Origin of the sequence: Metabacillus crassostreae, assembly GCF_016908395.1 — a bacterium.
Classification (GTDB): Bacteria; Bacillota; Bacilli; order Bacillales; family Bacillaceae; genus Metabacillus; species Metabacillus crassostreae.
Map to the genome: position 1 here is coordinate 749731 of NZ_JAFBDU010000002.1, position 57671 is coordinate 807401.

44 protein-coding genes and 1 tRNA gene (2 of these 45 only partly in view) are annotated in these 57671 nt (G+C 33.2%); 11 read left to right on the plus strand and 34 right to left on the minus strand.

Annotation, left to right across the window (positions count from 1 at the left end; genetic code table 11):
• On the minus strand, window positions 1–113 hold the 5' portion of the coding sequence (locus JOC75_RS11235; protein WP_204954126.1) for a class D sortase. The gene continues 466 nt to the left of window position 1, outside the view; only the first 113 of its 579 coding nucleotides appear in the window; the start codon lies at window positions 111–113; its stop codon lies beyond the left edge, outside the window.
• 199 nt (window positions 114–312) lie between these two features.
• On the minus strand, window positions 313–891 hold the full coding sequence (locus tag JOC75_RS11240) for an NAD(P)H-dependent oxidoreductase (RefSeq protein ID WP_204954127.1): 579 nt from the start codon (window positions 889–891) through the stop codon (window positions 313–315).
• Between the two features lie 361 nt (window positions 892–1252).
• Here JOC75_RS11240 and JOC75_RS11245 point away from each other — a divergent pair, with 361 nt between their 5' ends.
• Together JOC75_RS11245 and JOC75_RS11250 are read left to right on the plus strand one after the other, a co-directional pair.
• Entirely contained in the window at window positions 1253–1903 is a 651-nt protein-coding gene (locus JOC75_RS11245; RefSeq protein ID WP_204954128.1) for a cobalamin B12-binding domain-containing protein, read from the plus strand.
• 45 nt (window positions 1904–1948) lie between these two features.
• Entirely contained in the window at window positions 1949–2578 is a 630-nt protein-coding gene (locus JOC75_RS11250) for a hypothetical protein (RefSeq protein WP_204954129.1), read from the plus strand.
• Here JOC75_RS11250 and JOC75_RS11255 read toward each other — a convergent pair.
• The 18 genes from JOC75_RS11255 to JOC75_RS11340 form a co-directional block, all read right to left on the minus strand.
• A complete protein-coding gene (locus JOC75_RS11255) occupies window positions 2561–6145 on the minus strand; it encodes a CheR family methyltransferase (protein ID WP_204954130.1) in 3585 nt (1194 codons plus the stop codon). The two genes, JOC75_RS11250 and JOC75_RS11255, sit on opposite strands and share 18 nt — an antisense overlap.
• A 343-nt stretch (window positions 6146–6488) precedes the next feature.
• On the minus strand, window positions 6489–8519 hold the full coding sequence (locus JOC75_RS11260) for a GAF domain-containing protein (protein ID WP_204954131.1): 2031 nt from the start codon (window positions 8517–8519) through the stop codon (window positions 6489–6491).
• A gap of 250 nt (window positions 8520–8769) precedes the next feature.
• Window positions 8770–9756, minus strand: a complete 987-nt coding sequence (locus tag JOC75_RS11265) for a siderophore ABC transporter substrate-binding protein (RefSeq protein ID WP_204954132.1) — start codon at window positions 9754–9756, stop codon at window positions 8770–8772.
• Window positions 9757–10076: 320 nt separating this feature from the next.
• On the minus strand, window positions 10077–10835 hold the full coding sequence (locus tag JOC75_RS11270) for an iron ABC transporter ATP-binding protein (RefSeq protein WP_204954133.1): 759 nt from the start codon (window positions 10833–10835) through the stop codon (window positions 10077–10079).
• Window positions 10829–11770, minus strand: a complete 942-nt coding sequence (locus tag JOC75_RS11275; RefSeq protein WP_204954134.1) for an iron chelate uptake ABC transporter family permease subunit — start codon at window positions 11768–11770, stop codon at window positions 10829–10831. Before JOC75_RS11275 ends, JOC75_RS11270 begins: the two co-directional genes overlap by 7 nt.
• On the minus strand, window positions 11763–12713 hold the full coding sequence (locus JOC75_RS11280; protein ID WP_204954135.1) for an ABC transporter permease: 951 nt from the start codon (window positions 12711–12713) through the stop codon (window positions 11763–11765). The genes JOC75_RS11275 and JOC75_RS11280 overlap by 8 nt, the downstream gene beginning before the upstream one ends.
• A 299-nt stretch (window positions 12714–13012) precedes the next feature.
• Window positions 13013–13954: an HD-GYP domain-containing protein gene (locus tag JOC75_RS11285; protein WP_204954136.1), complete on the minus strand. Its 942-nt coding sequence runs from the start codon at window positions 13952–13954 to the stop codon at window positions 13013–13015.
• A 137-nt stretch (window positions 13955–14091) separates the two neighbouring features.
• Window positions 14092–14481, minus strand: coding sequence for a hypothetical protein (locus JOC75_RS11290; protein ID WP_204954137.1), 390 nt, complete (start codon window positions 14479–14481; stop codon window positions 14092–14094).
• A gap of 778 nt (window positions 14482–15259) precedes the next feature.
• Window positions 15260–16741, minus strand: a complete 1482-nt coding sequence (locus JOC75_RS11295; RefSeq protein ID WP_204954138.1) for a glycoside hydrolase family 32 protein — start codon at window positions 16739–16741, stop codon at window positions 15260–15262.
• Window positions 16742–16757: 16 nt separating this feature from the next.
• Window positions 16758–17426: a beta-phosphoglucomutase gene (pgmB, locus tag JOC75_RS11300; RefSeq protein ID WP_204954139.1), complete on the minus strand. Its 669-nt coding sequence runs from the start codon at window positions 17424–17426 to the stop codon at window positions 16758–16760.
• A gap of 9 nt (window positions 17427–17435) precedes the next feature.
• Window positions 17436–19724 carry a glycoside hydrolase family 65 protein gene (locus JOC75_RS11305; protein WP_204954140.1) on the minus strand — a complete coding sequence of 763 codons (2289 nt, stop codon included), beginning with the start codon at window positions 19722–19724 and terminating at the stop codon, window positions 17436–17438.
• Window positions 19725–20038: 314 nt separating this feature from the next.
• Entirely contained in the window at window positions 20039–22264 is a 2226-nt protein-coding gene (locus JOC75_RS11310) for an alpha-galactosidase (protein WP_204954141.1), read from the minus strand.
• Window positions 22265–22364: 100 nt separating this feature from the next.
• On the minus strand, window positions 22365–25412 hold the full coding sequence (gene lacZ / locus JOC75_RS11315) for a beta-galactosidase, LacZ type (RefSeq protein WP_204954235.1): 3048 nt from the start codon (window positions 25410–25412) through the stop codon (window positions 22365–22367).
• Between the two features lie 184 nt (window positions 25413–25596).
• Entirely contained in the window at window positions 25597–26421 is an 825-nt protein-coding gene (locus JOC75_RS11320) for a carbohydrate ABC transporter permease (protein WP_204954142.1), read from the minus strand.
• On the minus strand, window positions 26414–27280 hold the full coding sequence (locus JOC75_RS11325; RefSeq protein WP_420828031.1) for a carbohydrate ABC transporter permease: 867 nt from the start codon (window positions 27278–27280) through the stop codon (window positions 26414–26416). The genes JOC75_RS11320 and JOC75_RS11325 overlap by 8 nt, the downstream gene beginning before the upstream one ends.
• Window positions 27281–27494: 214 nt before the next feature.
• On the minus strand, window positions 27495–28793 hold the full coding sequence (locus tag JOC75_RS11330) for an ABC transporter substrate-binding protein (RefSeq protein ID WP_204954143.1): 1299 nt from the start codon (window positions 28791–28793) through the stop codon (window positions 27495–27497).
• Window positions 28794–29160: 367 nt separating this feature from the next.
• Window positions 29161–30924, minus strand: coding sequence for a sensor histidine kinase (locus JOC75_RS11335; protein ID WP_204954144.1), 1764 nt, complete (start codon window positions 30922–30924; stop codon window positions 29161–29163).
• A gap of 15 nt (window positions 30925–30939) precedes the next feature.
• On the minus strand, window positions 30940–32478 hold the full coding sequence (locus JOC75_RS11340) for a response regulator transcription factor (protein WP_204954145.1): 1539 nt from the start codon (window positions 32476–32478) through the stop codon (window positions 30940–30942).
• Window positions 32479–32675: 197 nt separating this feature from the next.
• Between JOC75_RS11340 and JOC75_RS11345 the strand changes: the two genes are divergently transcribed.
• Window positions 32676–32825: a hypothetical protein gene (locus JOC75_RS11345; protein WP_204954146.1), complete on the plus strand. Its 150-nt coding sequence runs from the start codon at window positions 32676–32678 to the stop codon at window positions 32823–32825.
• Window positions 32826–33610: 785 nt separating this feature from the next.
• The gene (gene yhbH / locus JOC75_RS11350; RefSeq protein ID WP_146949642.1) at window positions 33611–34786 is read left to right on the plus strand and encodes a sporulation protein YhbH; all 1176 of its coding nucleotides are present in this window, start codon (window positions 33611–33613) and stop codon (window positions 34784–34786) included.
• A 453-nt stretch (window positions 34787–35239) separates the two neighbouring features.
• On the opposite strand, the gene JOC75_RS11355 is transcribed toward yhbH, so the two are convergent.
• The 4 genes from JOC75_RS11355 to queG all read right to left on the minus strand — a co-directional run bounded on the left by JOC75_RS11355 (window position 35240) and on the right by queG (window position 40445).
• Complete coding sequence (locus JOC75_RS11355) at window positions 35240–37135, minus strand: PrkA family serine protein kinase (protein WP_204954147.1); 1896 nt, start codon at window positions 37133–37135, stop codon at window positions 35240–35242.
• 546 nt (window positions 37136–37681) lie between these two features.
• Window positions 37682–38164: a tRNA (uridine(34)/cytosine(34)/5-carboxymethylaminomethyluridine(34)-2'-O)-methyltransferase TrmL gene (trmL, locus tag JOC75_RS11360; RefSeq protein ID WP_204954148.1), complete on the minus strand. Its 483-nt coding sequence runs from the start codon at window positions 38162–38164 to the stop codon at window positions 37682–37684.
• A 90-nt stretch (window positions 38165–38254) separates the two neighbouring features.
• Window positions 38255–39160, minus strand: a complete 906-nt coding sequence (locus JOC75_RS11365; protein WP_239589406.1) for an amidase domain-containing protein — start codon at window positions 39158–39160, stop codon at window positions 38255–38257.
• Window positions 39161–39305: 145 nt separating this feature from the next.
• Window positions 39306–40445, minus strand: coding sequence for a tRNA epoxyqueuosine(34) reductase QueG (gene queG / locus JOC75_RS11370; RefSeq protein ID WP_204954150.1), 1140 nt, complete (start codon window positions 40443–40445; stop codon window positions 39306–39308).
• A gap of 223 nt (window positions 40446–40668) precedes the next feature.
• Between queG and JOC75_RS11375 the strand changes: the two genes are divergently transcribed.
• The gene (locus JOC75_RS11375; protein WP_204954151.1) at window positions 40669–41337 is read left to right on the plus strand and encodes a B3/B4 domain-containing protein; all 669 of its coding nucleotides are present in this window, start codon (window positions 40669–40671) and stop codon (window positions 41335–41337) included.
• A gap of 227 nt (window positions 41338–41564) precedes the next feature.
• Here JOC75_RS11375 and JOC75_RS11380 read toward each other — a convergent pair.
• Window positions 41565–41638 (minus strand) — tRNA-Gly (locus JOC75_RS11380).
• A 329-nt stretch (window positions 41639–41967) separates the two neighbouring features.
• Between JOC75_RS11380 and JOC75_RS11385 the strand changes: the two genes are divergently transcribed.
• A complete protein-coding gene (locus JOC75_RS11385; protein WP_204954152.1) occupies window positions 41968–42339 on the plus strand; it encodes a hypothetical protein in 372 nt (123 codons plus the stop codon).
• Window positions 42340–42456: 117 nt separating this feature from the next.
• Here the strand turns inward: JOC75_RS11385 and JOC75_RS11390 are convergent, their stop codons facing one another.
• Window positions 42457–42735 (minus strand): hypothetical protein, encoded by a 279-nt coding sequence (locus JOC75_RS11390; RefSeq protein ID WP_204954153.1) that lies wholly within the window; start codon window positions 42733–42735, stop codon window positions 42457–42459.
• A gap of 177 nt (window positions 42736–42912) precedes the next feature.
• On the opposite strand from JOC75_RS11390, the gene JOC75_RS23975 reads away from it, so the two are divergent.
• The 4 genes from JOC75_RS23975 to JOC75_RS11405 all read left to right on the plus strand — a co-directional run bounded on the left by JOC75_RS23975 (window position 42913) and on the right by JOC75_RS11405 (window position 47071).
• Window positions 42913–43227 (plus strand): hypothetical protein, encoded by a 315-nt coding sequence (locus JOC75_RS23975; RefSeq protein ID WP_239589407.1) that lies wholly within the window; start codon window positions 42913–42915, stop codon window positions 43225–43227.
• Complete coding sequence (locus JOC75_RS11395) at window positions 43200–44123, plus strand: two-component system sensor histidine kinase NtrB (protein ID WP_239589408.1); 924 nt, start codon at window positions 43200–43202, stop codon at window positions 44121–44123. The genes JOC75_RS23975 and JOC75_RS11395 overlap by 28 nt, the downstream gene beginning before the upstream one ends.
• Window positions 44124–44593: 470 nt before the next feature.
• Window positions 44594–45457: a TetR/AcrR family transcriptional regulator gene (locus JOC75_RS11400; RefSeq protein ID WP_204954154.1), complete on the plus strand. Its 864-nt coding sequence runs from the start codon at window positions 44594–44596 to the stop codon at window positions 45455–45457.
• A 3-nt stretch (window positions 45458–45460) separates the two neighbouring features.
• A complete protein-coding gene (locus tag JOC75_RS11405; RefSeq protein ID WP_204954155.1) occupies window positions 45461–47071 on the plus strand; it encodes an MDR family MFS transporter in 1611 nt (536 codons plus the stop codon).
• Between the two features lie 373 nt (window positions 47072–47444).
• Here JOC75_RS11405 and JOC75_RS11410 read toward each other — a convergent pair whose 3' ends face one another.
• The 7 genes from JOC75_RS11410 to JOC75_RS11440 all read right to left on the minus strand — a co-directional run bounded on the left by JOC75_RS11410 (window position 47445) and on the right by JOC75_RS11440 (window position 56619).
• Complete coding sequence (locus JOC75_RS11410) at window positions 47445–49028, minus strand: response regulator (protein WP_204954156.1); 1584 nt, start codon at window positions 49026–49028, stop codon at window positions 47445–47447.
• The gene (locus JOC75_RS11415) at window positions 49000–50787 is read right to left on the minus strand and encodes a sensor histidine kinase (protein ID WP_204954157.1); all 1788 of its coding nucleotides are present in this window, start codon (window positions 50785–50787) and stop codon (window positions 49000–49002) included. The genes JOC75_RS11410 and JOC75_RS11415 overlap by 29 nt, the downstream gene beginning before the upstream one ends.
• Before the next feature lie 153 nt (window positions 50788–50940).
• A complete protein-coding gene (locus JOC75_RS11420; RefSeq protein WP_204954158.1) occupies window positions 50941–52230 on the minus strand; it encodes an ABC transporter substrate-binding protein in 1290 nt (429 codons plus the stop codon).
• A 102-nt stretch (window positions 52231–52332) separates the two neighbouring features.
• On the minus strand, window positions 52333–53160 hold the full coding sequence (locus JOC75_RS11425; RefSeq protein ID WP_204954159.1) for a carbohydrate ABC transporter permease: 828 nt from the start codon (window positions 53158–53160) through the stop codon (window positions 52333–52335).
• Window positions 53160–54095: a carbohydrate ABC transporter permease gene (locus JOC75_RS11430; protein WP_204954160.1), complete on the minus strand. Its 936-nt coding sequence runs from the start codon at window positions 54093–54095 to the stop codon at window positions 53160–53162. Before JOC75_RS11430 ends, JOC75_RS11425 begins: the two co-directional genes overlap by 1 nt.
• Before the next feature lie 839 nt (window positions 54096–54934).
• Window positions 54935–55783, minus strand: coding sequence for an STAS domain-containing protein (locus tag JOC75_RS11435; protein ID WP_204954161.1), 849 nt, complete (start codon window positions 55781–55783; stop codon window positions 54935–54937).
• 158 nt (window positions 55784–55941) lie between these two features.
• Window positions 55942–56619: a hypothetical protein gene (locus JOC75_RS11440; RefSeq protein WP_204954162.1), complete on the minus strand. Its 678-nt coding sequence runs from the start codon at window positions 56617–56619 to the stop codon at window positions 55942–55944.
• Window positions 56620–56928: 309 nt separating this feature from the next.
• Here JOC75_RS11440 and JOC75_RS11445 point away from each other — a divergent pair, with 309 nt between their 5' ends.
• On the plus strand, window positions 56929–57381 hold the full coding sequence (locus JOC75_RS11445; protein WP_204954163.1) for a DUF2269 family protein: 453 nt from the start codon (window positions 56929–56931) through the stop codon (window positions 57379–57381).
• 48 nt (window positions 57382–57429) lie between these two features.
• On the opposite strand, the gene JOC75_RS11450 is transcribed toward JOC75_RS11445, so the two are convergent.
• A protein-coding gene (locus JOC75_RS11450; protein WP_239589409.1) for a sensor domain-containing diguanylate cyclase crosses the window boundary here: on the minus strand, window positions 57430–57671 show its 3' end. The gene runs 763 nt beyond the window's last position; only the last 242 of its 1005 coding nucleotides appear in the window; its start codon lies off the right edge, out of view; its stop codon occupies window positions 57430–57432.

A 57671-nucleotide genomic window follows, 5' to 3' on the forward strand; every position in this document is an offset into this window, starting at 1 on the left:
TTTGCTTCATTTAATGAGTTCGTTGTTTGCATTTTCGTATCAGCTATTTCCCATACTGCATATCCGACAATACAAAGTCCTACAACAATTAATAAATATGATAGTTTCTTCATTAATCTACTACCACTCTTTCCCCAAGGTTAATACATTCATTATAACATAGAGGAAATTTATATTTTACTATTGATCTTGATAAAAACACCTAACAATTGTAAAAATTTCGTAAAGATTTGGCAGTACTCAACAACAAAGTTTAACACCGACTATTAATTTAAATGGACAAAAAAATCCACCTCGACTAATAAAGTGTGACTATAAAATATCAACTATTCCATTTACTTCTTTTAACATAACTTCCCTAGCTTCTTTATTAATATGCTGTACAGAAAAAAAGAACTTATGTGTGATTACATCAAGACCACAATAATCTAAAATTCCAACATCAACTACTGTCTCCATTGATGATACTAGCTGATTAGGTTTCATTATATCCTCTTGTTGACCTGTTGTTTGAAAAACAACTACTTTCTTTTCTTTAAGAAGACCTTCGGATTCGCCTTTAGTAAATCTAAAGGCAAAACCATTTGTAAACACTCGATCAATATAACCTTTTAGTATGGCAGGCATCCCATTCCACCAAGTTGGAAAGATCATAACTAGATTTTCAGCCCAAGTAATATAATCCTGCTCTTCCTTTATGTCTTTTGGAAGTTCGGTTTGATAAAAGCTCGAATAATTATCTTCCTTTAAAACTGGATCAAACTTCAATTTATATAAATCACGAATTTTCACTTCATGTTTTTTAAACTCTAAATGCTGTTTTACTTCATCACAGATTGCTCTATTAAAACTATCCTCACATGGGTGTGCTAGAATAATGAGTGTTTTCATTATTTCCTCCATAACGACATTTTCACTTACAACTCAAACTGTGAACTTCATTAACATCATTTACTGTTGAGCATATTGATCTTGATTTAATTAGTATACCTAGAAAAAATGTCGTTATTCACTTAAACAAACGTTTAATTAAATCCCTACAATACTTAGTTCTTAAAGATCCATAGATAAAACATAGGAATTAAGGATATCATCAGTTTGAGTATTCTTATTAGCAAAGTAAAGAAAATCATGATATGTTTAAACAAGAATAGAGCTGAGATATCCTTAATTTGCAAGTATTATATAGATGAAGTTTAGTAGATATTTAGTATAATAGGTACTAGATTAAGTTAGAAAGGAATGAAATCAGTTGACTGATTTAACAAAAAAGTTTGCTCATTTCCTCTTACTTGGTGATACTGCTAGTTCCTATAAGTTAGTAGAAAAGTTACTTTTAGATGGATATTCTTCTTTATATATTTATGAAAAAATCATAAAAGATGCATTATATTATATAGGTTATCTTTGGGAAATTGATGAGATAGGTATTGCAGATGAACATTTAGCAACTGGAACTGCTGATTTTATTATTACTAAGCTTCAGTTATTATTTAAAGAACATGATAACCATCAGCAAAAACAAGCTATGTTATTTTGTCTTGAGGGTGAAGAGCATTATATTGGAATCAAAATGGCGGCTAACATTTTCAAAGAACATAATTGGAATGTAAAATATTTAGGACCTAATTTACCACTTCAGCATGCTATTTATTTTGCAAACAAATCGAAACCTGATGTTGTTTGTCTTTCACTTACGATGTCCAATCAATTAAAGAATTTATCACATTATATTACTTCTCTAGCAGAACTGGATCATAAACCTACAATTATTGTAGGCAGTAGACTTTCCGTAAAATATGATCTTACGAATTTCATACCCAAAAATGCAATAGTTATTTCAAATTTAGAGAAACTATCAAGCTGGATAACAGAGCAAAAGGTTCTTGAAAAGGCATATTAATATTTCATTACAATCATATAACTTAAAAAAGGTGTGGTGAACAAAATGTTCTCACTTGAAAATGTACCAGTTCCAGTTTTTATACTTAATTCACAACTTGATATTTTACAAACTTCGTCTGTAGTGAGAAAGCTATTTCCAAACCAAGAGAATTTCCTCCACCTAGTGGATATTGATAGTAAGAATAAAGTTTCCTATTTTCTTCAATCGAACGAAAAAGAAAAGTTTGAGGCCAACCTGATAACTTGTGATAATGAGATTGAGCTCTTTGAGTTATACCAAACAAAAACGAATGATGAAAATTTATATATTGTTTGTATTCCTTTAAAGGACAACCTAAAAAAAGTCAGCCACCAAGTTCATATGCTACGTGAGCAACTCATGGTGACTGACAAGGACAAGCTCGAATATCATCATCGAAAGGAAATTCTTTCTTTGTTTCAGCCTTTCTTAAATGATACTGACTTATATCACTTAACAAGCTCTTCAGATAATTTAAAAGCTCTTCCCAATAAGCTCGAGAAAATTGAAGATCTTTTAAGCCTAATTCGGCCTGATATTATTGAAAGCGGAAAAAGTGATCATTATGAAGTGATTATTGATGAACTAAACGATTTACGTTCTTCAATTGATTTCTACCTTACATTAATACCTCTTTTAGACCGCTTTGATTGAGCTAGATAAAGGTAAAGTTATTTCAACTGTTGTGCCTTTATTTAGTTCACTCAAGAAGATAATTTCCCCATTATGACTTTCTATGATTTTTAAGCTAACCATTAACCCTAATCCTGTTCCCTTTTCTTTTGTTGTATAAAAAGGTTCTCCCATTTTTTCCAACTGTTCCTTTGGTATTCCCTTTCCTTGGTCTTGAAAACGAATTAACACTTTATCGTTTTCAATTTGTCGGGTTTCAATTGATAGTATCCCTGCTGAACCTTCCATAGATTCTATTCCGTTCTTAACGATATTTATAAAAACCTGCTTCAATTCATTTTCAATACCATTTACTGTAAAAAGAACCGGTTCAATTTTCGTTTTTATTGATACATTATTAAGGATAGCCTGAGTTTCCCAAATCTTCGAAACATCCTTAATAATCTTGTTAACATTCACTTCATGATATGTTACTGACTTTGATCTAGAAAGAACAAGGAATTCATTAATAATTTCTTCTAGTCTTAAAAACTCTGACATCATGACCTCAGCGTATTCCTCACTATAAGACTTGGTTTGTGTCATTAGCTGCAAGAAACCTTTTAGTGATGTTAGTGGATTTCTGATTTCATGTGCTATTCCTGCAGCAAGCTGACCAACTGCTGAAAGCATTTCAGATTTAATTAACATTTGTTCAGAGCTCTTTCTCTTCGTGATATCTTCACCAACACGTAGAATCTGAACAACTTCATTTTCCTCATTTTCAACGGGAATTAGCGTTAAATTCTCCCAGAATTGTTCACCGTTTTTCCCAAAATAAGAGAGTTCTCCAGACCATTCTTCCCCTGCTCTTACCTTCTTCCAATATGCTTCAAACTCACTACCCTTGAAATATTCTGCATAAATATCCTTTAGTTTTTTTCCGATAACCTCGTGTGATTTAATGCCAAGCTGTTCAGCAAATCTACTATTAGCATACTCGATCTTTCCTTGGAAGTCTGTAACAACCGTATTCGCTGGGCTTAGTTCAATTGCTTGTTTACTTAGCTGAAGTTCACGATTTACTTTTCTAATGGCCGAAATATCTACGAACGTTATAACAATACCTTCTATTAAATTATGATTTGTTCGATAAGGCATTATTTTGATATGAAACCATTCCCCATCTTTTGAAGGTAATTCTTTATCAATTGTTTTGGCTGTTACTAATACATCCTGAATATCATTCATTAAATATTCATAATCTAAACGATGTGAAATATGATGAACCGGACGTCCAATATCACGCTCAATAAGATGGAAAATTTTCGTGGACTCTGGCGTATATAGCTTAATATTTAACATTTTATCTAAAAATATGGTTGCTATATTAGTGTTGATTAATAAATTATCCATATCATTATTTAGATTTGTCAGCTCTGCTATTTTTTTCTCATATTCAGTGTTAACCGTAATTAATTCTTCATTAACAGACTGCATTTCTTCATTTGTGCTTTGAAGCTCTTCATTTGCTGCTATTAATTCTTCATTTGTACTTTGAAGCTCTTCATTAGAGGTTTCTAATTCCTCTATTGTTGTCTGCAAGCCTTGCTTTGTATAATAAAGCTCCTGCTCTAAGTCAAAGATCCGTTGATTATATGCTGTATCATGATCAAATAAAATAGAGTCATTTTTAAATTTAATTGTAGATTCTGGTCGATGTTCTTCTATAAATAAAGCAATATAATCCTTTTTTACATTAGATAACGGTTTAACAACCAATTGGACCTGTTTGCTTTCACTTTTATTAAGTAAAAGGTTTTCGTATTTAATTTCTTTTCCATCTTGACGTGCTCTTTTAATCGCAGTACCAATGGCAACAGATAAATTGGTAGGAAGCATATTAAATATATTATAGTTAAGTTTTCCTTTTGGAAGATTTAAATATGCTCCAGCATTTCCTGATGAAATGACGACTTCATTATGTTCATTTATAATAATTGATGGTGGCAATAGTTCGTCCATCAATGAATTGAAAAGTTCATCAGCATAATGATAATGTTGATTATCTCTATATGTTTCAATAGTTAACTTATCTCTGCTATTGTCACGCTGTGAATTCTTTGTTGAAAGTAATGCATGTGGTAAATGCTGATTTTGTTCCATTAAATTATTAGAAAAAATCTTCCATTTACCGTTCACTGGACCAAACAAGCTTGATAGCTTTCCTATTGTTTCACTAGGTCCTAAAAATAAATAACCCTTTTCCTTTAGTGCAAAATGAAACAATGATAATACCTTTTGCTGTAGCTCTGTTTGAAAATAAATCATGACATTTCGACAACTTATCATATCAATATTAACAAAAGGAGAATCTTTAATCATATTATGTGGGGCAAATACAATCTTCTGCCTTATTTCTCGTATTACTTGATAATCACTACCATCTCTATCAAAATACTTTAACAAAAGATCTTGAGGAATTGTTGTAACAATTTGCTCTGAATAACAGCCTTGGCTAGCAAATTTTACAGAATCACGGTCAATATCTGTTGCAAATAATTGCAAATCCATATCTAATTTTCTTTTCTCAATTTCTTCATTAAATAGGATAACTAATGAATAAGCTTCTTGTCCTGTTGAACAACCTGCCACCCATATCCTCATTTTTTTGCGACCCTTAACCAAATTATCATCAACCATTGTAGGTATTAATGTTTGTTTTAAATAGGTAAAAGCCTCAGTATCCCTAAAAAAGTGAGTTACTCCAATTAATAAATCTTCTTGTAGATACCTAATTTCCCGCGGATTTTCCAAGAGATAGTTTTTATAATCCTCTAGTGTTTCAAAAGACTGTTCATTGAGAGACATCCTTCTCTCAATACGACGAATAACGCTATTCCTTTTATACATTGAAAAGTCAATACCACTTTTCTTCTGTATCATCACTAAAACCTGATTTAAAGTGGATTCATTAAAACTTACTGGTTTCGCGTCAATATAATTAATAATATGCTCTGGCATTTCTGATGGACTTATGACGAAATCTGCAATTCCTGATTTTATAGCACTTTCAGGCATATCAGAATATTTAGCTGTCTTATTTTGAATAAGACATAAACCACTTTTTTCATGAATATCATTCATGCCTTTCGTCCCATCGGATCCTTTACCAGAAAAAATAACTCCTATTGCCCGTTCTTCAGCATATGATGCTAAAGAAGTAAGAAAACCATTGATCGGGTAATTAATCGCTTTATCTTTATCGTATTTTTCTAGTTGAAAAACACCCTCATTTTTAATATAAATATAGTGATTAGGTGGACATAAATAAACTGTGCGAGCTTTTAAAACCATTCCTTCTTCTGCTTGAATTACCTTCATGTCGGTATGCTTTTTCAATAACTCTGGCATAAAGCTTTTATACTGTGATGATAAATGTTGAACAATAACAAACGCAGCATCTATATTAGTTTTAATTGATTGAAAAAACTGCTCAATAGGTTCAAGCCCTCCTGCTGATGCACCAATTCCAACGATATAAGGAACAAGGTGGTTAGCTTTATTATCATGTTCTATAATCCCTTGCCCTTCTGTTACATTTGACATACTATATCCTCCTTTACAATCTCTCTATCTCATTGATATTAGAAAGATATTCACAATAAAAAATGTTAATTGATTCATATTTTAAAATTTGAAGTAAACTTCAATAGGATCGATATATCAAAATGTATGTAATAATTCTACAAAACAAGCACTTAATTCTTTTCTATTGTAACTTATTAAACTATTTAACTGAATCTCTTATAGGCTTATTTGAAAAAAATTCAAATATGTGTTTTCAATCTCTATAAGTCTCACTCAAAATCAGATTCGTTATTAGAAAATTACAGGAACCCAAAAGGGCCTAGACCTTTAAGTTAGAGGTCTGACCCTATGTTGTTAAGCTCTACGAAATTGGTAATAAGATCTTTACGCTTGTACCAATATCTAATTGACTTTTAAAATGAATTTGTCCTTGATGATTTTGAATAATACGATAACTTATCATTAATCCTAACCCACTACCTTTTTCTTTATTTGAATAATAAGGTTCACCAAGCTTGGCAATTCGATCTTCTGGAATCCCTACACCACTGTCGCTAATGATTATATAGATATATTCAGAGTTTTCCAATCCAAAATCTATATTCACAATCCCACCAGCTGGCATCGCTTCAATTGCATTGCTCATAACATGCTGTAAAGCCTGTTTAATTTGCTGCTCATTACTATTAATTGGTTGTAAGTTTTCATCTCCATTTAACGAAAATTCAATATTTAGATGTTCTGTTGAATTTCTTAGTAAATTTATTACATCCATTATAAGGTGATGGATTTTATTTTTTTCACGCTTCGTTTCTATATGTGAATTAGCAAGGATTAGTATTTCATTAATGAATTCTTCAATTTGATTAAACTCTGATAAAATCAATTCCTGGTATGGCATTTGATTCTCTTGTAATAGCTGAAAAAAACCTTTGATACTTGTTAATGGGTTTCTTACTTCATGTGCTATACTTGCTGCAATTTGACCAACCGCTGCAAGCTTATCAGATTTTCGCAGCAGATCACGACTTAACTTTGCTTCTGTTATATCCTCTGCTACACCAACTAAACGATATTTCTTCCCAGCTTCATTATAGATAGGAACTATTCGACTTCGTATCCAACGAACTTGTCCATCACCCTTAATGATTCTAAAATCATATTCAATACTATTTGTTAGATTTTTTATTTGATTTTGAACATATTCTCTATCTTCTGGGTGAATTAAATCATACCATGCATGAAGGGAATTGAATTCTTCATCTCTCAAGCCTGAAATTTCAGACATAACTTTACTACTATATAATAATCTCATTTCATCTAGATCATAAATCCAAAAAGCTTCATTAATATTGTTTGCTATTTGTTGAAACCTTTCTTGGCTTTCTTTGAGGTTTTTTTCTGTTTGCAATCTTTCAAGCTCATTTCCAACCCATTGTGTGATCAATTGGATAAATTCGAGATCTGATGTGTTTATTTTACTAATAACATCTTCTTCCGTAAAAAAACAAAATGTTCCATAAAGCTTTTTGTTTACAAATATAGGTGCCCCTACATATTCCTTTATTCCAACAAAATTACTTTTCTTCAAATAATCTTGTTTGAGGTGTATTGGCTTTAATTCTTCAACAACTTTTATTGCACAAATTTCGTTTAATGCAAAAATCTCTCCAGCATATCGTGAGACTCCCGTTTTTGATTTCTCTTTTATTACCTTATAATTATTATCATCAACACGAGAAATTAAACCATTTGGGAGCTTAAACCGTTCACAACCCAAAGTTAGTAATTGATCTAATTTCTCTTGAAATGTATATTTATTACTACTCGTAATTTCATACAGTGAACTAATCGACTTTTCATTTAATGTTCTTTCCATTAAATCTGTTCGAAGTTCTATTTCGGTAACTATCCACTTACTTAAGTCTATTAAGATAGCAAGTTCTTCACTACTTATATCCCTTGGCTTATAATCCAATATACAAAGTGAGCCTAATACATTATTATTTTTCGTAATAATTGGTGCTCCAGCATAAAAACGAAACCCTTTTTCTTTTACGAATCTATTATTTTTAAATCGTTCATCTAATAATGTATCATTCACAACTAGGGGTTCTTTATCTACAACTACATAGTGACAAAATGCGGCACTTCGCTCTGTTGATCTTTCTTCTTTTAGGTCATCAGAAATACCAACACAAGACTTAAACCACTGCTTTTCTTCTGTTATCAATGTAAAAAGTGCAATAGGTGCTTGAAACAGTCTACTTGTTAAGTTTGTTATTCGATCGAAGGAATCTTCAGTTGGAGTATATATAAGATTGAGTTTATATAGTTCTTTTAATCTTCTTTTTTCTCTTTCAATAAAAGAAGAGCTGTATTCTTTAAACAATTCATCTACGTTAATAATTAATAATCACTCCTTATTAGGCTCATCCTAATGTCAGATAGTTTACAAAATTATCGTAACACAAAAATGCCAAAAATAGAGTGATTATCTCTCTAAAATCAAGGCTATTTTCTCTGTCTATATGTATAAACAGCTCCCATGTAACCTAATTACACACACTATGAAAAATAGATAAATAAAAAAAGCAAACCAACTAAATCGAAATTTAGTCAGCTTACTTTTCATATTGTAATTATTGTAATCCTGCTTCTATTTCTTTAGCCATTTCTGCTACAGATACTAATCCGCCACCTGATAAATACCATATAGCAGGATCTAAGTAAACAATATTATCATTTTTATATGCTTTTGTACCTTGAATTAATTCATTTTCTAACGCTTCTTCAGCAGATGTTTCTCCACCAACTACAGCAGTGCGGTCTACTACAAATAAGTAATCAGGATCTTTTTCAACAATATACTCAAATGTTACTTTTTGACCATGAGTTGAAGCTTCAATGTTTTCATCAACTGCAGGAACACCCATTACATCATGAATAATACCAAAACGTGAACCAGAGCCATATGCACTAATAGAACCATCATTTAAAAGAACTACAAGAGCTTTTTTATCAGCTGCAGCTTCACCTACAGAAGAGATTGTTTCTTTTATAGATGCAATTTCTGTTTCAACTTCTTCTTGCTTATTAAAGATTTTACCTAATGTATTCATATTCTCTTCAAATGATTCCATATAATTAGTCGTATCAACACCCATGAAGATTGTCGGAGCAATTTCTGATAATTCTTTGTAGAAATCTCCTTGTCTACCAGAAATAATAATTAAGTCAGGTGCAACTTCGCTTAGTTTTTCATAATCAATTTCTTTTAAGCTACCAACACTTGTATATTCGTCACCTTCATACTTTGATAAGTAATCTGGAATATTTTCTTGTGGAAGACCAGTAACATTTACACCTAATTTATCTAAAGAATCAAGAATACCAAAATCAAAAACAACGACTTTTTCAGGATTTGTCATTAATGTTGTTTCACCTAATTGGTGTGTAATCGTGATTTCTTCACTTTTTGCTTCTGCACCTTCTGTTGTTTCTTCTGATGCTGTTTCAGTTGCTGGTTCTTCTTTTGCCTTTGGCTCTTCACTAGTTGTTTCTGCACCACAAGCTGCAACCACAAATACAAATAATGCTACCATTAATAATGAAAATAATTTTTTCATCTAATTCACCCCATATAATTTTTTTATAATAGATTTTGTTTCTGTAGTTTTAATAATGGCACTGTTAAACTTTGTTGTTGATTTCCGTTACAGGCATTCGCTTTCCGCGGGCGGTCCGGGAGCCTCCTCGTAAGCTGCGCGCCTGTGGGGTCTCCCTTTGGCACGCTTCTCCCGCAGGAGTCTCATGCCTTTCACTCCAATCAACAATGTGCTAAAAATCAGCATTAAGCTTTAACATAGTTTTAATAATAATAATCATTATCAATGACATCTTTAAAATAAAGGGGTTCCCCCCCTACAGATCAAAATCGTTATTACCATTAAGTAAAATACACACAAATCTTTTGTCCATTAATTGTTTGAACTGGAATATCCATATCATAAATTTCTTTCAAAACATGGGTTTCCATCATTTCATCTTTTGTACCCTCTCGCACAACCCTGCCATCTTTCAATCCAACAATATAGTCAGAATAACAGGAAGCAAAGTTGATATCATGTAGAACAATAATGACTGTCTTACCGAGATCCTCAACTAGCTTACGCAAGTTTTTCATAATCTGGACAGAATGTTTCATATCTAAATTGTTAAGTGGTTCATCCAATAAGACATACTCTGTATTTTGTGCGATGACCATCGCAATATAAGCTCTTTGTCTCTGCCCTCCACTTAAATGATCTAAAAACCTTTCCTGAAGGTCCTTAAGTCCCATATAAGCAATAGCTTCATCGACTGCTTGCCAATCTTCATCATTTAAGCGCCCTTGCGAGTATGGAAATCGCCCAAAGCTCACTAACTCTCTAACTGTTAAACGTAGATTAATAGAATTTGTTTGCTTTAATATTGATATCTGTTTGGCAAGCTCATTTGTTTTTGTTTTCTGTATATTTTGGTCACCAATATATATTTCTCCTTCATCCATTGAAATCAAGCGACTGATACCTGATAGTACTGTACTTTTCCCAGCACCATTCGGACCAATGAATGAAGTGATACTACCTTTTTTAATGTGTAGTGAGACATCATCTACTACTAATTTTTGTCCATATTTTTTGGTTATTTTTTTTACCTCTACCATGATCGATTCTCCTTTAATAGTAGATAGATAAAATAAACGCCTCCCACAAAATTTACAATAACACTAACCGTTGTTGAAAACGTAAAGATCTTTTCTACAATGAATTGACCACCAACTAAAGCTAAAACACTAATTAAGATGGAGCCAACAATTAAATGCTTATGTTTATACGTTTTATAAAATTCATGAGTTACATTTACAACAAGTAATCCTAGAAACGTAATCGGTCCAACTAATGCAGTTGAAACAGCAATTAAGATTGATACAACAATTAATAGCTTTTTTACAACTAAATCATAATCTACACCTAAGTTGATTGCATGTTCTCTGCCAAGTGAGAGCACATCTAAATACTTATGATTTGGCCAATAAAATATGAGTGCAACTCCTATTAATAATAAAGAAATCAATAATAAATCTGTTTGAATGTTATTAAAGCTAGCAAACATTCTTGCTTGAACCATTAAAAATTCATTTGGATCAATTAATATTTGCATGAATGTAGACAAACTTCCAAATAATGTACCAACAATAATTCCAATTAATAATAGAAAATAAATATTCTGTTCTCTCTTAAATAAGAAACCGAACAGCAATGTTGAAAAGATAACCATTAACGCGACGCCAAGTAAGAAATTCACATAATCATTTAAAATGAAAAATGACATCGATCCAGCAACAAAGATAATAATTGTTTGTAGCAGAATATATAAGGCATCAAGTCCAATAATACTTGGTGTTAATATTCTATTATTTGTTATCGTCTGGAAGATAACAGTTGCAAAGGCAATCGCTGCACCTGTAACAATAATCGCTGCAACCTTTGTTATTCTTCTAGGAAGGACATAATCTATATTTGGTCCGATATCGTAAAAAATAAAGCACGCTACTGCGATCATGACCATTCCTAGTAGTATTAGAGATTTCCTACGCATATGCCCTTCTCCTCATTAACAAGTACACAAAAATCACACTTCCAATTACTCCAACAATGACACTAACTGATATTTCGTAAGGGAATATAATGATTCGGCCGATAATATCACATAGTAGAACAAATACTGCTCCTAACAGTGCTGTTTCAGGCAAGCTCTTTCTCAGGTGATCACCTCGATAGATACTAACAATATTCGGAATGATTAATCCGAGAAAAGGAATGACTCCTACAGTTAGAACAACACTTGTTGTAATAAGAGCAACAATGACAAGACCAATATTCACAATTTTACGATAGTGGAGACCCAAATTTTTCGAAAAATCTTCACCCATTCCAGCAACTGTGAATTTATTAGCAAATACATAGGCTAAAATGACAAATGGAATCGTTATGTATAATAGTTCATATCTCCCTTTCATAATAAGAGAGAAATCTCCATGCAACCAAGATCCAATATTTTGAATTAAGTCATATCTGTACGCAAAGAAAGTTGTAATTGAGCCAATAATGCTACCAAACATAAGTCCAACAAGTGGGATGAAGATTGTATCCTTGAATTTAATTTTGTCTAGTATCTTCATAAAAATAAATGTGCCTGCTAGTGCAAATATAAAGGCTACAATCATTTTCTCGATTGGACTTGCAGAGGTAAATACTAACATAGATACTAAGATACCTAATCTAGCAGAATCCATTGTTCCTGCAGTTGTAGGTGAAACAAACTTATTCCTTGTAAGCTGCTGCATGATAAGACCACATATACTCATGCTTACACCTGCGATAATAAGACTGATTAATCTAGGTATTCGACTTAACAAAAGAATTTGTGTTTTTTCATCAGTTAATTGAAATAAATCCTTTGGTGTTAAATCTAAGACACCTATAAAAATCGAGCAGCATGATAGAAGAATCAAAGCGATGCTTAAAATTAATTTTGCCATTTCTATCCTAACTTCCCTTAAAATAGGTTATGTAATTAATTTTGATAATCATTATCAATAGTGACCAAAAAAAATAACTTGTAAATTACTCAAGCTTTTCCTTTTCGCTATTAGTGAGACTGATTATCAACTACAGTATTTAATGTAACACATAAAATAAAATGTGAAAAGGTTTATTTTCAGATTTTTTTATCAAATATGTACTTTTCACATAAAATACACATTTTTACTAATCTGCAAAAGATAGATATACAGCTATCTTTATATCTACCTTTGATAGAAAACACCGAATAAGGTGATTAGTTAATTTCCTTAGGATTAATAAATGTATCCTTCATTCTTTCAACACATGTTATGAAGATATCAGTGATTTCTGGATCAAATTGTATTCCTCTGTTTTTCTTTAATTCTTCTATAACATAGATCATTTCTTTTCTATCTCTATAAACACGTTTGGAAATCATCGCATCAAAGGCATCGGCTACAGCAGTTATCCTTGCTAAATATGGGATATTCTCACCCTTTAGTCCTTTAGGATATCCAGTGCCATCGTACCTCTCATGATGATATAAAACGATATCTAGCACCCCTGTTTTCATCATACTCGGGATATCTTTAATGATAGAATAACCTGTTGTAGGATGTTGTTTAACAATTTCATATTCAACTTGAGTTAATTTTGCAGGCTTATTTAAGATTGCTTCAGGTATCGAAATTTTCCCAATATCATGTAAGAGGCCTCCCAAGTAAATTGTCTCACAGGTTTGTTTCGGTAATTTCAATTCCTCTGCAATCATTCGTGAATATTTTGCTACATTTTCTGAATGTAAAGCTGTATATTTATCTCTAGAATCTAACAGCTTTGAAAAACTTACTGTTAAATCCAAATTTATCTTCTTTTGACTTATATTATTACTGACTAATATTGATACAACTAACCCTGTTACAAAATATGTTAAACAGAGAATGATAAAAGATTCTATGTAAGGAACACTTTCAGGATCAAAAATAAATCTAGCTGTTGTTACTAAAGCACTTTGCATAAGTAATATGATTTTACTTTTATAAATAAGACCTAATAAAAGCATAACTAAGGTATAAACAACAACTAAGCTTCTATGACAATGGAAAAATCCTCCTATTAATATAACAATAACTGCTAACATATAGAACAACCATCTGAATTTAATAAAAAACTTAATCCAAGGATCTGACTGATGTACATCGTGATAAATATTCATAGTTACTCCTATTATTAATTTTTAAAAAATTGTAACATAGGAATCGTTTTTTGTCATAAATTGCCGATTGTTTCTTTAGTAGAAATATGTTAATAGAATAGTAAATCATTCGCCACTACAGTTTAACAATAAAACTATCATAATTTCTTGATCATATCTCTAATTGCTTCTGAAACTTCTAAATTATGCTCCTTACAAAAAGTAGTAAGTGTTGAATATGTACTATCATCTAATCTAACATGAATCGTATGATTATATTTTTCTGACTCTGGTTTTTTGGGGCGACCTCTGCCTACTTTTCGCTTTCCAACCTCATCTTTCCAAACATTAATCACAACATAGCCTTGCTTTTCTATCGCTGCATCACACTCATTTTCCTGCCACATTTTGTTTGATTTATCACTAAATTCTTTGACAAAATTTGAGAGCTCCTCATCTTGTAATTCCTTCATTACAGCCTTTTCCATTGCTTTGTGCTCAATAAACTGCTGAAACTGTTTGTATGATTTAAATTTCAATTCTTTCATATCATTCTACCTTCCCTGAAATTATTAGTAGGATTTATGTTATGTATCATTGATGTTATAAATGTAGCAAGCTATAATACAAATTTTTCTAAACGTCGTTACCCCATGTAATTATAAATTATATATAGCTCTGTTTAAACAAGATTTATGTTTTGGTAAGGATGTTTCAGTGAATTTTTGTTGTTAATGGAAACAATTCTTGTGAAATTTTAGCAGGACTTTTTCTTCTAAAAAATACTGTTTTGCAATAAAATATTGTTTTTCATCCGATAAATAGATTATTACCAACACTTTTTTTAGTAGGGAAATTTTAACAAAGATTGATGCTGTTGTTGATTTTTTATATTGTCATGTAGATGAAGACACTTGACTTCCGCCCCGGCGAAATATGTCCTTCAGCGAAAGCAAACGGATTTGTTGCAACCTAACAATTCATTAATTACGTATCTCGTTTTGTCTATTTCTTCATATAACAATAATTATAGACAGCAAAAATAATTAACTAATATTAAGAGTTGTATTTTTTCAAGGTTTATACCTTTATGAAGCACACTATAGTGGAATGGAGCGGAAGACACTTGACTCCTGCGGGAATAGAGGAAAGGCTGAGACCCCGCAAGCATAGCGAGGAGGCTCAGCTTCCTCCCCGTGGAAAGCGAGTGTCTGCAGCGAAATGGAACGAACTTGTTTCTCCAGTTAAACTGATTAATTGTAGATTTGTCTTTATGAACGATTTCTTTAAGCATCTAAATGAAATCTCACCATCAAGGCAAGTCACTTAAATCGATCGTTTTAACTCCCATTTTTTCAATGAACTAATCTCGATTTCTTCATCAGAAAAAAAGCTGATTTTATTACTATTGATACTAGGATAAATCCTCCCAGTCATCACCTGTTCACCTTCATTAATAAACACTTCAATAGATGATTTATCAATAAAAATTCTTAAATGTAATTTGTTCTCTTCTAGTATAATCTTCGTTTTGCGAACTCCACCAGGACCTTTTCCTGACTCATTACGATCAAACTCTAAAATACCCTTTTGACCGTAATAAGTTAAAACTGTTTCTTCACCTAAGAAATCATCAACACGAAGCCTTACTCCAAATGTTGCTGGCTGCTTCATTTCGAAGGTAACATCAAGCTCTATGCAATCCCCTTCGACAGCAGTTAAAGACATTTCATTCATTAATTTAAGCTGCTCATATGAAACTTCATTTGTTCTTAGCTGTTCAATTTCTTTAACAGGACTTGTAATAAGCTTGTTGTTTTTTAGTTCTAATACACGAGGTAGAGTCATTGCTCCTGAGTAACCATGCTCTTGTGTTGGCATTTCGCTTTCCCACATATCCATCCATGCTATGACTATTCTTCTATCCTGGTTATCAAGCATTGTCTGAGGTGCATAATAATCAAATCCATAGTCAAGTAATTCGAATTCACCATATGTAAGTTTACCTTTAACATAATCCAGTTCTCCGACAACATATCCTGCTTGATGTAGGTTTTGATATAAATTTCCTTCAGGCTTTACACCTTGTGGTGACATAATCAGAATATCCTTACCATTTAACTTAATTAGATCTGGACATTCCCACATATAGCCGGAATTCCCTTCACCTTTAGCAAGAATGTTTATAAACTCCCAATTCAATAAATCCTTTGAACAATATAATAAAACCTGTCCAATATTATCATTTGTTTTGGAGCCTAAAACACAATAATAGTTTTCTTCATGCTTCCAGACCTTCGGATCACGAAAGTGAAATGGATGAATATCTTCTCCCTTAGGAGCCTCTGAAATAACAGGATTTTCTGCCAGTTTTTCAAACCGGACAGCATCCTCACTTACAGCAAGTGCTTGAACTTGTTTTAGATCTTCGTCATAATTCTCACCAGTCCATACATTCCCTGTATACATTAAGTAGAGCTTCCCATCCTTTTCAATTGCACTCCCAGAAAAACAACCATCTTTATCATATGATTCTCCTGGAGCTAAAGCAGGAGGAAGGTGTTCCCAGTTAACCAGATCCTTACTTTTCACATGTCCCCAGTACATTGAATCCCATTTAGGCTTATAAGGATGATGCTGATAAAACAAGTGATATTCACCTTTAAAAAAGCAAAAACCGTTTGGATCGTTCATCCAATTTGCAATTGGTGCAACATGATACTGTAAACGCCATTCATGATCATGAACTCTTTGCTTGAGCTTATTTAACTCTCGTTCAGCAGCACGTAGTCTGTTTTCTTCAACCATACATTAAACACACCCATCATCTCTTTATAAATTTTTCTGTGATCTCAATATACGATAGCTCAGCTGTTGTTTGATAAACAATATCTGCTGACGGAAAATGATTCTTCGGTCCAATCGCAACCGCAAACATCCCTGCAGACTTTATCGATTCCACTCCAGCAATAGCGTCTTCAACACCGATACAATTATCTGGTTGAACATTTAGTAACTCTGCTGCTTTTAAGAATATTTCAGGATCAGGTTTACCTTTCTTTAACACATTCACATTTACTATGATATCAAAATTCTTCTTTAAATTAAGTGATTCTAGAACTGCTGTAGCATTTTTACTAGCAGAAGCTAACCCTAAGCCTAAACCAGCAGACTTGATTTCAAAAAGAAGCTTCTCAATTCCTGGTAAAATATCAGCCGGTGAGATTTTCTTTATTAGTTGTACATAATGCTCATTTTTTTTCTTAGCGAGCTCTTCTTTTTCTTCATTAGTAAACTCAGCAGGCTTATTCCCAAACTCAAGGATTTTTTCAAGAGAATCTATCCTCGATACACCTTTTAACTCCTCATTTAATTCTCTAGTAAAAGTAATCCCTAATTCATCAGCAAGTGTTTTCCAAGCCAAATAATGATATTCTGCAGAATCTGTAATAACACCATCCAAATCAAAAATAAATGCTTTAAAAGTATTCATCACTACCCCCTAATTTGATATTTTTATTGTTTTGTTTTTTCCCTTATTTAACAAAAGCTCATTATTAAAAAGTTTTACCTTTAGATCTTGTCCTTCAAGAAGTATCAATGTAACATCTTCCTTATTTATCTTTACAGAAATTTTTCTTTGTAAATAAAGCAGTGTAAATTCATAGTGTGACCACTGAGCAGGCAACGATGGACTTAATGACAATCCTGTTTCCTTGATTCTCACTCCTCCAAAGCCATGGATAATTGACATCCACGTTCCACCCATATTGGCCATGTGCAAACCATCCTTTGTATTACCGTGAGTATTATCTAGGTCAAGTCTGGCAGATTCCATAAAGTAATCATATGCTTTCTCTTTATATCCTACCTTCGCTGCCATAATACTAAAGATTGCAGATGATAGTGATGAGTCATGTGTTGTTATGTTTTCATAATAATCATACGAATTTTTAATTGTGTCGTATGATTGTTCATCCTCTAAAAGAAAGTGACCAAGAACTGTATCTGCTTGCTTACACACTTGATAGCGATACAAAGTTAAAGGGTGATAATGTAGTAATAATGGAAACTTATCTTTCGGTGTATTGTTTAGATCCCATACATCCTTTTGTAAAAATGTATCATCCTGTGGATTAATTCCTAATTCATTATCAAAGGGAAGATACATCTTTTCTGCTGCCTGCTTCCATTGGTCTGGTTCAGTATCCAACACATTGATACGTTCCTTCAATTCTTCTAGTACAGCTTTATCTTTTTCTTTAACAAGATTCCAGGCAATTTCCGCCCATTTTAAATTATGCTTTGCCATAACATTTGTATAGTAGTTATTATTAACAAGACATGTGTACTCATCAGGACCTGTGACATCATCAATTCGAAATGTATCATGATAATAATGTCCAGTATCAATCCAAAGTCTTGCGGTTTCAATTAATAGCTCTGCACCGTACTCAATCATAAAGTGCTCATCATGTGTAGCTAAATAATATTGAATAGTGCTGTAAGCAATATCAGCACTTATGTGATATTGTGCTGTTCCTGCGGGAAAATAAGCAGAGCATTCTGATCCAGAGATTGTTCTCCATGGAAATAGTGCTCCTTTTTTATGACCCATTTCTTTTGCACGCTCTCTTGCACCATCAAGAATCGAATAACGATAAAGAATCAAGCTTTTCGCTAAATCAGGTTTCGTTAATAAAAAAACAGGTATCATGTAAATTTCAGTATCCCAGAAGAAATGCCCTTCATAACCTTCACCAGAAAGACCTTTAGCAGCGATATTACTATATTTATCTCTTCCTGCTGATTGCAATAAATGATAAAGATTAAACCTAATTCCTTCTTGAAGCTTCTCTTCTCCACCAATTTTTATGTCTGCAACCTGCCAGTATTCATCAAGATATTGCTTTTGCTCATCAATTAATGTATTAAAATCTATTGTTGCTAGGTTCTCATGAATAGCTTTTCCTTTTTTTATTAAGTCATTTTCATGTCTTAATGTATCTGTATATACATTGTACTTAGTTAAAGTGATAGATTCTGTCAGCTCAAATGAGTATATAACTTCAATAGATTTTTCCTTTACATCAACTTCCTCAACAACCTTATTTGATCCAATTGATAGTTGGTGTTTTGTTGTACAAGCTGTTTCTAAATTAGATGTTCCTGTTTTATCTACTACAAACATCATACTTTCATCATGCCCTACTTTTTCAACAGACAATAACTTGGCATGTCCTTCAGAAACACGTGGGTCATTCCGGCTAACATAATTTGATACATCACCATCTACTTTAGAGACAATCTTAACTGTACCTGTAAAATCTACAGGCTCAATCAATAATTCAATGGCAAACAGCTCTCTTATGTAAAAAGATACAAGACGTCTAAAACGTAATTTAACTTGCTGTCCTTTTTTTGTTTTATAAGTAATCACTCTTTCTGTATAGCCTTTGTCCAAATAAAGAAAACGCTCAAAAGAAATTACTTCTCCTTCAAAAAGGGAGAAACGTTCTTCTTCAAAGTAGATTTCGATAGTTTGGGAATCAATATTATTAACCAACTTTTGCTGAGTTTCAGGAAAAGCGTACAACTTTTCACCATAATTAATTTCAGTAATATCATGAAACGCGTTTAAATATGTTCCACGAATGGAATTCATCTCACTACCATAACCTTCTTCAAAATTGCCACGAACACCGATATAGCCATTTGCTAATGAAAATAAGCTCTCTAAATTCAAAAGCTCTTGCTGAGACAACTCATTTCTACTAATTGTCCATGTCACTTCATTCAGCTCCTCTACGTGAAAACGAATAACGATATCAATTATTGTAATGTTAATTATTTTAAAACCTCTAAAATAAACAGTCCTTATTATAGCTTTTACACTTGATATAAAATGCAGATATTAACATCAATAGTTTTAGAGAAACGACTCATTTTATTCATTAAATTAAATTCTTAGAAAAGTTGAGCTTAAAAATACTTAAACAAACGTTTAATTAAATTGATTTATGCACTATTCCCGTGCATTTACTTACATTTTGAAAAAGATAAAGAAGAGGACCGACTCAATTGAGCCGATCCTCTTTTAACTTATTACTTGCCTACTAAATAAAAGACTTCAGATTGATAATCTCCTCCGCGTTTTGCAAATGACCCATTTGCTCCATTAAATTCCGTCGGTAAAGGCAATCCGCGATACATTAATTCATCGCCATAGAAGCTCTCTTTTTCTCCATTTATTTCATAAAGTAAGTTCTTTTCTAGTCCTTTTAAAAGAAGTACTTGTTCTTTCTTTGGATTTGCATCTGCAAGTACTTTGTACCACCCAACCAATGCCTCTTTTTTATCCTTTGAAGTAATCATCCACGCAGTTTCATTGTTTTCAAACGGACTTTTTAGTCTAATGAAATCTCCATCTCTAATCAGTTTTCGATGCTTCTTATAAAATTGAACTTGCTTCTTAATGACACTTCTTTCTTCATCACTTAATTCGAGAGGATTTAATTCATAACCAAATGTTCCGAAGTATGCTGTATTCGCTCTTGTCTCAATTGGAGTGTTGCGTAATGTTTGATGGCTTGGTACAGCTGAAACATGTGAACCCATACTATAGATTGGATACACTAATGAAGTTCCATACTGGATTTTTAATCGTTCAACTGCATCTGTATCATCACTTGTCCAGGCTTGTGGTGCATAATAGAACATACCTGGATCAAAACGACCACCACCACCTGCACATGATTCAAATAGAACATCTGGGAATTCCTCAGTTAGCTTCTCATATAGAGAATACACCCCTAAAATATAACGATGGAAAAACTCTCCTTGTTGATCTTGACTAAGTGCTTGTGAAAAAGCATCCGTAATGTTTCGGTTCATATCCCACTTTATATAAGAGAGCTTTGTTTTTTTAATAATACCAGCCATCTTTTCATATATAAAATCTACTACTTCATGTCTAGAAAAATCTAAAACTAATTGATTTCGACCAAGAGTCAAATGCTCTCCTTGTCTACCAACAACCCAGTCAGGATGATCATTATATAATTGACTAATTGGATTAATCATTTCAGGCTCAAACCACAAACCGAATTTCATATTTAGTAAATCAATTTTATCTGATAATGATTCTAGTCCATTTGGTAATTTAGCTTTGTTTTCAAACCAATCACCAAGTGATGAGGTATCATCATTTCTAGTTCCAAACCAGCCATCATCTAATACAAATAACTCAATTCCTAACTCTTTAGCACTTTTTGCTATATTCACTAGCTTTTCTTCATCAAAATCAAAGTAAGTTGCTTCCCAGTTATTTATTAAAACAGGTCTTTCCTCAGTTTTCCACGGATCGCGAATTAAGTGATTTCGATATAAATCATGGAATGCTTTACTCATTCCATTTAACCCTTTATCTGAATACACCATTACTACTTCAGGAGCTTGAAAGCTCTCTTGCTCTGAAAGCTTCCATTTGAATTGATGTGGATGTATTCCCATCATCACTCTTGATGTTTGATAATGATCAACCTGGACTTGAGCTAAAAAGTTGCTACTATAAACAAAATTAAATCCATACACTTCATTTTCATGCTCTGTTGTTTGTTTTCCTTTTAATGCAATAAACGGATTATCATGATGTGAACTTGCTCCTCTAATACTAGAAATCGATTGAATTCCTTGAACGAGCTGACGTTCTTTAATATGTCGCTCCCTTGACCAAGTTCCTGATAAATGAATCATAGAATAATCATCATCAGGTAAATCAATAGAGGCACTCATTAACTTTTTAATAAAGATTTGGTCATCACCGATATTTTGCATTTTCACATTTCTTGTTATTACTGGATAGTGATGAAAAATTGTATATGATAAATAAACCTTCGTCATTATCGTTTTATCTACTAATGTTATTGTCAGAGTTGTTGCTTCTTCTTCATTAGCATAAGTTGCTGGAAGTCCCTTCAATTTAGGCTTCCCATTCGTCACTTCATACCCTTGGTAGATAAATTCATTTCCAATTCGACCATCACGTGTTTCAACTTCAATTGCAGCTTCTCGAAAATCTCCTTTTCCTGCAACAGGAAACTCTTGTCTTGTTGTTTCTAGTGAAAATGCCGGATCTTCTTTGTAATAATGACAACTAGCTGGAGTTGGAATATGGTTAACCTGAAAATGAGAAAAATCCTCTCGATGTCTAATTGCCTTACCATAATATAACTGACCTAAGCTGCCATTTTTCAAAACATGAAACAGATAACTTATTTCTCCATTTGTTAAATGAAATTGTTTCTTTTCTTCATTAATATATAAATACACTTTATCCAGCTCCTTTGACGATCTGTTTCTTTCACTAACAAAAAATAAAGAGCTTGAACAAACCAAGCTCTTTTTTGAATTTGACAAACTTTTTAAATAATTAACAATTAACACGTTGGATTAAAAACTCAAACTCCATGTCCTCATTCGCTTTAAGCAAATGCTCATCATGTACTGGTGCACCCCAGCTATCATCGCCACCAACACCCATTTGCTTTCCTGCTACAGTTATTACTGTGTAATGAACATTTGGTAACTCATAATGATGAGTAGCATTTTCTAATTCAAAGGCTGTGTAAGGTGAAACATTACACTCAACTGGATCTCCAACAGATGATACTTTAATTCCATCTCCATACTTGCTTGTAACACTTAATTGACGGACACCTGTACGATTTCCTGATTCTTGTGGATTCAAGTAGCTCGATAGGTTATCTTCGACAGTATTCTTAAAGATACCAAGACGCGCTCCCATCGAACGATCAGAATAATTTTCTTCAGGTCCCATTGCATACCACTCTAGCTGATCATATTTTGCTGGAACTTTAAAGGATAGCGCAAAGATCGGTAATTGTGGTAACTCTTCTGCACCATAATAAGATGATTTAACATGTATGCTTCCATCAGAGGTAACTGTATAATTCGTTTTCACCTCTAATTTTGCAGATATAGAAAATTTATAGGTAAATATAACCTGTACTTTATTTCCTTCTTGCTTTAATTCAATATTTGTACATTTTCTAGCTAAACTTGCAGCATACCAGCTTCCTGAGTTAAAAGTTTGAGCATAGCCACGATCATTATCAGTCGTTGCTCTCCAAAATAGTGGTGCAGGTGGATATGCGATCATTTCTTTGCCTGAATAGTTAACAGAAACTAAGCTACCTACTTGCTTTGAAAACATAATCGTAAAGTCTCTACCATGTACTCCAATGTTTACATCACCTTCAACAACTCTAAATTGTTCACTAGATGAAGTGATAGGATTTTCTTCTTTTTGTTTTTCCATAATAAACTGACCGAAAGCAACCTCATGTCCAGATTGTGCCCATAGAGTATTTTCCTGCAATTTAAGTGCAGCATGTAAGCAAAATTCACCAGAGTTTTGTAATACCTTTTCTGGTAATTCAAATTCAACTCTCTCTTTACATTGAGGCTTAACAACGACATTACTTCTATTTTGATAAATTTCTTTTCCATCAAGCAACAATTTATACTCTAAATAATAATCTGATGTATCAATAAAAAGATTATCATTGGTTATCGTCACACCAGTTTGATCTACATTAAGCTTTACATTTTGATATAAGTATTTCACTTCCTGCATTTTTGGCGAAACCTCTCGATTCGCATAAACAATTCCATTCGTACAGAAGCCATAATCTGTTGGTCGATCCTCAAAATCTCCACCATATGCTAGAAACTCTTTACCATAACGATCTTCTTTTATAAGTGATTGATCAATATAATCCCAAATAAATCCACCTTGATACATTGGGTATTTATCTTCAAGTTCAGTGTAATAATTCATTCCACCTAAAGAGTTCCCCATTGCATGCATATATTCACAACTTAAATAAGGCTTTTCAGGATTTTCAGTTAAGTACTTTTCTATATCAGCCGGCTTAGCATACATTCTACTTTCCATGTCACTTGTGTCATTATAGTTTCGGTCATAAAACACTCCTTCATAATGCACAAGGCGACTATCATCAACTGATTTAAAGTACTTTGTCACATTCAAAATTACTTCTCCAGCATATGATTCATTTCCACAAGACCATATCAAAATAGATGGATGGTTTTTATCTCTTTCAAACATAGATATAGCACGATCTAGAACAATATCCTGCCACTCTGGCTTATTACCTGGAATATTCCAAGAAGGCTCAACAGCACCCATCTTTTGCCATGAACCATGTGTTTCTAGGTTCATTTCATCTATCACATAAACTCCATATTCATCACATAATTCATACCAATAGCTTTGATTTGGATAATGTGATGTACGAACAGCATTAATATTGTTTTGCTTCAATGTTTTAATATCCCATAGCATATCTTCTCTAGAAATCGTACGTCCGCTTCGATAATTGAATTCATGACGATTGACACCTTTGAAAACAATACGTTTACCGTTTAATTTCATGATCTTATCTACCATTTCAAATCTTCTGAAACCAACCTTTTGTGGAATAACCTCTACTAATTCACCAGATTCATTGAATAATTGGATATATAATTGATAAAGTGTAGGCTCTTCTGCACTCCAAAGCTTTGGTTTGTTAACTGTCATAGAGAAGCTAGATTCTTCCCCTTCAATTGAAGCTGTTGCAGATTCTATCAACTTTCCTTTATGATCAAATAATTCTGCAACCACTTTAGATCCACTATTTGCTAACAATAATTTCAGATCAGCTTTAAGTGTCCCATTCGTAAATGTTTCATCTAATGTTGCTTTTACATTCGCATCATATACGTGAATCTCTGGAACAGTATATAGGTATACATCTCTAAAAATCCCTGAAAAACGCCAGAAATCTTGATCCTCAAGCCAGCTGCCTGTGCTTCTTTGATACACTTCCACCGCTAATTTATTTTCTCCTTCCTTTAGAAAAGGAGTAAGCTCAAACTCTGCTGGTGTAAAGCTATCCTCACTATAGCCAATAAATTGACCATTTAGCCAAACATAAAATGCTGATTCAACACCTTGAAAAGATATAAAAACAGGCTTTTCCTTCATATTTTCAGGAACGTTGAAATACTTTACATAACTTCCAACAGGATTATGATCAGTAGGAATTTCAGGTGGACGGATATCATTATGACCATCCCAAGGATACATAGTATTCGCATATTGTGGTTTGCCATGACCCTGTAATTGAATATGTCCAGGAACACGAATATCACCCCAGCCAGCACAATTAAAGTCTTCTTGATAAAAAGACTCTGGTCGATTTGCAGGATTAATCGCATAATTAAATTTCCATTGTCCATTCAAGTCATATCGCATTTTCATAGAAGAAGCTGACTTTGCCTCCGCTAAAGTTTCATAATAAAAGTGATCTGAATGTGCAGGAAGACGGTTTACTGCAAACACATTCACGTCTGTTAGCCAATCAGTAGTTGGATTAAGGTTAGTTGTCATCAAGATCACGCTTCCTCTCATTTTGTTCTGGGTTAATAAATTTTAAAATCAAGTTCGTAATTCCTTATTAATTGAAGAAACGAGGACCTACAGTTTTTAGATACCTTTGTCGTGTAAATGTATCTTTCAGGCTGATGATCCTCAGATTATGGTTTTACTATTTTATAAAATCCTATTATATTTATTACTTCACTGATCCCATCATTCCTGCAACGAAATGCTTTTGCATAATGAAGAAAATAATAGCTGCTGGTAAAGTAGCAATAACGATCGCAGTCATAATAATTCCAAAATCAGGTGCATAGCTTGACCCTAGATTTGAAATAAGCAACGGAATCGTTTGATTTTCTGGAGATTGTAATACAACTAAAGGCCATAAATAATTGTTCCAGCTAGCCATAAAAGTAATAATAGCTGCTGCTGCATACGTTGTTTTCATTGTAGGTACATAAATTCTAAAGAATACTCCTAATTCACTTAACCCATCAATTCTCCCAGCTTCAAGAATATCCTTTGGAAACATCTTTGTACTTTGACGGAAGAAAAAGATAAGAAATGCTGTTGTTAATGTTGGTAAAACTGCAGATGTTAACGTATCTATTCCAATGAATGGAGCAACAGCTGAGATTTTCCCAAACATACGGAATAAAGGTACCATAAGTGCTGCAAAAGGAATCATCATTGAAATTAACAAAATGTTAAATACAACATCTTTCGCTTTACTTCTAAATACTTCAAATCCATAGCCTGCTAATGAAGCAATTAATAATGATAAAACTGTAGTAGATATAGAAATTTTTGCTGAATTTATTAAAGCTGGAACGATATCAACAGTATCTAAAAGATTATTAAAGTTCTCTAAAAAATGACTTCCTGGTAGCAATCTACCCTTCGTTACATCTACTGATTTATTCGTTGCCGATATAATCATCCATAAAAACGGAAAGATAGATATAATGCTAGCAATTATCAATACAGCATAAGCAAATATTCGTCTCACTTTATGCATTTTTATCACCTGCCACTTTAAACTGAATAATTGAGAAGATAACAATCATAATTACGATTGCATAAGAAACCGTCGCCGCATAACCAAAGTCTGGTGTGTATTTAAATGAAAGATTATAAATATATTGTGAAATCGTCATTGTTGAATTACCAGGACCACCTTTGGTTATATTCATTACCTCATCAAATAGCTGTAATGTACCAATTGTTGAAGTAATCGATGTAAAGAGGATGATAGGTTTTAACATCGGAATTGTAATTTTAAAGAATTGTTGAAAAGCAGATGCCCCATCAATTTTCGCAGCTTCATATATAGAGTGATCGATATTTTGAAGAGAAGATAGATAGAAAATCATATTATAACCAGTCCAGCGCCATGTAATTGCAATAACAATCGTCATTTTTGCCCAAAATGGATCTGTTAACCATTGAACTGGCTCTGCAATAAATGCAAACTTCATTAACATCATATTCACAATTCCGTCAGTTCCAAATAAATATTTGAATATAACAGAATAAGCAACTAGTGATGTTACACAAGGTAAAAAGATAGCTGTACGGAAAAAACCTTTAAATTTCAATCGTTTATCATTTAGTAAAACAGATAAAAATAATGCCAAAAGTATCATTACAGGAACTTGAATCATTAAATAAATGACAGTATTTTTAACTGCTGTAATAAATGTAGGATCTTTAAATAAACGAGCATAGTTATCTAGTCCAGTAAACGTTAAGTTTGTTCCAGTACCAGATTGAAAGGACATAATAAGTGCCTGTATCATCGGATAAAAATAAAATAAACAAATCATGATCGTTGCGATTGTAATGAAAGACCAACCAATAATTACGTTTGCATTTATTTTCTTTCTTGGCTTTTGTTGCGGTATATGGTCATTTGTTTTTGCCTGGATCAAATCAAGTCAACTCCTTAACTTGTCAATATAATGTAAGAGCCTCAGAAAACCTCACCATGCTTCGGATTAAAAATCCATATAACAGAAGCAGGAGAGTTTCCGAGGCTTTTACTTTCATATCATTTTCTAAAAAAGATATGAATAGTATAAATCGAAGATATTATTTAATTTGTGCTTCAGCTTGCGCTTGTGCATCTTCTAGCACTTGATCAATTTCTTTACCTTGAAGGTAGTTCTGCATTTCAACTACTAAAATATCTTCAACTGCGTACGTATGCAGACCATAGTTTACTTGAGGTATTTCTTCAGTCCATTTCGAGAAGTCAGAAATGATTGTTTGACCTCCAAAAAATTCATCTGCAGCTTTATATGCTTCACCTTCAGCAGCTGGGATATAAGTTCCAATTGCTCCAATTTCCGTTACTAAATCTTGATAGAAATCAGCGTTAGAGCCATAAGTTTTTGCTAAGAAATCAACTGCTAATTCTTTACCTGGTACATTTAATACATACCAAGAACTACCACCTAAGTTTGATGCATTAACTGAGTTTTCGATTCCTGGAAGTGTTGGTTGTGAAACAACTGACCATTTGCCAGATTGAGAAGCTTCAGCTTTAACAGAAGGAGTAATCCAGTTACCAGTAGGAACTGTCGCTACATCACCACTATTGAATCCTTCTAGATATTGACTCCAATCAGAATGCGCTTTAAGAATATCTGCGTCTAGCATTTCTTTATAAACTTCAAATGCCTTTTTAAGAGCTTCATTTCCAGCGATATTTGGTGTTACACCATCTTCTTTCAAGTACCAAGAACCACTTGATTGAATCATTGTACGAATAATTCCAAGATCATTAGGATCAAGTGATAACATGTGTTTGCCTGTTGCTTCTTTTACTTTTTTACCAATCTCGATATATTTATCCCAATCAGCGTTGTGAAGATCTTCAGCTGAATAGCCAGCTTCTTCTAAATAATCTGTTCTTACGTATAAACCTGTTACACCAGTGTCAAATGGTAAACCATAATTTTCTCCATCTAAACTAGTTGGAGCGATTTTATATGAAGCAAAATCTTCTGTGTTAAAAGAACCTGTTAACTTTTCAAAAGAATCTGGATATGCTTGAAGAAAGCTTTGTGCTCTATAATCTTCAATTAAAACAATATTTGGTAACCCTTTTGTTGTACCAGAGCTTAAACTTGTATTTAATTTTTGAATAATATCAGCTTGTGCATTTTCTACTATCTTGATTTCAGCATCAGGATTTTCAGCTTGATATACATCCTTTGCCATGTTCATTGCTTTAATATTGAAGTTTGGATCCCATGCCCAAATTGTGATTGAATCTGATTCAGATGAACTGCTGCTTTTTTCTCCAGTTTCTTTTGTATCTCCACCAGATGAACATGCAGCCAACAGCATAATGCTAGCTAAAAACAACACTAAAAGCTTTTTCATACGTAAACCCCCATTTGTTTTTTATATTCTTGTAAGCGTTATCTCTCTTACAACTTCTATGATAGCACCTCTAAAGCAGGTGCTGTTATGACGATATTTTCATAAACTTGTGTTTTCTTCGCATGATGTATACGCTTTCTTTTAATCAAATTTGTACTTTTTTCAGAAACTAGTATTTATTTATGATTAAATTCCTAGAGAGTATTGTTTTAATGCTCTTTTCTTAAGATTTTTAAAACAACAAGTTTACGAAAATAACCTTCACGCCTATTATGTTCTAAAAATAATAACAGCATACCAAATCTATATAGATTTGGTATGCTGATTATTGGTATTTGTATGATTACATATTTTTCAAACATCATTCTTATTTATTTGTAATTGGAAGGGTGATTTTCACTCTTGTCCCCTCACCTTTAGTACTATTAATTGTAACTCCATACTGGTTTCCATAAATCAATTGAATACGTTCATGAACGTTTTTCACACCAATACCTGTAAAATGCTGTCGTTTACTTTTAATTTTAGGTAGCTCGCTAGTCGACGACATCTCCATACCATCACCATTATCCATCACTTCACAAATTAGCGTATTATTCTCCTGCCACACAAGAACATTAATGAATCCTTCACTTTTATGATTAAAACCATGAAAAAAGGAGTTTTCGATAAATGGCTGAAGAATTAATTTTGGCACATGATATTCCATACATCCTGGTCCAATTAAATAATTCACCTTAATTCTGTCTCCATAACGTTTTTGATTAATAAGCACATAATTTTTCAAATTATTAATTTCTTGTTCAACAGAAATGGTTTCACTAACATTACCAATCGTATTTTGGAGTAGGGCAATCAATGAATTGATAATTTCTTCCGCTTCATCCTTACTTCCCTGTTGAACCATGAACTTAATAGAAGTTAAAGTATTGTATAAGAAATGTGGATTAATCTGCTGCTGAAGTGCAGCAAGCTCTGCATTTCGTTTTTGCTTTTGATATAAAACAAGCTTTTCTAAATAATCATGTAATTCATCTAACATTGAATTGAATGCTTCACCAATTCTCCTTGTTTCATAAGTACCTGTAACTGAAACGTATTTATCGAAGTCGAACTTTGAAGCATCAGCTATTTGCTTAACTAGATGTGATAAGGAATTAGTGATTCTTCTTGAAATGAAAAATACAATAATAAGTGCTATGACTACAATCCCCATAGAAATGAGAACTATTTGCTTTTTATTAATCAAATCCCCAATTGCTGTTTTCCTATCAATAAGATTAAATAAATACATGTCAAGTGAAGGAAGATACTCCATAAATATAATTTGATCTGTACCCATGAACTTTTCAATAAGATAATCGCTGCGATTGCCTTCATTCTCTAACGCATAGGACAATAGCTCATCAGCTTTTTGTCCAATCATTTTTGTTTGATTACTAGAAACAATCAATCCATTATTATCTAAAATATATACATTATTCCCTTCACTTGTATAGCTGCTATAAAATTTCCGAAATTCACTTTCTTGAATAGAAAAATACATTGCCCCATAAATATCACCTGAAATTCTCTCCATTAAAGCCTTTGATGCAACAATAAAATGATTATCACCAATTTGGTAATCACGTTGATCAAAATGATACATTAGCTTCTTAGGTTCATCCATAGTATTCTTTGTAATAGTGTGCTGAATCAATTCATCATCAGGAATTGGCCAATACGGTCGATTGGTTGCATAATTCATCCCATTAATCCCTGTAATAATAATTTCTGTTTCATATGCATCGACATTAGATTTAACCCGCTTCATTTGTTGATACATCTCATAAAAAGCTCTCATCTGCTGCTCGTTAGACTGCTCTTCAGTAAGATTTTTTCGGATGGTACCACTTTGAAGAATATTATTTGATGCTAATACAACAGAATAATTATAAGATTCTATACTATCCTTCACCTGGGTCATGACTCGTCCATTTGTAATACTAAATTTATCAATAAAAAATTCCTCTGACATACGAAAGGTTGTCCAAGTAATAATAACTGAGACAGAAACAATACTTATCACACTAATTAGAAACATAATCGTAAACAATCCATTATACCTAAAATGCTTTTGCAAAAATTTCATGCTGTATCACATCACTTAATTCAATTTTTGACTTCTTCTATATTGACTCGGTGAAACACCCTTGAGCTTTTTAAACACCTTACAAAAATAGCTGTGATCTGAATACCCGACAAGACCACTGATTTCTGAAATAGGCGTCGCTTTATTCACTAATAGCTTAGCAGCTTCTTCAATCCGAATTTTATTTAAATATTCATTAAAGCCTTCTCTATTATGTGATGCAAAGTAACTGGATAAATACGTAGGATTAAAATGAAAATGATGTGCAACTCCTGTTAAACTAAGAGGTTCGGCAAAATGTTCCTCAATATATTCCAAAATCATTGTTATATTTGAATGACCTGTTTGACTGGACTTTGCTGCGATACATTTCTTTGCTTCTAATATAAAAATATTCAATTGCTCTATAACTTCATTAGCAGAAGTTGCTTCATCAATACAGTTAAAAAAAGTGAATTTTTTGTTTTCTAATTCATTCACTTCGAAGTTCATATTTCCTAAAAGTATTGTTATATTAAAGATGATATTTCCAAAAAACGACTTATACTCAAACATATCAGTAGTATAGTTATTTGATAATGCTTTTACATAATCCTCTAAATAACTAAATGCTAAATCAAATCTTTCATGTTTAAAATCATTTGTGAATTTATCCAAATTAAATGAAATAGGAACACATACATTAGTAGGCAATTCTTTTTCAGTCATTAATTTCAATTCAGGGAAATAAAAACGATACTGTAGCATTTTTTTTATAACTTCATTAAACTTCATACCTAAATCAGACAAGTTATTAAATGAATTAGTTATAAGAATACCAAAGTTAAGGTCTCCGTTTAATAATTCATCGGTGAATTCTAAATTTTCTTCTTCCTTTATATTCAGTAGGTATCCGCTTACATTATTTCCCTCTGTAAAACTATGATAATGCATTCCTTTTGAATCAAGTTCTTTTTCTATTCTGCTTTTTATTTGTGTTACATTTTCTGGATTCTTGAGATTTCTACTATCTACTATGAACAAGGAAAAATAAGGATGTGGAAATGCCTGTGAAAGAGCTTTACTATCATAATCTGTTTCAATCTCATATCCTGCTATTAATTTATCGATGATATTCCCTATATTTAATGCAAAGCTATCTTCTTTCTCAATCGATTTTAGTGATGGAATTCGATTTGCAGCAGTTGTTAATACTTTCAGAAGCGTTTCTGAATCGAGCTTCGGTTTTAATATATAATCAACAGCACCACTTTGAAAAGTTGATCTAACATAATCAAATTCTCCATAACTACTTAAAATAATAATCTCAATTTGAGGATATTTACTTTTAACAACTCTTGTTAATTCCTCACCGTCCATAATTGGCATAACAATGTCAGTAAGAATAATATGTGGCTTTGTTTTTTCAATCATCTCAAGAGCTTCTTTACCATTAGATGCTTCACCAACAATCTGAAAACCCACCTGCTCCCACTGAAGGTAATGCTTTATACCTTGTCTTATTAATTGCTCATCATCCACTATTAGTATTCTACATAATTCACCAGTTTTCAAAGAAATCCCTCCTAGGTGTGTAGATATCAATTGTTAAAATTATATTTCATTATACACATCAATTGTCAAATAAGCAGTTAATTTTTATTAACATAACTAAATTAAGAATCCTGATTAGTTACTATATCCAACAAAAGCGTTTGTTAAATAAATTAAAGGGAATTAAATAGAGAAACATCAAAAACGAGGTGGGCAAAATGAGTAAAAGGAAAAATACGATGGTGCGTGATATGAAAGATTTAAAGAAGCAATCTAAGATTATGGAGAATATGAAAACAAATAAACAAGTCAAGCAAGGTGGGAAATTACCCGATCCAATTCAATATAAACATACTAAGAGCAAGTAAAGCAAACTTGTTTTTTGAAAAAGACCACATAGACATATACTTCTTTCATTACGAAATAGTCCTTAAACATAAACAGAGGCGGGACAAAATTAAAGAAATCATTCAAAAAGACGAATAAACCTAAATTCAGTTAAGTTGAAAGAAACAAGTTCGTTTCATTTCGCTGCAGACATTTGCTTTCCGCGGGGAGGAAGCTAAGCCTCCTCGGCGCAAGCGCCTGTGGGGTCTTAGCCTTTCCTCTGCACCCGCAGGAGTCAAATGTCTTCCACTCCATTACACTAGTTCTTAAAAATAGTAAGCAAAATCTAAAAACATTGAAGTCTGCAAATAAAAACCCGAACTATTAGGCGAATGTTTAATTGACATATCACCTAATAGTTCGGGTTTTTCATTAGCTTAAATACTTATGTCCCATCCTCTGTAAGATAAGCACTTAGTTTTACTCTCCACGAATCAAGAGATTGCTTCTTCGATTTCTAATATATTTTAAATCATACTTACCTAAAAAAAGCCTTTCTTCATCAAACACACCTGCAAGTAACTTGTCTCATTTTTAACAATTCCACGATAATTTTCTAAATTATTTGTCAATAAAACAAAACTGTCGCATAGGATAAAGTAATCCACAGAATTTCAAACAGTTCTTGGTCCCAATTTATTCATCCACGTTAATGTATGCGTGAAGGTCATGAAATGTGACAGTTTTTTTTCATTTAGGAAATATTTTTTTGATTTAATTGATAAAGCTATTGAAACTAACTAAAATTTGGAGGGGGAATTTTAATATGACGGGTAAAGAACAAACAAATTTTGTTATTTCACAAGAAGATTGGACCCTCCATCGTAAAGGCCAGGATGATCAAACAAGACACCAAGAAAAAGTTCAGGAAGCTATTCGCAACAATCTTCCAGATCTTATAACAGAAGAAAGTATCGTTATGTCAAATGGAAAAGATGTTGTGAAAATACCAATTCGTTCACTTGACGAATACAAAATTCGCTATAACTATGATAAAAACAAACATGTTGGCCAAGGTGATGGAGAAAGTGAAGTCGGAGATGTTGTTGCACGAGACGGATCTCAGGCTGATGCAAAAGGACCAGGTAAAGGTCAAGGAGCCGGGGATCAAGCTGGTGAAGACTATTATGAAGCAGAGGTATCCATATTAGAGCTTGAAGCAGCCCTTTTCAAAGAATTAGAACTACCTAATTTAAAACAAAAAGAGCGCGACGATATTGTGATTGACCATATCGAATTTAATGATATAAGAAGAACTGGATTGATGGGTAATGTAGATAAAAAAAGAACGATGCTTTCCGCTTACAAACGTAACGCAATGGCAGGAAAATCAAAGTTCCATCCAATCTATCCAGAGGATTTAAAATTCAAAACCTGGAATGATACAGTGAAACCCGATTCAAAAGCAGTTGTGATCGCGATGATGGATACTAGTGGCTCAATGGGCCTCTGGGAAAAGTACATGGCTCGCAGCTTCTTCTTCTGGATGACAAGATTTCTAAGAACCAAATACGAAAAAGTTGAAATTGAATTTATTGCACACCACACAGAAGCAAAAATTGTCACAGAGGAAGACTTTTTTTCAAAAGGAGAAAGTGGTGGAACAATCTGTTCATCAGCTTATCGTAAAGCCTTAGAAGTAATTGATGGCAAATACAACCCTTCACGATATAATATCTATCCTTTCCATTTCTCAGACGGTGATAACTTAACCTCAGATAATCCAAGATGTGTTAAACTAGTCGACGAGCTTATGAAAGTCTCAAATATCTTCGGCTACGGTGAAGTCAACCAGTATAACCGACATTCAACCTTAATGTCCGCTTATAAAAATATCAATGATGAAAAATTCCGCCATTATATCCTCAAGCAAAAATCAGATGTTTTCCAAGCAATGAAGAGCTTCTTTAGAAAAGAAGAAGAAAATAAGATGTATGCTTAACTAGGAGAGGGAAAGATTTCCTCTCTCTTTTACATATTAATCACTTTGCACGTCATTCTCTCATCTTTGCGAGTCATCGTCACACTTTTACCGACCATTCTCCACTATTTTCAAGCCATTCACCACTTTATCGATCATCAATCTCACTTTGCACGCCATTCTCTCTTCTTTGAGAGTCATCCTCACACTTTTATCGACCATTCTCCACTATTTTCAAGCCATTCACCACTTTATCGATCATCAATCTCACTTTGCACGCCATTCACCACTTTATCGACCATCAATCTCACTTTGCATGCCATTCTCTCATCTTTACGAGTCATCCTCACACTTTTATCGACCATCTGCCACCATTTCCACGTTACACGCTCCTAAACAAGCTGACCTCTTCTTCCACCTAAAAAAAACAAAAAAAGCTGACAAAATTTCCGCCAGCTCCCATTCCCTGATACTTTATCTATTTAACAAGCTTCCTACATATCTTAATAATTCATTAGCAGATGATGAATTATAGCCATGCTCATCGATTAAGCGTGCAACAACCTCGTTCACCTTCTTAAGCTGTTGCTCGTCTGGAGTTTTTGATGATGTTGTGATTTTGACAACATCCTTCAGATCCGCAAATAGCTTTTTCTGGATAGCTTCACGAAGACGTTCGTGTGAATTGTAATCAAATCGCTTCCCTTTACGTGCATATGCAGAAATACGAATTAAGATTTCTTCACGGAACGCTTTTTTCGCATTTTCCGAAATTCCGATTTGCTCTTCGATTGAACGCATTAACTTTTCATCTGGATTCATTTCTTCTCCTGTTAATGGATCACGAAGCTTGTTTTTATTACAATAAGCTTCAACATTATCAAGATAATTATCCATAAGTGTTTTAGCAGATTCCTCATAAGAGTATACAAATGCTTTTTGAACTTCTTTCTTTGCCATATCATCATAAAGCTTACGCGCAACAGAAATGAAATTTAAGTATTTTTCACGATCTTCGTTTGAGATCGATGCATGTTGATCCAGTCCTTCTTTTAATGCACGTAATACATCTAGTGCATTGATTGACGGAACTTCCTTACGGATAATTGTTGATGAAATACGGTTAATCACATAACGTGGATCAATTCCTGCCATACCTTCATCATTATATTCTTTTTGTAATTCATTTACATCAACAGAGTTAAAGCCTTCAACATTTTCACCATCATATAATCTCATTTTCTTCACAAGATCAATGTCACCGCGTTTTGGTTCTTTAAGACGAGTTAAAATTGTGAACATTGCTGCAACCTTTAACGTATGTGGAGCAATATGAACATCTGAAACATCGCTTTCACCAATCATTTTTTCATAAATTCGTTCTTCTTCAGTTACTTTCAAGTTATAAGGAACAGGCATTACGATAATTCGAGAATGGAGGGCTTCATTTTTTTTGTTGGAGATAAATGAACGATATTCGGTTTCATTTGTATGTGCGACAATCAGTTCATCTGCAGAAATAAGTGCGAAACGACCGGCTTTAAAATTACCTTCTTGGGTTAATGAAAGCAAATGCCATAAAAATTTCTCATCACATTTTAACATTTCTTGGAATTCCATCATTCCACGATTTGCTTTATTTAATTCACCATCAAAACGATATGCACGAGGATCTGATTCTGATCCATATTCTGCAATAGTTGAAAAGTCAATACTTCCAGTTAGATCCGCAATATCTTGTGATTTTGGATCAGATGGACTAAATGTTCCGATACCAGCACGTTTATCTTCTGATAAGAAAATTCGTTCTACTCGAACATCCTCAATACGTCCACCATATTCCTGCTCCAACCTCATTACATTTAATGGAGATAGATTTCCTTCAATTCGAATACCATATTCATCATAAAAATCTTCTCGTAAATGATGCGGAATTAAATGTAATGGATCTTCATGCATTGGACAGCCCTTTATCGCATAAACTGCACCGCGATCTGTTAATGAGTATGCCTCAAGGCCTCTTTTTAACATTGTCACAAGTGTAGATTTACCACCACTTACTGGACCCATCAGTAACAGAATTCGTTTTCTTACATCTAAACGTTTTGCAGCAGGATGGAAATACTCCTCTACTAATCTTTCTAATGCATCTTCTAATCCATATAACTGGTGATCAAAAAACTTATAACGTCTTTTGCCATCCACCTCTTCAATCCCTGCATCTTTGATCATATTGTAAACCCGCGAATGGGCTGATTGGGCAACCCAAGGTTTTTCCTTAACAATATCCAAATACTCTACGAAGGTACCTTCCCACTTTAAGCGTTGCTCATCTTCCCTGTACTTTTCAATTTTTTTTAAGATATCCATAAGGACCTCCTTCATCTTTGGTCGTACTATAAACTGCACTTGCAGATTAATACACTTTATGCGAGGATGTCCTTTAACATTCGTTTTACATAACAAAAAGCAGATAAACAACAAAAATTTTCTTTGGAAAATATGTTGCACATTCACATCACATATGGTTTAAGGTATAATAAAACTAGTTATTAATGGGATGCTATACATACAGTGAGACTCTTCTCACAACTGCTTAAGAGATAGCTCCTTATGTACTTGAATAGATTTATTTTAAGGAGGTACAGCAATGAACTTTTTATTAATTTTAGGTGTGAGTTTAGCGTTCATAACTGCAATCTTCACTGCAGGATATGATAGTAAGCCAGGTGTAAAAAAATAATAAGTCCAAACATCCTTACTACTATATAAGGATACAACGGATAAGAGGGTCAAACATTGTATACATCACAATGTTTGACCCTCTTTTATTTGAACTATTTTCCAGTTAGTAAAACATCACAAAAGTTTATCATTTTATATAGGTTTATAAAAAGCAACAATAGTAGCCCTTTTTTATGATAATCCCGGATAATTCTGTTGTCTTAATGCTTCATATATCAATATTGCTGCTGTGTTTGATAAATTTAATGAGCGAACATGCTCAGTCATTGGTAAACGTAAGCACTTATCCATATTTGCTGAAATTAGGTCTTTCGGAAGTCCAGTCGTTTCTCGACCAAAAACAAAAAAGTAGTCTTTTTCCACATTACTATAATCAAATGTAGTATGTGGTTGTTGACCAAATTTCGTTAGGTAGAAAAACTCTCCTGTTGAATATGTTTCAAATAACTCCTCTAAAGAATCATGATAAATAACATTAACATGCTCCCAATAGTCCAAGCCCGCTCTTTTTAACATCTTATCATCCGTAGAAAATCCTAATGGACGTATTAAGTGAAGAGTTGTATTTGTTGCTGCACAAGAACGTGCAATATTCCCAGTATTTGCAGGGATTTCTGGTTGATATAATACTACGTGTAAAGCCATAATAGTCACCTCATCTATTTCTATAAAAAACGAAGCAATAATGCCCGTTCACTATATTTGGGCTATTCACCCACTTTGCTACAAAACATTATACCATTGTTATTTTGAACTGGTATCATCTAAAATTCGAAAAAATGCATACTTAATGTTCGGAGTGTATGCTGATGAATCTTCATACGCCCAATATCTCATCCGACTATTATAAGTTTGTGCATTTACCAAGGGCATATTCTCAGGATCCTTTGCCACAACAAAGGTTGTATGATCAAACCGGCCATCACCTTGAAAATCATAGCAAATAACATCGCCAGGCTTTAATTGCTCAGCGTCTTCTACCCTCTTAGCGCGTAATCCAATTTTGGAGTTCTTAAGAAAGCTTGTCATCGCATTTGCTACTGACCAACTAAAGCTCCAATTATTATTTTGCATCCACCAACCATTCGAGCGATTTGGGTATCCGCGCATTTTGGCATTTCCAGCATGTAAGCATTGAGAAACAAAATTTGTACAATTCACATCAAAATTTTTAAATTTAGGATTTTCATCATTCCACCATCTCTCAGCATATTGAACAGCTGCAAGTCGGTCATAGCTAAATCCCTCCTTAGCTCTGAAATCATGATCAATTTCTTCGCTTAATAATGAATGAGGTTCCTCCTCTGTATTAAAGTTTTCGATTAATTGGTCATCAATAAGCTCATCATGGTAAAAGATAGCTTTACGATGATCCATTCTTTCTTCTAGATACAAAGAATCTTTTTGTTTATTCAGCCACTTATAGTGACAAATATACAGGACTTCTTGTAAATTTTCTGACGTTGTCTCAACACTTGAGACCTTCACCTCAGCACTGCCTTTAACTATTTCAGCTTTTCGCTTTTCATTCGAAAGATATCTTCGTTCAAGTGCATGTAACTCTTGATTATTACGAGTATTTTTAATAAGCTTCTTATTTACAAGCATTTCTAATTTTGCTCGATTTAATTCTGACAAAATACGCTTCAATTTCATTCACCACCATCATGTATTACTACAAGATATATGACTATTATTGAGAAATAGTCGTTAATGTCTTAAGAAGTGGGATATATTATAACGTTTTTTGGAACACAAAAAAGGTAGCGATCTAATTAAATAGAAGCTACCTAAATCAAGTGGTTTCATGAAGCAATGCTAATCCTTTTTGTATTTCCTCTCTAACCTGCTCATCCTTCTCTTTTTCAAATGCCTTTAAAAGCTCAGCTTCTACAGAAGCTTCTCCAATTTTACCAAGAGCCCATGCAGCTGTACCGCGAATTACAGGTCTTGGATCTTGATGAACCAACATTATTAAGTCTTGCGTAGCAGTTTTATCTTTAAAATGTGCTAAAGCTAGTATTGCATTTCTTTGAAGTGGTTTTTTTCCTCGCCATGAACCAGAAATATGTCCATATTTCTCTTTGAATTCACGGTTACTAATCGTTAAAAGAGGCTTCAATTTTGGCTTTGCTATTTCAGGATCAGGCTCCATTTCTTCATGAAAATGAAAATCCTTTCCTTTGTTAATTGGACAAACAGTTTGACATGTATCACAGCCATAAATTCTGTTACCAATTTTCGTTCGATATTCATCAGCTAAAAAGCCCTTCGTTTGTGTTAAAAAGGCAATACATTTTGATGAATCAAGCTGACCTGGTTGAACTAGAGCACCAGTCGGACAAACGTCGATACATTTGCGGCAGCTTCCACATTGATCTTCCATAGGTTGATCAGGTGGGAAAGGAAAATTTGTTATCATTTCTCCTAAGTAAACATAAGAACCAAACTCAGGTGTTATAATCGAACAGTTTTTCCCACTCCAACCAATACCAGCTCGTTCTGCAACTGCACGATCTGATAATTCTCCTGTATCTACCATTGATTTTAGTTGAATATCAGGTATTCTTTCTTTTAAAAACTCCTCTAGCTTCTTTAGCCGATCACGTAAAACGGTATGATAATCTTGTCCCCATGAAGCTCTACAAAAAATTCCACGTCGATCTTCTTTAGTGCTTTTAGGTGCATCTTTAAGCTTAGAAGGATATGCAAGAGCTATTGAAATGATCGAACTTGCTTTTGGCAAAAGCTTCACAGGTGTAACTCTTTTTTCGATATCTGCTTCTTCAAATCCTGATTGATAGCCAAGCTCTTGTTGAGCTATTAACCGCTGCTTTAGCTCCTCAAACAAACCAGCACTTGTAAAACCTATTTTATCTATACCAATTTCTTTACTGTATTCAATTACTTCTTGTTTAAATTGTTCAATGTTCATACTAGTACCTCCCTTCTTTTTAAATTGACGTGTTACTTTTAGTAATTGAAAAGAACGCACTGTATTAAGCTTCGTCACAGCTCTTTTCAACAAGAACAACGTTACCTATAAGCAATAAGCTCACATCAGAACATTCTTTTTAGAAGCTAGACGAAGCTCAGGTGACGAAATACCACTTCTATTATGGTAAAATAACACCACTATAGTTGTGGAGGTTTAAATAATGGAAATTATAATCGATCATATATTAAAGGAATTAAGTCCAGACTTTAAGGTTGGTGTTGTCCATTATAAAGATATTCAAGTATCGGATTCACCACAAATGCTTAAAGGAAGACTTCAGTTGTTTCAGGAATCCCTCTATTTTGATTATGTTGATAAAAAAGTCACTGAAATCCCAGCAATAGATGAATGGAGAAAATTATTTAAATTAGTAGGAACTGATCCAAGTCGTTATCGACCTTCTAGTGAAGCTTTATATCGTCGAGTACAAAAACAGCAATTTCTTAGTAATGTCAATTCAGCAGTTGATCTGAATAATTTTCTATCTCTTCAATATCAGATTCCTCTTGGAATTTATGATTATGATAAACTGTCAGGCGATACGATTTCAATTAAAGTTGGGACAAGCAGCGATTCCTATACCGCCATTAATGAACGTGATATAGCGTTATCTAATAAAATACTTACTCAAGACCAAGGTGGACCATTTGGAAGTCCATATCTCGATTCTAAACGAACTGCTGTAACATCAAGCACTGTCAATGCAATTCATTTTATATATTTTCAGCCTTCATTTCACAGTGAAGAAGCTAATCAATTATTACAAAGTTTATCAAAAATGTTCACTCAAATCCATGGAGGAGATAGCAATTATAGCGTTATTACTTAAGAGTGAAGGACTGATTCTATGATTGTCGATTTCCTCCATACAGGAATTTGTTATGCACAAGCTTTACAAAGAAGACTTCTGGTGCATGTGCATGTGCATGTGCCTGTGGAGTATCCCAGTTACAAGTAATGGTCAGTATTCAATTTTGAAAATATATGGTTTGAAAATTAAAAAACGCAATGCCTCGTTTATCTAAGAAACGAAACACTGCGTTGTAACCATATGTATGGAGCGGGTGAAGGGAATCGAACCCTCATCATCAGCTTGGAAGGCTGAGGTTTTACCACTAAACTACACCCGCATAGGATATGTATTTGATTATAACAAGGCTTCTGAGAAGAAGCAAGATAAAAAAGGAATTTTGTCGTTTTTTGTCGAGAAACCTAAAAAAATTACTTCCTTAGTATATTACTCTTCTAATAGATAATCAATAGCTTTCTTCATATTTATTATAAATTAGTAAATTGAATTCCTAGTTTCAACTATTTACAAAACTTTAACATAAGAAGGTTCTTTTTAATTTCGTAATATCTATGGACATTAGCCCATTCTGCAAAAACTCATTCCCATTTCAATAGGTATATACATATAGTACAGTGAAACATTAACATTTGGGAGGATGAATGACTAATGACATATAGAACATCTAGAGCACCCTTTGGATATGGCGGCGGTTTTGGAGGATACCCAGGTGGTCCTGGAGTAAGTCCTTTTGGTGGATATAATTATGGTGCTGGCTATGGTGGCTACCCTGGAGCTGGTTACGGTGGTGGATATGGTTATCCCGGAACTGGCTTTGGTGGTGGATACGGTTATCCTGGAGCTGGATACGGAACTGGTTATGGACCTGGCTATGGAGCAGGATACGGTTCCCCTGGATTTGGTGGCTATGGTGGTGGCGTAGGACCACTAACAACTGGATTATTAGGTCTAGGTGCAGGATTACTAGGTGGAGCAGCTTTAGATGATGGTCCATTTAATCGTGGCTACTATTATAGATAATAATTAATAAACAAAAGGGGCTACTTTCTGGCCCCTTTTCTACTATAATATAATCGTTTAAATACCATGATAAATGTGAAAATTTTTCCAAGACTTTCACCTTTTAAAAAGCACCTTTTAAAAAAAGCGAAGAATACCTACAACAACCGCTGTCATACTAATCCCTGTTCCAACAATCCACTTCGTTAGCTGTAGCTGACTTTCATATATTTTTTTGTCCATTTCTTTTTTTGTCACATATTCTTTTTCTGTTAATATCTTATCAACAAGTGCCCTCACATCATTTTCATCTAAGGTATTTGAATGATGATCTTCGAAGTTCTCAAGCTGATATTCTAACTCTTTTACTGTAAGCTCTAATTCTTTGAGGCCAACTTCGAATTCTTTTTCCTTCATAATTTCGCCTCCTTATACTAACCCTTGTTCTATCATATTCATGAGTGAGTGTTTGTGATATGACTTGTAATAACTATTCAAAAAAGTGATTATCTAACCTAGTAAATGTAAAATTGTGTAGCGTATAATATTAATTAGTTTAGAGCCATCATTACTGCTAAAATAAGGAGTCTTTAAATGACTATTAACGTTTCAGACGAGAATGAACTCGAACAACTTAAAAAAGAGAACGACTTACTTCGCAGATCACTTGAACAGATTAAAGGCACTTTTACATATCATGACCAACAGCTCGGTTTAAGTGTTAAGAAAGACGAAAATCATAACATCGAAATAACAAGGATGGACAACCATCCTCTAAACGATTATGGTGACCTAAATGAGAGTGAAGGTTTTTTGCCGGCTATACTTGATTTTGTTCCACATCATATTGTCTTTGTCGATGCTAAAGGAATCATAACTTTTTGTATCAGCAAGCTGCAAAGGATTTGAATGTTGAGAGAGATCAAATAATCGGAAAGCATATTCGGGAGTTACTCAAAATACCTGATGAACAAATTGCTGTACTTGAATCAATTAAATCAGGAACAGAATTAATAAATAAAGAAGTATTGGATATGAATTATGGAATAATAAACACAAGAATTTTATGGAATCCTGATGGCTCTATAAAAAGAGTGATTGGCACATTTTATTTCTTAAATGTGATTAAAGAAGCTGAAAAACAAGCTTTAGCAGGAAGAATTGCTGCTGGAATTGCCCATGAAATTAGAAATCCCTTAACAACAGTAAGAGGTTACTTACAGTTTCTAAGTGAAAGTGATGATAACGAGCATACAAAACTATTTTTAAATTTACTTATCCCTGAACTGGATCGTGCAAATAAGATAATTAGTGATTTTTTAAGTATTTCAAAACCAGCCCACACTACAACGAAAGAGCTAAATATCTTTGAATTTTTGACAGAGTATCTAGGAAAATTCCTTAAAAGTGAAGCATTACTGTATAATGCCAAGTTACACTATGAGCTGGATCCTTTAACAATGAATCTCTCAATAAAAGGTCATCAAGATGAATTGCTTCAAGTATTTATGAATTTACTACGTAATTCAATGCAAGCAATAGATCAAGCACCTTTAGAGATCACAATTAAAACTACTGTTAGAGCTCAATATATTCTAATACAATTCATTGATAATGGAATTGGAATTCATTCGTCAATTTTATCTCATGTATTTGATCCTTTCTTCTCAACAAAGGATGAAGGAACAGGATTAGGGTTATCAGTATCTAGAAAAATTATTGAAAATCATGGAGGAATAATGACTGTAGAAAGTGATGTTAATGGAACACAGTTTTCTATTAATCTACCTATTTATAATGATTAATACCATAAAAATATAAATGAGGCTGGGACATAAGTATTTAAGCTAATGATAAACCCGAAATATTAGGAGATATTTCAATTAATTAATCACCTAATGTTTCGGGTTTTTATTTGCTATCTTCAATAGATTTTTTGATTTTGCATCCTATTTTTAAGAACTAGTGAAATGGAGCGGAAGACATTTGACTCCTGCGGGTGCAGAGGAAAGGCTCTAGACCCCACAGGCGCGCAGCTTACGAGAGGCTTAGCTCCCTCCCAGGCGAATCTTATGTCTGCAGCGCAATGGAACGAACTTGTTTCTTTCAACTTAACATTTATTCGTCTTTTTGTATGACATCTTTAATTATGTCCCAGTCTCATTTACTAGGGCATCATCATTGACTAATCTAATAAATTACACTAAAATAACGTTTGGATACTTTCGAGTTCTTAAAGTAACTACTGAGTTTCCCTCGCAAGGATGTGATTTTTTTGGACGCTAAAAGAAAACTTATTATTGAAACAGCAACCGCTTTTTTTGCTGAGAAAGGCTACCATACAACTTCTGTTCAGGAAATCGCTGAAAAATGCTCGATGTCTAAAGCTTCTCTATATAAGCTTTTCACATCAAAGGAAGATCTGTTTATTGCCGTATTTGAATACCATCAAAACATCATGTTTGAAAAAGCTGCAACCTACTCTTTTGATCCTTCGTTAACACCTAAGGAGCTTTTAATTAAGCAACTTTGTACTCAGATCGAAGACTTTATTGATCGCAAGGATTTTATCATGATGCAAATAAAGGAAATTCCAGTAACTGAAAACAACAAACTTAAGGATATCTTGATAAAGGTAAGATCTCGTATTGTATTGTGGCAAAAAAACATGCTCATCCATGCATATGGAGATGAAATTAAGCCTTATATCTGGGATTTAACCATAACATTACATGGAATCTTAAAAGAATATATCTTACATGCTAGTGAACATAAGCATGTTGATCATCATGCAGCTCTTGATATTGCCACTTATATAGTTGACCGTTTAGATATTATTTCAAAAGACTTAATTAAATCAAAGCCTAAACCTTTATTTAAAGAGGAAATGCTGAAATCTTTCCCTTCTCATTCAGATCACATTTATAATCACCTGAATAAAATTGCTAAATACATTCAAACCTTAGAAGATCAAACACATCGTGAAAAATTAGCTAGCTCTTTGGAGATGTTAAAAAAGGAACTGACTGCAACCCAACATAGGGTTTTTCTTATTGAGGCTTTATTACAATATTTTAGAAAAGAAGAGCAGTTAACAATGACTATTATTGAACTTGAGTCACTGATATTAGGAGGGTAAAACATGTATCATTTAGAACATAAACAAAAGGTCATGATTATGGTTGCTATCATGTCAGCCATGTTCTTTGCAGCTGTTAACATGACTATTGTTGGAACAGCTTTACCTAAAATTGTTTCGACAATTGGCGGAATGGAGTATTTTGACTGGGTTTTCACCGTCTACATGCTAACATCAACAATTACAGCAATGTTAGTTGGTAAATTATCCGATATTTATGGACGAAAAATCTTTATCTTAATCGGTATTGGGATATTTATGCTTGGTGCATTTTTAAGTGGTACATCTAATGACATTATTCAGTTAATTTTGTATCGTGGTTTACAAGGATTTGGCGGCGGAATGATCATGTCCAGTGCCTTTACAACAGTAGGAGATTTATTTACTCCTCGTGAGCGTGGAAAATGGCAAGGCTTGCTAGGTGGTGTTTTCGGACTTTCAAGCTTATTCGGACCAACACTTGGTGGTTATATTGTTGATAACTTTGATTGGCATTGGATTTTCTGGGTTTTCTTACCGATTGGATTCTTCGCTTTTGCTTTAATTCTGCGATTATATCCATCTCAAAAGGCAAAAGAAAAAGAACCAATAGATTTTCTCGGTTCGATTACATTAACAATCGCTATTATCAGCCTTTTACTTGGCTTCACTTGGGCAGGAGATAAGTATGATTGGCTCTCTTTAGAAATTATCGGCTTATTTTCTATAACCATTCTTTCAATTGTAGGATTTATCTTTATCGAACTTAAAGCTAAAAGTCCAGTTTTACCTCTCTTCCTATTTAAAAACAGTGTTTTCTCTGTATCAAATATAGCTGGGATGCTCTTAGGAATGGGAATGTTCGGCACAATTATGTACGTACCATTTTATGTTCAAGGGGTACAGGGCGAATCTGCTACTGTATCAGGATTAGTTGAAATGGTCATGACAGTTTCAATGGTCACATCTAGCATCATTGTTGGAAACTTAATCACTAAAACAGGTAAATACAAAATCTTTGCTTTACTTGGCTTAGTCATTATGGCGATAGGTCTTATCCTTAATTCAACATTAGAAGTAGACTCTTCACTAACACGGTTAATTCTGCAATTGATTGTAGTGGGTATTGGTATTGGAGTGAATATGCCAGTATTTAATATTACCGTTCAAAATGCTGTGAGCCATAAATATTTAGGTGTTGCAACAGCTTCTATGCAAACATTTAGACAAATAGGTGGAACAGTAGGAGTTGCGTTACTTGGATCTGTTATGGGGAATAAAATGATGAATGAATTAGCAGATAATCAAGCAGAGAGTATTCCTACACCTCCACCAGAAATGGCTGAAACAATGGAAAAGCTACAAAATCCACAAATATTAATGGATACAGAACAACTAGAGGCAATACGTGCAGATCTTCCACCTGATATGTCACAAGTGTTTGATCAATTTATCAACGTTCTTAAAGAAGCACTAAATACATCATTAACAGTGGTTTTCTTAGTTAGTGCTGGCATTATCGCACTTGCTTTTATCGTAACATTGTTTTTAAAAGAAATACCTCTCCGAACAACAAATGATAATGAAGAAGAAACCGATAAAGAAAAAGAAAAAGTTCAAAGTGTTAGCCAATAAACAGTGCCAAAAGAGGCTGTGACATAATTTTTTAAGCTTTTTAATAGACCCGAGTTATTAGGTGATAGTTCAATCTTTCACCTAATAACTCGGGTCTTTTTTTGCTGTTCAATAGAATCTTAGATTTTGCATACTATTTTTAAGAACTAGTGGAATGGAGCGGCAGACACTAGGGACCTACAGGAATTGAGGAAAGGCTGAGACCTAAGCAGGCATAGCCGAAATGGCTTAGCTTCCTCCCTTTTAAAAGTGAGTGTCTGCAGCAATGGAACTAACTTGCTTTTCCAGATAAACTGATTAATACAGTAGTATACGTTGAATACTTCTTTATGGATGATTTCTTTAGTTAAGTCCCAGCCTTTTATTATTCATCTCAAACCTGTGATCTATATTCATTCGGAGTAAGTCCGACAGACTTTTTAAACACCTTACTAAAATATTTCTCATTTTGGTAACCGACCTTAAACGAGATTTCATATACCTTTAAATGTGGATTATTCAATAATTCCTTCGCTTTTTCTATTCTTATCGCTGTTAAATAATTCGTTACTGTTTCATGATACTCTTGTTTAAAGCGCCTTGATATATACTCTCTGCTTAAATAAAATCGATCAGCAATCTCCTGCAGTGTAATATCCTTATCATAATTTTTCCGCAGGTAGCTTTCGATTTCTTGAATACTGCTTTTCTCTTTTTGATATTTTGCTGTATCAAGAATCTCAATAAGCTCATGAAATTCCTTACGTTTTTCACTTATAAATTTAGTATAAGAAAATGATCCGTCTTTCTCCCAATAATTTGAACCTTTATAAAAGGATATTTGCTTACTCACATTATATTCTTTTAACCAATTCTTCCTTAATATTTTGAAGTGATCTTCCCACAGCATGATTTGTTCATAAGAAATACAATAATCGGATTTTAACTTGTTAAATATCCCATCAAGTACTTTATCAAGCTTTTCTATACGTCCACTTTGTAATGTCCACATAATCTCTTCCATGTAATCTAATAAATGAAAAAGAGGACCAACTGATGTTTCTTGATACTTAATTAACTCGTTTTTATCTGTTGTTAGGAGATCAAAGGTTAACATTGTTTGTAGTGCTGTATGATAAGTCATATCAAGCTGTTGAGATGTCTTGCCTATTGCAATAATAATATTGGATTTAGAAATCTGTTGAAGAGCACTCTTAATTTTTTTATTCATTTTCTCTATTTCATCTTGTTTCCATAATAGAACAACCACTTCATCATCTTTATTAATATTCCTGAAGCAAACTCCTGATTTATTTATTTGAGTAATTTCATTACATATATTTAACACAGTGAAAAAAGCTAGATCTCGATCTCCCTTAAAAACACTAGATAGCAAACATCTTACAGAAAATAATGAAATCGTATATTGTTGTGTTAATGTTAAATCAACCTTAAATTCCTGATGAATCTTCACCTTCGTATCATTTGAAATAAAGGCTTTATCTAATAAACCTGTAAAAAGATGATCCCAATATACTGATCTTGCTTCATTCATTACTTTATTATTTTGCACAGATGATTTTCTTTTTGTTTCTTGTTTATGCCATTCATTTACGGCACGTTCTAATGTTTCATTTAATATCTCTGGTTCGATTGGCTTTAATATATAATCAAAGCTTCCATAAGCTATGGCATTTCTCATATAATTGAAATCATCATAGCCACTCACCACAATTGTTTTACTAGTAAAATCTGAAGTATGAATCCACTTTAAAAGATCAATTCCATCAATCTTAGGCATGTTCATGTCTGTAAAGATAATTTCTGGATGATGCTTCAAGATCATTGATTTTGCTTCTTCACCATCTTTTGCCTCATATATATCTGTTATTCCAAATTGATCCCAATTTGCTAACAGCATGATTCCTTCTCTTACATGCTTTTCATCATCAATTATGATCGCTTTCAGCTTCTTCACCCCCCATTAAAGGCAGACTTATAGTGACGCATATTCCTGTGTCTTGATTATTTTCTAATTTGAAATTTGCACTCTCCCCATAATAGAGCTTTAAACGTAAAAAGATGTTTTTCAATCCGATATTTAAATCACCAGGTGCACTACTATTGTCCATTTGAAAGGTTTCATTGATTTCATTTAGTCTATCTTGACTAATCCCTTTTCCGTTATCCTTTATTGTGATAAGTAAATGCTCTTGTTGCTTTTTACCGACAATTGTCAAATTGCCCAATGACTCATCATTACTTTCGAAGCCATGTTTAAAATAGTTCTCAATAACTGGCTGTAATATCATTTTTGGAACAGGGATATACAATGTTTCTTCATCAAACTTCAGTGTATAATCAAATTGATCTCCAAATCTTTCTTTTTGTAATAATAGAAATGCCTTCGTATAATCTAGCTCCTTCATTAAAGGAACCATATCTTCATTCATATTCATACTGTATCTCATAATTTTAGAAAGATGTGTGACAAGAGTATAAACCTGTGGAACATTATTTTTCAGAGCTAAAGTTCCAATAGATTGTAATGCATTGTATAAAAAATGCGGATTAACCTGAGATTGCAGGACCTTTAGTTGATTTGTCTTATTCTCAATCTCAAGCTTATATTCCCTATTAATCAGTCTATTTATTTTTCCTACCATTTCTTTAAATCGATCACCTAATACACCTATTTCATCATTACCTAAAGAGTCGAAATCAACATTCATATTTCCCTTTTCAACCTGCTTAATATTCTGTAATAAAATTCGAATTGGAGAAGTAATCTTAAATGATACAAATAGTGTTGCTAAAATAACTAAAATTAAACCTATTATCCCAAAAACTATATTTATCTTTGCTACACCTAAAGCACTTTCAAATACAGTAATATAAGGAATTCTTTTAGCTAAAATCCACCCACCAGATGAATCTGCAACTTTTTCATAAATCATTAACCCTTTAAAAGAATCTGAATCTATCTCTATAGTTCCACTAGGACTTTCCGTATTTAATAATGTTGATACCCAATCCTCTTTAAGTGATATCTCCTCAGATTGGTAAATGGTTTCTCCTCCTGGTGAAAAAATAAAAAATTCTTCTCTATCTTCATCAAAAAGCTTTCGACTAATACCTAGAATTTTATCTGGTGTAATGTCTAGTGAAATAAATCCTAAGATTCTATCTGATGGTACATCTATTATTGTTCTATGGAATGTAAAAACATCTCTACTATTAACCCCCTGGCTATCCATTGGTTCTATATAAATATTGTAGGGACTATTTTTAGCTTTTTGATAATACTTTCTATTTAAATTATCAGGAATACTGGAATACAGGACAATCGTACGTTTAGAAACAGAAATATTTCGGTTTCCATCAACTAAAGCAATATTTACCTTTTTAATATTTTCTTCTGAATATAAAATGGTTTGAATAACATCATTAACTGTTCCTTTTGTCATATAATCTTCATTTAAATAGGAATATCTTAAATAATTCATAAAATCAATATTATTGTAAAATGGCATTGTTAAATTTTTTAATTCATCTATATATTCTTCTAAGTTCACTTTCCCCTGATATAAGAGATTAACATTTTCTTGCACAAATTGATCCTTTAAAGATTCCTTAGTATATAAATAGGTAACAACAATGGAAGTTCCAAATGGGACAATTGTTATTAGAAGTAATAAAACAATTAGTTTATTTCTTATACTCATTTTTACACGCATATTTGGAACCTCCCTTTCCTGCTTATTTAATAGTATAAATGAAATGTTAATGAAACGGGAATTCATTCCCTATTTACTTTCCAGTGATGACTATATAGTTACTAAAAAGACCAAATCACTATGGATTTGGTCTGCTAATTGATGTGTTATTTCTTATTTCATATTATCCCATGATGCTTGCATTTGCTCTAACATTGTATCATATTCAATTTTCCCAGCAGAATATGCTTGAATTGATGCTGCAAACTCTTTATTTGCTCCATCTGGCCATCTGAACCAAGTCCAAGGAATTGTTTTCTCTGCCTTAGAGTACTCAAGAATTGATTGACCTAAATCACCTAAGCCTGCTGCATCGATATTGTCAAATGCAGGAATAAATGCAAACTCTTCAGTGATGTAACGTTTACCTGTTTCAGAAGAAACCATCCAGTTTAAGAATGTTTTTGCTTCTTCAAGATGTTCAGAATCTTTGTTTAATACCCAGTTATTTGGTACACCTACTGGTAAAACATCAGCATCAGCTTCATCATTTAATGGAATTGGTAAGAATCCCATGTTCATGTCAGGATTGATTTCATAAATCATATTTTCAGTCCAGTTACCTTGTTGAACCATAGCTGTTTCACCTGAAGCGAATAATGTTACTTGTGTATTGTAATCTGTTGTAATCGGGTTTTCATTACCGTATTTTAATTCTGTATCGATTACTTCTTTGAATTGTTTGAATTGCTCATTACCTACAATTGATGTAGATCCATCATATAATCCAGCAATAAATGCTTCTGGATCATCTTGTTGTGCAAAAGGAATGTTTAATAAATGCTGTCCAATTACCCACCATTCAGCATAACCAGCTGAGAATGGAGTAATATCAGCAGCTTTTAATTTTTCTGCAGCTGCTTTTAATTCAGTTAACGTTTTTGGTGGTTCTGTAATACCAGCTTTTTCGAATAAATCTTTATTATAGATAAATCCATAACCTTCAAGGTTTACCGGCATACCGTATAACTTACCATCTTCATCAGTTGTTGGAACTTTACCGATTGGAAGAACATGCTCTGCCCATGGCTCATTTGAAAGATCTGCTAAATGCTCTTTCCAAAGGGCAAGCTCTTTGAATCCACCATTGTTAAAGATATCTGGCTCTTCACCTGAAGCAAATTTAGCTTTTAATGCAGCACCGTAATCTGCTCCACCACCAACAGTTTCAAGTTTAACCTTAATATTTGGATGCTCTGCTTCAAATTCTTTAATCATTTCTTGAAGCTGATCAGCGATTTCAACTTTAAATTGGAACATATCTAACGTTACAACTTCTTCAGATCCTTCCTTGTTAGCATCTGATTCTCCACCTTCATTGCCTTCAGTATTATTGTTAGCACATCCAGCAATAATCCCAAGAACTAATAGCATTGACATAAATAAAAGTAAGCCTTTTTTCATTACTAATTTACCCCCTTAGTATCTTTGTTTTTTATTATATAAATGATTGCAGCAAGATTTTTCAAGCTGCAAATCATTATATAGCGAAGTTAATGAGCTATATTACTTAATAGACCCTGCTGCAATTCCTTTAATAATATGCTTTTGAAGGAATAAGAAAAATACAATTACAGGTGTAATACCAAGCACTAGTGCTGCTAGACCCATATCCCATTGCTTTGTATATTGAGCAAAGAATGAGCTAGTAGCTAAAGGTATTGTTCTTAACGCTGAATCTTGTAACACTAGAAGTGGTAATAAATAATCATTCCAAATCCAAAGTGTATTTAAAATAATAACTGTTACAGTAATCGGTTTCAAAAGTGGAAATACAATTCTCCAAAATACTCCAAACTGACTACAACCATCGACTCTAGCTGACTCTTCAATTTCTGCAGGAATTGTTTTAACAAATCCGTGGAAGAGGAAGAGCGATAGTGATACACCAAAACCAAAGTACATAATGACAATACCTGGGATGCTATTCATAATTCCAAGTGTTCCCCCCAATTTCATAAGTGGGATCATCACAGTTTGGAACGGGATAACCATTGCTGACACAAAGAAGATAAACAGGAACTTACTAAGCTTTCCAGGTGTTCGAACCATTTTCCATGCAGCCATTGAGCTTATAACAACAATACCTGCAATACTGAATACAGTTATGATCAATGAGTTAAGAAAAGCATCCTGGAAATTTAAGATTTCCCAAACTTTAGCATAGTTACTAAATAAAATTTCCTTTGGTAATGCAGCTGCATCAATTAAGATTTCTGCAAACCCTTTAACCGAATTAACTAGTACAAAGTAAAAGGGAATGAGGAATATGATTCCTAAAAGAATCCCAAAGATCTCAAGCACAAATGTACGTGCTGTATATCCTTTGTTCATTATGCTTCGACCTCCCTTTTCTTCGTAAACATAACTTGGAATGTTGTAAATACTGCTACAATCAAGAAGAATAGGATTGATTTCGCCGTTCCTAAACCATATCTATTATTCTGGAATGCCTCTTGATAAATATTAATGGCAACAGATTCTGTTGAATTAAATGGTCCTCCACCTGTTAGAGAGATATTAAGATCAAAAATCTTAAATGCCATAGAAATTGTTAAGAAGAAGCAAATTGTAAATGCTGGTAAAATTAATGGAACAATAATCTTTGTTAACATATCTAAGCTTGAAGCTCCATCCATTCTAGCTGCTTCTAATAAAGAAGTATCAAGCCCTTGAAGTGCAGCTACATAGATTACCATCATATAACCACTAATTTGCCATGCAAACACAATAACAATTCCCCAAAATGCAGTTGTTTCATCACCTAACCAAGGTTGTTTGAAAAAGCCGATTCCAGTCATATTCCCTAATGAAGCAAAACCTTTTACGAAAATGAACTGCCAAATGAATCCTAGTAATAAACCACCAATTACATTTGGTATAAAGAATACTGTACGCAAGATATTTTTCGTTTTTAATGCTGCATTTAGTAATAATGCTAATCCGAAACCAATGATATTACTAATTAAAACTGCTGCAAGCATAAATTTTGTTGTAAACATAAAAGAGTTGAAGAATTTCTTATCATCCGTAAAGATCTTAATATAATTATCTAAGCCTACCCATTCCACAACAGAGCTTACTCCGTTCCATGATGTAAAGGAATAATAAACCCCCATAAAGAATGGGATAATTTGGATTAAGATAAAGAATAAAAGTGCTGGACCAACGAAAGCTGCATAAGATAGAAATTTATTTCGTTTTGCCCTTTTCTTAGCCTCTGAGTGTACATTTAAAGTATTTTCTTGTGAATCTGAATTTTTGCTCATTGTCCTTCACCGCCTTACTAACAATATTGTAAACGCTTTCTAATACTTATTATAGATCTTCACCTAAGCTATTACGATCAACAAAATTGACTAATAAGGTGCACTTTTGTGACCTTTAAAAACTAGAATGGGTCAAAAATAGTGACCATATGAAAAGCCTAAGTGCCTTGATCATACAGGTTAGACTTGGTTCACACAGCAGGAAAACACGTTCTTTGCCCTAGAATCCTGAATGGTTAATAACTACATGGTAAGGATAAAACTCTTTCTCTAAACGTCATTTTGTTGTTAGTAAACTCCAAAGATTATGTACTTTCTTCCTAAAAAATGCAAAACCATCATCAAGCTCATCATGACATATTAGGGGCCCCGAGGAAAAATAACCTCTTTTTTTCTAAGTCATAAATCGCTAATTAGGAACTGAAGGAAAATGAACACCTTCTAATTCAACTTCTATTATGCTTTTCAGGCTCAGTATTGCATCTCACTTTTGTAACTTATCTACCTTAGGAGGACATTTGCTAGGGAAATACTTTTAGTCAAAAGTATATTTTCCATTTCATTTTCGTTCTATGCACAGAAATTAAATTCTCCTTATATTTTCCATCAAGCTCTATATTTTATAATGAGTGTAGACATAAAAAAACGTCCCTTTTTAAGGAACGTTTTTTATGTAGGCTGTTTTCGTAAACCTTGTAGTTTTTAAAATCAAGTTTGAAACAACTCAATATAAAGTCTTGTGGCATCTTTTCTTCTACAAATCGTATATGCGATAAACTGGTTATAACCAATAATGACGTTATTAGCAACAATTTTTCAAAAAAGAACCTTTATTTATATTACCTACTCACTCTATAATGTTTAATACCCAACTCTGATAATGCCTGCTTCATATTTGCCCTAGTGGTAATCCCACCAAAATCCACACCTAGATTTACGATTGTTTGAGCAATTTCAGGCCTGATTCCAGTAATACTAACCTCGACTCCTGTTAACCTTAAGGCGGACACGATTTGAAACAGTTGATTTGCAACCATTGTATCAATAATAGGAACTCCTGATACATCAAAAATAAGGTTTGTTAATTTTAAATTTCCTGATTCATGAAGAGTTATGTCCATTATTAATTTTGCACGGTGAGTATCTATTCCCCCTACAAGTGGAACAACAGCAACTCCTTCAACAATTGGCACAACTGGGACTGATAATTCTTCAAGTGCTGTATATGCTATTTGCATTAATTTATGATTATGCTTTTCATATTCTTCACCAATAATGCCACAAACAGTATCCAATAATGGATCAATGATTTTTGACACATCAAGCATTGTCACAGGTGCAAACTCCCTCTTCTTTAACTCCTCTGTAAATAGGTCCCAAATAACCGTTCGATATGCATGAATACCTCTCAATGTACTACTTAGTGAGATATGGTCATTAATAGCAATTTCTGCAGCTCTTATTGCCCATGCTGTTACTTTATCTGATATTATATCAAAATCTTCATATAAGGCTTCGCCAAAATAGCCAATTAATTTAGCTCGATAATCGATCCTCTCGGTCATAGGCATACTTGATCGGATAATTTGTTCATTTAATAAAGAATCCTTATGAAAGACCACCTTTTTAGCAAGCTCTAAAGAATTGTCCACAATCTTCTTACCTATATAACTTAGTTCATCTTTCATAAAATGATGTCCCCTTGTTCTATTTTATTTCATTTCCTAGAAGCAAAAAAACTCAATACTTTATTTAACTAAAGTATTGAGCTTACTTAATTTAAGCATATATTATCATTGATATGGCTACTTTACCCTAAATTATACAATTTTTACTATAGGAACTATTATTCATTTTCATCTGAACCATCAGAATCATCAGCAAGCTCTGCCTTAAGTTCTGCTTCTGTCTTAACACTTTGATCCTCTTTTTCACCGAATACACTAACCCAATCAGTTACGGGATTAAAATTCTCTCTACCATTTGAATTGAACTTCTCTAATTCATAATCATTTAATTGAACATTTAATTCGTATAGTGTTTTATGGATAGTATATATATTTCTTTGACTTTCCTTAGAGCTTGTTGCTGTGTTAATTGTTATTAAGACTTGCATTAACTTTTGTGAATTGGGATCATTCTCGTTCAATTCCTCTGGAAGTAATTGATGAATTTCCAAAGCACGCTTATATAGTTCTTCTTTGATTTGTTCTGTTAACCATCCATCTGAAAGATTATCTGAAGATTGACTAATTCTAGATTGATAAAAAAAGTCACCATTTACTATTGAATCAAAATACTCAAACTGACTAGCAACAAGCTTCTTTACATCTTCTTCATATTCTTTCTGCTTCTTTTGCTCAAGAGTTTCCTCTTGTGTAGCTTCAGAATTCACATTTTTAGATGATAAAGATCTATTGAGCGCTTCTTGTTCCTTTTTTTCACTTGAAATATGGTTTACTACAAAAAATGAAATAAATATGATGACAATAGCAGATACACTGATAAGAACCTTCTTCTTCACTGTTGACTTCCTTCCTTCATTTCATATCTGATTAAAATGAGTTTAAAGTAAAAAAAGATACAGATACACCTTCAGATCATACTACAATAAAATAATATGAAACTAGTGCTTATTGCATCTCTGTTTATAAGTATATATAAATTATAAATTGCAGTATGCATTTTATTATACAGGAGAAATCGTAATAGTGGGTCTGTATTTACTTATTATGTATATAATTTAATTCATTACTAATCTCTAAAAACAAATTCTAATTCTATCTATTCTTAGCATAATATAAAAAATAGTCTTAAAGAAGGAGGAATACATATGACGTTTTACTCAGGTTTATTGACTATTCATCTAATTGCAGCAGTCGTTGGTCTTGGCGCTACCTTTGGTTTGCCTGTTTTATTAGGAAATGTTAAAAACACATCACAAGCAAGGTTCGCCCATAAAGTATCTCAAGGCATCGAAAAGTATGCAAAGATTGGGAGCATTACCCTTTTACTAACAGGCATTATTATGGGAATTATCCAGCCATATTTATTCAAGGAAATATGGTATATTGCATCCCTCATCATTTTTGTTGCAGTTCAACCAATTGCTGCAGGCTTACTTCCCAAAAATGCTAAACTTCAAATGGAGGTGCTTGAACACCATAATGACAATGAACTACCAGAGGATTATTTGAACCTTGCTAAGAAGGCTGCTCCTCTTCATAACATTTTAAGTGCTTCGGCAATTGTACTAATTATTTTAATGACATTGAAGCCATTTTAACTATAAATAAGGCACTACCACTTAATTTGGTAATGCCTTATCTATAATTTAATGGAGCTGTATGAATGACTTTTTCCTCTCCCTTTTATCACTATACATATTCTTATCAGCTTGAGAAAATAAACGTGACATTTCTCCCTGTGATGTCGGTGTATAAGCATAGCCAATTGATAGCATTATTTCAAACTCTGAAAATTCATTATGTAGTTCTAGCTTTTCTTTAAGAGTTGTTATTAACACGTGAATTTCACTATCATTTTTATCTTCTACAAATAAAATGAATTCATCTC

Coding starts and splice junctions, on each gene's coding strand:
- JOC75_RS11345 (WP_204954146.1), top strand. CDS start 32,676: ATGAGTAAAAGGAAAAATACGATGGTGCGTGATATGAAAGATTTAAAG.
- JOC75_RS11430 (WP_204954160.1), bottom strand. CDS start 54,095: ATGAGCAAAAATTCAGATTCACAAGAAAATACTTTAAATGTACACTCA.
- lacZ (WP_204954235.1), bottom strand. CDS start 25,412: ATGACAACTAACCTTAATCCAACTACTGATTGGCTAACAGACGTGAAT.
- JOC75_RS11445 (WP_204954163.1), top strand. CDS start 56,929: ATGACGTTTTACTCAGGTTTATTGACTATTCATCTAATTGCAGCAGTC.
- JOC75_RS11285 (WP_204954136.1), bottom strand. CDS start 13,954: ATGAATATTTATCACGATGTACATCAGTCAGATCCTTGGATTAAGTTT.
- JOC75_RS11290 (WP_204954137.1), bottom strand. CDS start 14,481: ATGAAAGAATTGAAATTTAAATCATACAAACAGTTTCAGCAGTTTATT.
- JOC75_RS11295 (WP_204954138.1), bottom strand. CDS start 16,741: ATGGTTGAAGAAAACAGACTACGTGCTGCTGAACGAGAGTTAAATAAG.
- JOC75_RS11385 (WP_204954152.1), top strand. CDS start 41,968: ATGACATATAGAACATCTAGAGCACCCTTTGGATATGGCGGCGGTTTT.
- JOC75_RS11435 (WP_204954161.1), bottom strand. CDS start 55,783: ATGAAAGATGAACTAAGTTATATAGGTAAGAAGATTGTGGACAATTCT.
- JOC75_RS23975 (WP_239589407.1), top strand. CDS start 42,913: ATGACTATTAACGTTTCAGACGAGAATGAACTCGAACAACTTAAAAAA.
- queG (WP_204954150.1), bottom strand. CDS start 40,445: ATGAACATTGAACAATTTAAACAAGAAGTAATTGAATACAGTAAAGAA.
- JOC75_RS11415 (WP_204954157.1), bottom strand. CDS start 50,787: ATGCGTGTAAAAATGAGTATAAGAAATAAACTAATTGTTTTATTACTT.
- yhbH (WP_146949642.1), top strand. CDS start 33,611: ATGACGGGTAAAGAACAAACAAATTTTGTTATTTCACAAGAAGATTGG.
- JOC75_RS11320 (WP_204954142.1), bottom strand. CDS start 26,421: ATGCATAAAGTGAGACGAATATTTGCTTATGCTGTATTGATAATTGCT.
- JOC75_RS11420 (WP_204954158.1), bottom strand. CDS start 52,230: ATGAAAAAAGGCTTACTTTTATTTATGTCAATGCTATTAGTTCTTGGG.
- JOC75_RS11355 (WP_204954147.1), bottom strand. CDS start 37,135: ATGGATATCTTAAAAAAAATTGAAAAGTACAGGGAAGATGAGCAACGC.
- JOC75_RS11375 (WP_204954151.1), top strand. CDS start 40,669: ATGGAAATTATAATCGATCATATATTAAAGGAATTAAGTCCAGACTTT.
- JOC75_RS11335 (WP_204954144.1), bottom strand. CDS start 30,924: ATGAAATTTTTGCAAAAGCATTTTAGGTATAATGGATTGTTTACGATT.
- JOC75_RS11255 (WP_204954130.1), bottom strand. CDS start 6,145: ATGTCAAATGTAACAGAAGGGCAAGGGATTATAGAACATGATAATAAA.
- JOC75_RS11405 (WP_204954155.1), top strand. CDS start 45,461: ATGTATCATTTAGAACATAAACAAAAGGTCATGATTATGGTTGCTATC.
- JOC75_RS11390 (WP_204954153.1), bottom strand. CDS start 42,735: ATGAAGGAAAAAGAATTCGAAGTTGGCCTCAAAGAATTAGAGCTTACA.
- pgmB (WP_204954139.1), bottom strand. CDS start 17,426: ATGAATACTTTTAAAGCATTTATTTTTGATTTGGATGGTGTTATTACA.
- JOC75_RS11280 (WP_204954135.1), bottom strand. CDS start 12,713: ATGGCAAAATTAATTTTAAGCATCGCTTTGATTCTTCTATCATGCTGC.
- JOC75_RS11330 (WP_204954143.1), bottom strand. CDS start 28,793: ATGAAAAAGCTTTTAGTGTTGTTTTTAGCTAGCATTATGCTGTTGGCT.
- JOC75_RS11240 (WP_204954127.1), bottom strand. CDS start 891: ATGAAAACACTCATTATTCTAGCACACCCATGTGAGGATAGTTTTAAT.
- JOC75_RS11425 (WP_204954159.1), bottom strand. CDS start 53,160: ATGAACAAAGGATATACAGCACGTACATTTGTGCTTGAGATCTTTGGG.
- JOC75_RS11275 (WP_204954134.1), bottom strand. CDS start 11,770: ATGCGTAGGAAATCTCTAATACTACTAGGAATGGTCATGATCGCAGTA.
- JOC75_RS11250 (WP_204954129.1), top strand. CDS start 1,949: ATGTTCTCACTTGAAAATGTACCAGTTCCAGTTTTTATACTTAATTCA.
- JOC75_RS11270 (WP_204954133.1), bottom strand. CDS start 10,835: ATGGTAGAGGTAAAAAAAATAACCAAAAAATATGGACAAAAATTAGTA.
- JOC75_RS11265 (WP_204954132.1), bottom strand. CDS start 9,756: ATGAAAAAATTATTTTCATTATTAATGGTAGCATTATTTGTATTTGTG.